Raw genomic sequence first — 56,438 nt, 5'->3', positions numbered from 1 at the left:
ACGCCTGCGCCTGGACGTTCGCCAAGCTCCGCCGGCGCAGCACCAAGTTCGGCCTGGCCTTCGCCGCCGGGTTCGAGACCATCGCCTTCGTGGCGGCCCGCTGGGTCGACAAGCGCCAGAGCCTCCTGCGCGGCGCCGAGCCGGTGCCGGCCACGCTCTTCCTGTGGCACCTGGCCGAAGAGGTCGAGCACAAGCGGGTGGCGTTCGACGTGTACGCGGCGGCGGGCGGTGGCCGCCTCCGCTACGCCTGGGCGATGACCGTCGCCGCCCTGATCCTGGCCGCCGGTGCGTTCGCCGGCTCGATCACGATGCTCGTCGGCGAGCGGCGGATCTTCCACCCCACCGCCTGGTTCCGCCTGATCAGCTGGTGCCTGAGCTTCATCTTCGTGGCCCTGCCGGTGATGGTCATCTCGGCGCTCCCCGGCCACCACCCCGAGCAGCTGGTCGACCCGGCCGGGCTCGAGCACTGGCTCGACAACCTCGACCCCGAGACCTCGACCGTCCCGGAGTGGGCCCTGCCCTGATCCCGCCCCAGCCCGACCCGGCGCCGCCCCTCGGGGCCGGTCCGGGGGTTCAGGCCTTGCGGGTCTTGGCGAAGGCGGCTCCGCCCAGGCCGATGCCGACGGCACCCACGGCGAGGGCGACGATGGCGAGCGCGTTCGAGCTGTCGCCGTCGTCGGAGCTGGATGCGCTGGACGAGTCGGAGGCGACCACCGTGGTGGTCGAGCCCTCCTCGCCGACAGCCGCCTCGGCGCCGTGCTCATCGCCCGAAGCGGCCACGACGGTCACGTGGGGGGCAGGCTTCTCGGGCTCCTCGCCCTTGCCGTCCCACTCGGTGATCCACTCGGAGGTGCCCTGCTCGCAGGTCTGGATCGTCTTGAAGTACAGGACCTCGCCCACCTTGTCGGGCGCCTGGTAGGAGATCCCGAAGTCGAGCACCTGGTGGTCGGGGAGGGCGCTGCCGTCCTTGGCCGTCCAGGTGATCACGCTGGTCTTCTCGGTGATCTGGCCGCCGTCGCCGTCGTCGACCGGCGTGTCGAGCTTGGTCTCCTCCGCCGAGGCGGTCCATCCCGAGATCCAGAACGGCGAGGCGGCCAGAACCGACGCCGGGATCTGCACCTCGACCTTCACGGTGGGGGAACCGTCGCAGCCGTGCGGGACCCGCAGCTCGGTGGCGGTGTAGGCGCCGGCCGGCACCTCCTCGACCACCGGCTCGACGTGCGCGCTCGCCGCACTCATGCCCATCCAGCTCACGGCGGCCACCGTGGCTCCGGCCGCCACGATGCGGGCCGTACGGGTCTGGAAGCGGGGCATGGGATCTCCTCGGAGCGGTGAGCTGACGAAGGTGAGTCGAACGATCGACCGGTCTGGTTCCCGGATCCCGCCCACACCGTCCACCCGACGGGAACCATTCGCCCCGTCGCGACGACTGATGGGCGAATGGTGCACGAAGAGTGGTTCGAACCGATCTCGGCCGCGGCCGATGACCAGCTGGACGGCCCCGAGGCCGAACGGCTCCACGCCCACCTGCGCACGTGCGCGCCGTGCCGCGAGCTGCTGCGGTCCTTCGAGCACGACCGGCGGCGCGCCCGGCTCCAGCCCTCGGGCACCACCGGCGCCCTCGCCGACGCCGTGCTGGCCCGCCGCGCCCAGGACCGCACCGCCGACCACGCCTCCCACCGCCGCCTGATCCGGCGCGGTGCGGTTGCCGTCGCCGGCATCGCAGCGGCCATGATCGCAGTCGTGAGCATCTCGCACACCCCGAGGGATCCCGCGCCTCCCGCACCCGAGCTGGCGTCGGGCGAGGTGCTGATCGACGCGTGGAACAACTCGTTCGACCGGGCCGACGTCGAGGTGCACGCCGGCACCACCGTGGAGTGGCGCAACGCGGGGGCGGCCACCCACCAGCTGGTCCGCAAGCTCGGCGGGGCCACCGTCTCCGAGCAGCTCCTCCCCGGGCACACCGAGACGGCCACCTTCTCGTCCCCGGGCACCTACCACTACTTCTGCACGATCCACCCCCACATGACCGGCACCGTCACGGTCGACGCGTGAGGGTCGTTCGGGTCGGGGACCGGCGCCGCGCCGCGCTCCCCCGCATCCGGGGCGACGAGGACCTCGCGGTGCTCGCCGTGCGGGCCGGCCAGGGCGACGCCCAGGCCGAGGCCGCGTTCGTCCAGCGCACGATCGACGATGTGCGGCGCTACTGCGCGCACCTCCTCGACGCTGGCCTCGCCGACGACGCCACCCAGGCCACCTACCTGCGCGCCCTTCCCGCCCTGGCGTCGTTCCGCGGGGAGTCGTCGCCGCGGACCTGGCTCATCGGCGTGGCCCGCAACACCTGCCTCGATGAGCGCCGGGCCCTGGTCCGCCGCCGCCGGCTGGTGGAGCGGATCGCCGTGCAGCCCGTCGACACCATCGACCGGTGGGAGCGCCACGGCTCCACCGTGGAGCTCACCGACCTCATCGACGAGCTCGACCCCGATCGTCGCGAGGCGTTCGTGCTGACCCAGGTGCTCGGCTTCGCCTACGACGAGGCCGCCCAGATGGTGTCGTGCCCGATCGGCACCATCCGGTCGCGCGTCGCCCGGGCGAGGGCCGACCTCCTGGCGATGGCCCGGGCCGACGACGGCCCCAGCAGCGCGTCGGCGGTCGGATCGGCCTGACCGGCCGGATCGGTGCAACCATCGGGAGCCTCGGCCGGTCGAACCCCGGCTCGTGCCCACCCCCGACGACGATGAGACCGTGACCACTCCTCCCCTGCCTCCCTTCCGCTTCGGCGTGCAGTGCTCGTCGCCGCCCGACATCACCGCGTCGCGCTGGCGCGACCTCGCCCGCAAGGTCGAGGACCTCGGCTACCACCGCCTCACCGTGTCGGACCACCTCGACGACCAGCTCTCCCCGGTCGCCGCCCTGATGGCGGCGGCCGACGCCACCTCGACGCTGCGCGTGGGCGCCCTGGTGTTCTGCAACGACTACCGCCACCCGGCCGTGCTGGCCAAGGAGGCGGCCACGCTCGACATCCTCTCCGAGGGCCGCTTCGAGCTGGGCCTCGGCGCCGGCTGGATGACGTCGGACTACGAGGCCGCGGGGATCCCCATGGACAGCCCCGGGGTGCGGATCGCCCGGCTCGAGGAGGCCATCGCCGTGGTCACCGGCCTGCTCTCCGACGGTCCGTGCACCTTCGAGGGCGAGTTCTACCGGATCGACGGGCTGAGCGGATCGCCCAAGCCGGTGCAGCGGCCCGTGCCCCTGCTGATCGGCGGCGGCGGGCGCAAGGTGCTGGAGCTGGCCGGCCGCCACGCCCAGATCGTGGGCCTCAACCCCAAGCTGCCCAACGGCGTCATCGATGCGTCGGCCGGGCCCGACGCCACGGCGGCGGCGACCGAGCGCAAGATCGGCTGGGTCCGCGCCGCCGCCGGCGACCGCTTCGACCAGATCGAGCTGCACACGCGCATCCACCTAGCGATGATCACCGACGATCGCATGACGGTCGCCGAGGCCGTGGCCCCGGCGATGGGCCTGACCGTCGAGGAGTCGCTCCAGACGCCCCACGCCCTGTGCGGCACGGTCGATCAGATCGTCGAGGACCTGCTGGTGCGCCGCGAGCGCTTCGGCATCGCCTCGATCGGCCTCAGCCTCGATGCCCTCGACGCCTTCGCCCCCGTCGTCGCCGAGCTCGCCGGCACCTGACCTCACCGCCTCCGCCCTCCACCGCTTCCCCCCGAACGTTCTGTGATCACCCGGGCAGGCCACCGGGCCGTCCCAGAACGTTCCATGGGGAGCGGGTGCTCGGCTCGGGGCGCGGGGCTCGGGGCGCGGTCGGGTCAGGCGTCGGGGTCGTGGACGAGCTGGAGCTGCTCGCCGAAGAGCTCGACGACGTCGCCGGGGTGGAGCTGGCGGCCGCGGCGCGTCTCGATCTCGCCGTTGACGCGAGCCTCGCCGTCGGTGATGAAGTGCTTGGCCTCGGCGCCGCCCTCGGCCCACCCCGCCAGCTGGAGGAGCTGGCCGAGGCGGATCATGTCGTCGGCGATGGCCAGCTGCCTCATGCGCCGTCCTCCGCCAGGATGGCCCGCACGCCGCCGGCGAAGGTGCGGACGTCGTCTTCGGTGGTGGTGAAGCTGGTCATCCAGCGCACGAGGTGCTCCTGCGGGTCCCACTCCCAGAAGAACGACCAGGCCTGGAGGTCGGCCAGGCGGTCCCACGGGATGCGGGCGAAGACGGCGTTGGCGGCCGGGGCCACGGGCACCTCGACACCGGGGATCTCGGCCACCAGCTCGGCGAGGAGCGCGGCCATGTCGTTGGCGTGGCGGGCGTTGCGGAGCCAGAGGTCGTCGGCGAGCAGCGCCGAGGCCTGGGCCGCCACGAAGCGGGTCTTCGACGGCAGCTGGCCGGCCTGCTTGCGGATGAACCGGGCATCGGCCGCCAGCTCGGGCCGCAGGTACACGACCGCCTCCCCGTAGATGGCGCCGTTCTTGGTGAGGCCGAACGTGAGCACATCGACGCCGGGCTCCACGATGAGCTCGCGGATGCCCGTGCCCGAGGCGGCGACGGCGTTGGCGATGCGGGCGCCATCGACGTGGAGGTACATGTCGTGCTCGTGGGCGAACGAGGCCAGGGCGGCCAGCTCGGCAGCCGAGTACAGCGTCCCCATCTCGGTGACCTGGCTGACCGACAGCACCTTGGGCTGCGGGTGGTGCTCGGTGCCCAGCCAGTCGACGAACGGGTGGACCGCCTCGATGGTGAGCTTGCCGTCGACCTGGGGCACGGGCGTGATGGACGACCCCGTGAACCGGGCCGGGGCGCCGCACTCGTCGACGACGATGTGGGCGGTGTCGACGGTGATCACCGACTGCCACGGCGTCAGCAGCGTGGCCAGCCCGACGACGTTGGCCCCGGTGCCGCCCCAGCAGAACACCACCTCCACGGGGGCGCCGAAGAGCTCGCGGAGCTCCTCGGTGGCCGCCGCGGTCCAGGCGTCGGCGCCGTAGGCCAGGGCCGGGCCCGAGTTGGCGGCGACGAGGGCATCCATCACCTCGGGAGATGCGCCGGCGGCGTTGTCGCTGGCGAACGAGGCGGCGGGCGTGGGGGGCAGGGCCATGGTCCCATCGTCGCGCGCGGGCGGTGCCGGCCGTTCGGCCCATCAAGATCGGCGCCCGACGGGTCGATACCCAGGTGTGCCCCCACGCTCCTGGTCCCGCCGCCTGATCCCGCTCGCCCTGGTCGCCACCGTGGCCCTCACCGGGCTGACCAGCTGCGACACCGTGGTCCCCGGCACCGAGTGCCCGATGTTCCCGGCCGACAGCCACTGGCACGCGCCCGTGACGAAGGCGCCCCTGCTGGCCAACTCCAGCGCCATCGTGGCCACGGTTGGCGCGGCCGCCGGCCTCAAGGCCGACTTCGGCTCCGGGCTCTGGGACGGCGGCCCGATCGGCATCCCCTACGTGGTGGTGCCCGCCACCCAGCCCAAGGTGAAGGTCACGTTCGACTACGCCGACGAGAGCGATCCGGGGCCGTACCCGGTGCCCGCCAGCCCGCCGATCGAGGGCGGCCCGAACGCGGATGGCGACCGCCACGTCCTCATCGTCGACAAGGGGGCCTGCCGCCTCTACGAGCTCTACGACGCCCACCCCACCTCGACCAGCGCCTGGACCGCCGGGTCCGGAGCCGTGTGGGACCTCAAGTCGAACGCCCTCCGCCCGGCGACGTGGACCTCGGCCGACGCCGCCGGCCTGCCCGTCCTGCCCGGCCTGGTCCGCTACGACGAGGTGGCCGCCGGCCGCATCGACCACGCCATCCGCATGACCGTGCCGGTGAGCCGCAAGGCGTACGTGTGGCCGGCGCGGCACCAGGCCGGGTCCACGACCAGCGTCGACGCGCCGGCGATGGGCCAGCGCTTCCGCCTGAAGTCGACGGTGAAGGAGGCCGACTTCCCGGCGTCGGTCCGCCCGATCATCACGGCCCTCAAGACCTACGGAGCGATCAACGCCGACAACGGCTCGGCCTGGTATCTCTCGGGCGTCCCCGACTCGCGGTGGAACAACGACGACCTGGCCGCGCTGCGCCGCATCACCGGGACCAGCTTCGAGGCGATCGACGCCTCCGGGATGACGGTGTCGGCCAACTCGGGCCAGGCCCGCAGCTGAGCGGTGCCGCCGGGCACGGGTGCCCGACGCCACAGCGACGGATGCCGGGCCAGCACCTAGGTTCCTACCCCGTGCCAGCCCTCGAGAAGCGAACCATCCGGATCCATGGACACGATGTCGCGTACCGCTTCGGAGGGCCCGAGCCGTCGGAGGGAGCACCCGTGCTCCTCCTCGTGCACGGCATGGCGGGCAGCTCCGCCACCTGGCGCGAGGTCGGGCCCCATCTGGCCAGGGACTTCACGGTCATCGCCCCCGACCTGCTGGGTCACGGCGCCTCCGACAAGCCCCGCCACGACTACTCGCTCGGCGCCTTCGCCAGCGGCCTCCGGGACCTGCTGGTGGCGCTGCGCATCGAACGGGCCACCATCATCGGCCAGTCGCTCGGCGGCGGCATCGCCATGCAGTTCGCCTACCAGCACCCGGAGCGCTGCGAGCGGCTGGTCCTGGTCAACAGCGGCGGGCTCGGCCCCGACGTGTCGTGGATCCTGCGGGCGCTCACCCTCCCCGGGGTGGAGTACGTGATGCCGGTCCTGTTCCCGAGCTTCGTGCGCGATGCGGGCGATGCGGTCCGCCGCCGCCTCGGCGCGTTCGGCGTCCGCGCCCCGCACGTCGAGGAGGAGTGGCGCGGGTACGCCTCGCTCACCGATCCCGAGACCCGCCAGGCGTTCGTGAAGACGCTGCGCGCCGTGATCGACCTGGGCGGTCAGTCGGTCAGCGCCCACGACCGGCTCTACCTGGCCGAGCTGCTCCCCACGCTCATCGTGTGGGGCGAGAAGGACCACATCATCCCGGTGGAGCACGCCCACACGGCCCACGAGGCCATGCCCGGCAGCGAACTGGTGGTCTTCGAGCACTCCGGCCACTTCCCGCACGTCGAGGAGCCGCAGCGCTTCGTCGACGTCCTGACGAGCTTCCTCGAGCGCAACCCGGCCGTCCAGCTCGACGCCACCGAGTGGCAGGAGCGCCTGGTCGGGGGTCGGCCCGCCGCCTGATCCCGTCAGACCCGCCCGACCTCGCGGATCGCCGCCGCGAGCCGTGACCAGGGGGGATCCACCACCAGCCCCTCGCAACGTGCTTATCTGAACACGAAGCGTGGTTGAACGCGTAGACTGCCCTCCGTGGAGGAGATCGGCGACTCCCCGCCCCGCTGGGTGGGTTCCTTGGTGCACGACGGCAACGAGGCCGTCGCCGCGCTCGACGCCCACGGGGTGATCATCTACGCCAACCCGGCAGCCGCGGCCCTGCTGTGCACGTCGCTCGATGCCCTGGTCGGATCGAGCGTGGTCGACCTGGTGCACCCCGACGACCTCGAGCGGGCCGGGGCCAACATCGCCGGCGTCGGCGAGGGCATCCGCCCCCGCCCCGGCCTGATGCGCCTGCGCCGCGGCGACGGCACGTACCAGTACCTCGAGCTCGGGCCGTCGGCCATCGACCTGCCCGGGCCGCCCCACGGCATCGGCCCCATCACCAAGGTCACGGTCCGCGACAACCAGCTCCAGGAGGCGCACTGGCTGTTCCTCACCGCCATCTCCTCGGGGCTGCCGCTCCAGCAGTGCTTCGAGACGCTCGCCCTCGGGTTGAGCAGCGACGGCGACGGCGACCTGCTGATCGCGTTCGACGAGCACGGCCGACGCCACGTCGCCGGGCTGCTGCGCCCCGAGCTCGCCGGCGCCACGGCCGACGGCGGGACCGACGAGAGCACCGACACCCCGTGGGCGCGGGCGATGGCCACGGGTGAGACCGCCTGGATGGCCACGGCCGACCTCGACCCGGCGCTCCAGGAGCTCCTCGGTGATCACGGCCACCAGGCGTGCATCGCCGTGCCCATCGCCGATCCGGGCACCTCTCGACCGGCGGTGCTGGTCATGTGGGTGCCCACCCAGGGGATGGTGCCGATCCTGACCGAGGCGCTCGTCCGGCGCCCTCGCCAGGCGGTCCTCCTCGCGCTCCAGCGCCGCCACGAGCTCACCCAGCTCGAGCACCTCGCCCACCACGACGGCCTCACCGGTCTGGCCAACCGCGGCCGGTGCTTCGAGGTGCTCGGCACCTGGTCGAAGCGCGGGACGCCGTTCGGGGTGGTCTACCTCGACCTCGATCGGTTCAAGCCGGTCAACGACTCGCTCGGTCACGCCATCGGCGACCAGGTGCTGATCACGGTGGCGCAGCGGCTGGTCGCCGAGGCCGGCCCGCGGGCCCTGGTCGCCCGCCTCGGTGGCGACGAGTTCATCGTGGCGGTCCCTCGCGTCGACGATCGCGACCTCGACTCGCTCGCCGACCGCGTGGTGGCGTCGCTCGGCGAGTCGATGGTGGTGGCCGGCCACCGGATCTGCATCGGGGCCAGCGCCGGGTGCGCCCGCTCCCAGCCCGGGCTCTCGATCGATGCCGTGGTGGCCCGCGCCGACGACGCCCTCTACGGCGCCAAGCGCGGCGGCCGCAGCAGGTGGCGCCGCTCCCCCGCCAGCTGATGGCTCGTCGCGGCGAGCCGCGACGCTACGTTCACGTCCATGGGAACTCGGGGGACTGATCAGGAACGTCGTTCGCGGAGGCCGGGCCGGGCCCGGAGCCTGGTCGCGGTCGGGGCGGCCGTCGCCGCGCTGACGGCCGGCACCTCGGTCGCCCACGCCGAGCGGAGCGGTCCGGCGCGGCCCGCCGCACCCGCCGCCCCGTCCTCGTTCTCCAGCACGGGCCCGGGCCTGCTCGGCCACGACGGCCGGTGGCTCACCGACTCGCAGGGCCGCGTGGTGCTGATGCACGGCGTGAACCTCGTGGCCAAGGACCTTCGCACCCCGGCCGAGCGCGGCTTCGACGACGACGATGCCCAGTGGCTCCAGGACAACGGGTTCGATGCCGTGCGCCTGGGCCTCTCCGGCGAATCGCTCATGCCGACGCCCGGCGTCATCGACACCGCCTACCTCGCCTCGTTCGCCCAGACCGCCCAGCTGCTGACCGACCACGGCCTGCTGGTCCTCATCGACCTCCACCAGGACGGCTGGGGCCCCACCACCTCGGGCAACGGCTTCGCCGACTGGATGACGTTCACCCACGGCGCCCAGAACACCCACACCGGCTTCCCGCTGTACTACATCACCAACCCGGCCATCCAGGCTGCGTTCGACAGCTTCTGGAACAACGAGCAGTCGTCCGACGGGGTGGGCATCGAGGATCAGGTCGCCACCATGTTCAAGGCCCTGGCCGGCGCGGTGGGATCCAACCCCGACGTCCTCGGCTACGACATCCTCAACGAGCCGTGGCCGGGCACCGACTGGGGCCCGTGCATCAACGATCCCGACGGCTGCCCGGCCCGCGACGCCTCGGGCCTCGACCAGCTCCACGACAAGGTGACCACGGCGATCCGCTCCGAGGACAGCGACCACCTGGTCTTCGGCGAGCCGTACGTGCTGTTCAACTTCGGCCAGTCGAAGACCCACATCGCCCTGCCGGGCGGCGACGCCAACAGCGGCATGAGCTGGCACATGTACACGACCGACGTGAAGCTCGAGCCCAACGTCATCGCCAACGCCCTCGGCTGGTCCCACAAGACCGGCGGCGCGCTGCTCAACACCGAGTTCGGCGCGGTCACCAAGCCCGCCGACATCGACCGGATGGTGGGCGAGATGGACAACGCCCTCATGCCGTGGCTGTGGTGGTCCTACGACGAGTTCGTCTCCGACATGACCGCGGACCCCACCGCCTCGATCAACACCGACGTGTCCGGCGCGCTGATCCGCCCGCACCCCGTGCAGGTGGCCGGCACCCCCTCCGCCCTCGACTACGACCGGGCGGGCCAGGTCCTGCGGTTCACGTGGGATGCGGCGTCGCCCGACGGCACGCGGCTCCCCGCCGGCACCGAGACCGTGATCAAGGTGCCGCCGTCGGTGTACGGCAGCGGGGGCTACTCGGTGAAGGTCACCGGCGGCACGGTCACGTCGGCGGCGGACGCCGACGAGCTGATCGTCACCACCGACCCGGGTGCGGCGTCCACCTTCGTCAAGGTGTGGGCTGCGGGCACCCCCGAGCCGCCCGACGTGAAGCCCACCGACACCACCACCACCACGACGGCCGGTTCGGGCACCAGCACCACCGTGGCCACCGAGCCGGCCGACACCGCCGATGCGGCCACCCCCGTCGCCGGCTCCCCCACCTTCACCGGCTGACCGAGCCGGCGTCGGCCCGCCCGCTGCAGCTCAGCAGCTGGCGCCAGCCGCCCATCCGCCGCGTCGTTCGGCGGGGCAAGGTCCACGAATGGGCTGTACGACCCATCACGAACGGCAACAAACATACCGAATGGTCAATCGGAAAGTTGGTGGCGCCCCCGGTGCCACGTCGAGAGGGAGAACCGACCACATGCAGCCATCGCCGGACCACATCACCGCACCGACCGTCGAGGGGCCGCCCCGGCGACGTCGTCGCGCAGGCGAACGGGGGGCATCGCTCGTCGAGTACGCCTTGCTCGTGGCCCTGATCGCGGTCGTCGCCATCGCCGCCGTGACGTTCCTCGGATCGAACACGAGCGGCGGCTTCCTCAAGGGCGCGGACGCCATCAACGGCGCCACCTCCTCCACCACCTCCACCACCGCCGCCAACAACGCGCAGGCGCACTGCGGCCAGGGCAGCGGCAACGGTGAGACCTCTCACCAGTTCACCGACTCGAACGGCGTCACCGATCCGGTCCACTACCCCGGCCCCTGCCCCGGCGGCTCCAACTACTGACCCCGATCCGCGGTCTCGCCCTGGACGCGACAGCGGCCCCCGCAAGGGGGCCGCTGGTCGGTTTTTCCGTGGTGGGCGTAACAAGACTCGAACTTGTGACCCCTGCCGTGTGAAGGCAGTGCTCTAGCCAACTGAGCTATACGCCCCTGCGGGGGATGGACCTTAGCGGACCCGCCTGAACCCGCTCACAATCGTTGCGGCCGGCCCCCCGAGGGCCCGGGCCGCGGGCGCCGTCGCCATGGACGGCGCGTCCGGATGCGGCCGTGGGACTCCTCACCACGGCCGCACCCAGGCCGCGCCTCCGGGGGCGGGACCCGGAAGCGGTGACCTCAGTCGATGGGACGGAGGTCGTAGGCGGGGTTGAGGATCACCAGCTTCTCGTTGCGCTGGCCGACCATGCCCTCGACGGTGAGCCAGCCGCCGGGCCTGATCCCGGCGATGGAGCGCCGGCCCAGGAACGCCACCGTGAGCGCACCGGTGGCGTCGGCCACCACCGCCTCGAGCGTGGGGATCTCGCCCCACGGCCGGATGCGCACCGAGCGGACCCGGCCGCCCACCTGGGCCCGGTGGCGGTAGACCACCTCGATCACAGGGTGGGAGCGGCCGAGGTCGAGCATGCCGCCGGGCTGGGCGTCGTACACCCCCTCGCGGTCCGGGTCGAACGGGTCGGCCACCGGGCCGGAGCCCGCGGCTCCGGCGCCCGCGGCCGCCTCGGCTGCGCCGCCGTCGCCATCGGGCGAGGGATCAGTGGTGTGGTTGCTTGCTCGCATGGAACGCCTCCCACTCCTCGTCGGAGATGTGGATCGACCCGAGGTGGTACGGCACCAGGGTCACGTTGGCGTGCGGCACCTGGGCCAGGGCCTTCGCCAGCTTCCGGGACGTCTGGTCGTGCAGGAGCCGGTGCCAGAAGTGCTTGTACTCCCGCTTCGGGATGAGGACGCTGACCTCGGTGCGGTCGCCCGAGAGTTCCTCGCAGACCACGTCGAGCAGGGCGCGCTCGATGCGGCGGTCAGGGCAGTCGACGATGTCGAGCGGCACCCGGGTCAGGCCCAGCTGCTCCCACTTCCGGGCCAGATCGAGGGCGTGCTCCGGATCGGCGGCGAGGTGCACGGCTCGCGTCTCGTCGGCGTGCATCGTGCGGGCGTACTGGATGGCCCGGGCGGTGGGCCGGTCGACGTCGCCGACCATCACGAGGACCGAGTGGCGGGGCAGCACGGGCGTCCCGATGGCGTCGTCGACATCGTGGATCAGCTCGACGGCCTCGTGCTCGTACTGCTTGTTGAGGCGCATCAGCAGCGCCACCATCACGGGGACCAGGATGATGATGAACCAGGCACCGTGGCTGAACTTCATCCAGCCGATGACGAGCGTGACCACCAGCGTGGTGACGGCGCCGAGGCCGTTGACGAACAGGCCGAGGCGCCAGCCGGGCTCCTTCAGCTTGACGTGGCGGACCGACATCCCGGCCTGCGAGAGCGTGAAGCTGGTGAACACGCCGATCGCGTAGAGCGGGATCAGGTGGCTCACGTCGGCCTGGAACAGCAGCACCGGGATCGCGGCCGCCACCGCCAGGGCGATGATGCCGTTCGAGAACACCAGCCGGTGGCCCCGCTTGGTGAGCTGCTTGGGCATGAACGCGTCGTCGGCGTGGAAGCTGGCGAGGCGGGGGAAGTCGGCGAACGAGGTGTTGGCCGCCAGCACCAGGATCAGCATCGTGGCGGCCTGGACGAAGAAGAAGATGGCGTGGCCGACGGGCCCGCCGCCGAACGCCTGGCGGGCCACCTCGGAGATCACCGTCGTCTTCTCGCTGGGGACCGCCTGGTACTTGGCGGCCAGGAACGAGATCCCCAGGAACAGCGTGCCGAGGCAGACGCCCATGATCATGAGGGTCTGGCGGGCGTGCTTGGCCTCGGGCTTCTTGAACGCCGGCACGCCGTTGGAGATGGCCTCGACGCCCGTCATGGCTGCACCGCCGGAGGCGAAGCCCTTCAGGAGCAGGACGATCGTGACGACGCCGGTGCCGATGGCGATGTGGCCGTCGGGCGGCGGGATGGTCGCGAACCCGTTCATCACGCCGCGGGTGACGCCCACGATGATCATCAGGAACATCGACACGATGAAGGCGTAGGTGGGGACGGCGAAGATGCGGCCCGACTCCTTCACGCCCCGCAGGTTCCCCCAGGCGATGACGGCGATGAACCCCAGGGCCATGGGCACCCGGTAGGGGTAGAAGAACGGGACCGCCGAGTAGAGGGCGGCCATGCCCGCCGACACCGACACGGCCACCGTCAAGATGTAGTCGGTGAGCAGGGCCACGCCGGCCACCTGCGCCGGGAGCAGGCCGAGGTTGTCCTTGGTGACGATGTACGCGCCGCCCGCCGACGGGTACGCCTTGATGGTCTGGCGGTAGCTGAACACCAGGATCACCAGCACGGCCACGAGGACCCCGGTGATCGGGACGAGGAACGCGGTGAAGGCGAGGAACCCGATGGCCGGCACCAGGGCTCGCAGGATCTCCTCGGACGCGTACGCCGTGGACGACAGCGCGTCGCTGGCGAACACCGCGAGCGCCGTCGGCTTGCCGAGGCGCTGGTGCTCGAGCTGGTCGGTGTGCAGCGCGGGCCCCAGCACCTTCTGCTTGAGCCGGTACGACCTGGCCTCGGGGATGCCCCCGACGGAAGGGGGCAGCGGGCCCGGCACCACGGGGGTGGTCGGAGCCGCCTGCGGATCGTCGATCACGGTCATGGTTCGATTGTCGGGAGGGCCCTGATCAAGACGGCGTCGCGAAACGGCCCGAGGCGCAAGGATCCCGTAAAGATGGCGCTCGGCGGCGGTCCAAGGGCCCGGGAGCGGGGTGACGACCTGCTCTCCGCGGCAGGATGGAGCGGTGCCGATCCGCCTCCGCTACCCCTCCGGCCCGCTGGGCGTGGTCTGCGGCGCGGCGACGGCGGTCGTGGCCGTCCTCGTCCTCCTGCCGATGCGCGATGCGCTCAACCCGGCCACGCCCGCGCTCATCTTGGTGATCCCCGGCGTGCTCGCGGCCGTCCTCGGCGGCCGCGTCGCGGCGGCCGTCGTGGCCGGCGCCACCTCGGTCGCGTTCGGCGTGCTGTTCATCCCGCCGTTCGGGCACTGGAAGATCCTCGATCCCGAAGACGTCACGGCCGTGGTGGTCTTCCTCCTCGTGGCGCTCATCGTCGGTGAGCTCACGGCCCGCCAGGCCGTGCGTCGCAGCGTCGCCGAGACCCGCATGGCCGAGCTCGAGGCGCTCACCTCCCGGCTCGAGCGCGCCCACGACGAGCAGCAGCGCCTCAGCCGCGAGCTCGACAAGCTCGCGCTGATGGAGGAGGTCGACCAGCAGCGGTCGGCGCTGCTGCGCTCGGTGTCGCACGACCTCCGCACGCCGCTCGCCACCATCCGCGCCGTCTCCTCCGACCTCATGGACGACGAGCTCTACGACGACGAGACGCGCGCCGACCTGCTCTCCCTGGTCAGCGACGAGGCCGAACGGCTCGACCGGCTGGTCGCCAACCTGCTCAGCCTGAGCCGGATCGAGTCCGGCTCGTTCGCTCCCGACCTGCAAGCGGTCGTGCTCGCCGAGCTCCTCACCGCCACGGTCGCCCGGCTGCGGCGGGTGATCGCCGACCACCGCCTCGAGCTCGACGTGCCCGCCGACCTCCCGCTGGTGCACGCCGACTACACGCAGCTCGACCTCGTCGTCACCAACCTCCTCGAGAACGCGGCGCGCCACAGCCCGCCGCGCTCCACCATCCGGGTCGGCGCCCGCACCTCGGGCACGATGGTCGAGGCCTGGGTCGAGAACCGGGGCGACGGGGTCATCGCCCCCGACCGGCAGCGCATCTTCGAGGCGTTCCACCGCGGCCACGGCAGCCGGTCCAGCGGCATCGGCCTCGCCATCTGCAAGGCGGTGGTCGAGGCGCACGGCGGCACGATCGGCGTGACCGATGCCCACGGCGGTGGCGCCCGGTTCACCTTCACCATGCCGATCCTGCCCACGCCGGTCGACCAGGCGGCCGTCGCATCCGCCCGCCGGGCCACCCCGTGAACCCGTCGCCCAAGGTCCTGGTGGTCGACGACGAGCACGCCATCGTCCGCGCCCTGAGCGCCGCGCTCGCCGCCCGCGACTACCGGGTCGACGTGGCCCGCACCGGCCACGATGCGCTGGAGCGGGCGGCCACCGGCTCCCCCGACCTCATCGTCCTCGACCTCGGCCTGCCCGACATCGACGGCATCGAGGTGTGCCGCCGCATCCGCGCCTGGAGCGATGTCCCCATCGTCGTGCTCACCGCCGAGGGCGCCGACGACGTCAAGGTGACGGCGCTCGACGAAGGCGCCGACGACTACGTCACCAAACCGTTCTCCACGCCCGAGCTGCTGGCCCGGCTCCGCGTGGCCCTGCGCCACCACCAGCGGGGCCGCGTCGACGGGTCCGAGGACGCGCTCCTGCAGGTCGGCAACCTGGTGGTCGACCTCCCCCACCACGCCGTGACGGTGGGCGGCGTGAAGCTCGACCTCACGCCCAAGGAGTTCGGCTTCCTCGCCACCCTCGCCCGCCACCCCGGCCGGGTGTTCACCCACCGGATGATCCTCCAGGCGGTCTGGGGCGAGGGGTACGGCACCGAGACCCAGTACCTGCGGGTCTACGCCAGCCAGCTCCGCAAGAAGCTGGCCGGGCTGAACGCACCCGAGCTCATCACCGAGCCCGGCGTGGGCTACCGGCTGGTGGCCCCCGAGGCCCCCTGACCCGCCCGGGCTACTCGTCGGACGACAACGAGGGCTCGTAGGGGCAGGCGTGGTCGACGCCGACGGTCTCCTCGATGAGGGCGAGCATGCGCAGCACCGCCACATCGGCGTGCTGGGGACCGACGACCTGGAGGCCGACCGGCATGCCGTCGCCCGTGAACCCCGCGCACACCGTGCCGGCCGGCGACCGCGTGAGGTTGAAGGGGTACGTGTAGCGGACCCAGCTGATGTCCTCGATGCCGTTCACCAGGCCGGCGGCCGACCCGACCGGTGTGTGGCCGGCCACGGTGGGCGTCAGCAGCAGCGGGGCCTCGTGGAACAGGTCGACGAGCCGGAGGTTGAGGTGGTGGGCCACATCGGACGACTCGAGCGCGGTGGTGGGCCCGGCGGTGTTGCGGGCCCAGGTGAGCATCGAAGCCAGGCCCGGGTCGAGGTCGTCCCAGCCGGGCCCGTCGCCATCGCCGTCGACCGCGGCCTGCACGACGCGGAGGTTGGCCGTTAGCGAGAGCATCAGCCACGGCAGCGCCGGATCCTCGTCGAACACGTCGTCCATCACGAGGACCTCGGTGCCGCGCGCCTCGAGGGCCGAGACGGCGCGCTCGCACACGGCGCGGATCTCCGGGTCGAGCACGGCGTAGCCCAGCGTCGGCGACCAGATCACCCGCCGGGGCGCGTGGAGGTTCTCCACGGCGTCGCGCCACGACTCGTCGGGCATCGGCAGCGAGCGCAGGTCGGTCGGCTCGGGGCCGATGACCGCGTCGAGGGCGTAGGCGCTGTCGCGGGCCGTGCCCACGAGCAGGCCCTTGCTCGACAGGTCGGCCCAGCCCGGCGGGCGCGGCCCGCCCGCCGGCACGCGGCCGAGCGACGGCTTCATGGTGGTGAGGCCGCACAGCGCCCCGGGGATCCGCAGCGATCCGCCGCCGTCGGAGCCCGTCGCCATCGGCACCATCCCGGCGGCCACCGCCGCCGAGCTGCCGCCCGACGAACCGCCCGCCGACCGGTCCAGCGCCCACGGGTTGCCGGTGCGGCCGAAGACCCGGTTGTCGGTGTCGGCCTTCCACGCCAGCTCCGGCGTGTTCGTCTTGCCGATGATCACGCAGCCGGCCTGCCGCAGCCGGGCCACGAGCACCGAGTCGGAGGTGGCGACGGCCCGGTCGGCGAAGAGCAGCGAGCCCTGCGTGGTGCGGAAGCCCTCGGCATCCTCCGTGTCCTTCACCCCGATCGGGATGCCGGCGAGGGGGCCGACATCTTCGCCCGCAGCGATGCAGGCATCGATGTCGGCTGCCTGGAGCAGGGCGGACTCGCCGTCGATGGCGACGAACGCCCCGACCTCGTCGTTGGTGGCGTCGATCCGGTTGAGCGCGTGGGCCGTGAGCTCGCGGGCGGACACCTCGCGCTCGCGCACCTGCCGGGCCAGATCCTCGATGTCGGAGCGACGGAAGTCCATGCAGGCCGACGCTAGAGCCGTGACGGACGGCGCGCTGGCGGACGCCCGCTCAGTAGCCGAGGTCGACGTCGACCAAGCCCACCAGCGGTTCCCCCGCCGCGTACCGGCGGACGTTGTCGGCGATGCGGGCACCGAGCAGGGGCCGCGCCATGGCCTGGGTGTTGCCGGTGTGCGGCGTGACGATCGCGTTCGGCAGCGCCCAGAGCGGGTGGCCGTCGGGCAGGGGCTCGGGATCGGTGACGTCGAGGCCCGCCCCTCCGATGGTCCCCGCCTCGAGGGCAGCCACCAGCGCACCGGTCTGGACGTGGGCACCGCGAGCAACGTTGATGAGCCACGCGTGCGGCTCCATCGCTTCGAGCTCGGCCGGACCGATCAGGCCCTCGGTCTCGGGCAGGAGCGGCAGCGCCAGCACGACCGCGTCGGCGCCCTCGAGTGCAGCGGCGCGATCGTCGATCCCGAGGACGCGGTCGACGCCCTCCATGGGCTGGGGGTGGCGGCGGACGACGGTGACGTGGCAGCGGAACGGCTGGAGCATGTCGATCAGCGACCGGGCGATGCCTCCGCCCCCGAAGATCGTGACGCGGGCGCCGATGAGGTTCCGGCCCGCTTGGGTCGTCCAGGTCTGCGCGGCGCCGTAGCGGTGGAGGTTGCGGAACCCGGCGAGCAGCATCGCGAGCGCGTGCTCCGCCACCGGGTCGGCGTACACGCCCTTGGCACACGTCCACACGCGGCTCGCGTCGAGGAGCGGCACGTAAGGCTCGATCCCGGCCCACGGCAGCTGCACCCAGGTCAGGTTCGGGTGCTCCTCCAGCAGCGCGGCCAGGCCCCCCGGATCGTCCGCCTGGGTCCACACGACGCCGGTTGCCTCCGCGGGTGAGACGACGTCACCCCCTCCGTCGCGGACCGCACCGTCGATCCACCACGAGCTGACCGGGGCGGTGGCGATCTGGGGGCGGTGCGCATCGGCCATGGCCGGAAGGTACCTCGCGACCAGATCCGGAGCTGCGGTGGACGCGTTCCCGGCCCGCTGACCTGGAACCGGACATCTTTCCCGAGTTCCGAGTGGGTATTCGACTCTTTTCTGACGGTGTGTCAGACTTCACGCCGACATGGGGCCCGTCGGTGGACGGGCCTACGCAACCTGGGGGACATCACAGAGCATGAAACGACGTTCAGTTCGACACATCCTGTTGGCCACAGCCGCAGCCGCAGCCGGACTGGCGATCGTGAGCGTGACCGGCGGGACCGCCGGCGCCGCCACGGTCAGCCAGACGCTCGACTGCGGCAACCTGGGCGGGACCCAGACGACCAACCTCTCGACCACCGCCCCGGCGACCGTCGCCCAGAACGGCACGTTCTCGGTGGTGCTCGCCCCCTCGGGAGCGCCCGGCAAGGCCGCCGGCGCCGAGATCAAGAACATGGTCACCACGTTCCAGGCCCCCACCGGCTCGTCCATCGTCGGCGGCTCGGCATCCGCCAGCGGCGGCAGCGGCACGCTCGGCGCCTACACCGCCACCATCTCCGGCACCACGGTGAAGCTCACCGTGCCCGGGCCCATCGCCAACGGCGCCTCGTTCGTCAACCCGACGCTCACGTTCCAGCTGAAGGCCACCGGCGCCGTCGCCGCGGTCCTGAAGACCACGTTCAAGCAGGCGGGCGCCTACACCCTCACCGCGGCGGGCTCGGTCAACGTGACCTGCAACGCCACGACGCCGCTCACCACCCTGACGAGCACCACCATCGCGGCGGCCACCACCACCACGACGGCAGCGGCCACCACCACCACGGGCGGCGCCACCACGTCGACGACCGGCGGCGCCACCACCACGGCGGCGCCCACCACCAGCACCACCGCCGGCCCGACCACCACCACCACGACGGCCCCGCCCACGATCACGACGCAGTCGTGGTCGCCCGGCACGGCCTGTGGCGTGGCCCAGTCCACGACGGCCCCCGCCAACACCACCTCGGTGAGCATCACCGCCACCGGCGGCAAGGGCGGCAAGAGCGGTTCGCAGGCCTCGAGCTCCAAGCGTGACGGCGGCACCGGCGGCCAGGCGTTCGGCACCTTCGCCGCCTCGGCGGGCCAGACCTTCACCGGCGTCGTCGGCTGCAACGGCAAGGACGGCATCAACGATGGCGCCAACAGCACCAACGCGGCCGGCTACTCCTACGGCGGCAACACCGGCAACGGCTCGGTCGTCATCCTCACCACCGGCGCCAGCGGCGGCGGTGGCGGCGCCGCCTCGGGCGCCTGCCTCGGCGCCGAGTGCGCCTCGGGTAGCGGCACCCCGCTCGTCGTCGCCGGTGGCGGCGGCGGTGGCGGAGTGAGCAACTGCGCCGGCACCCCGTCGGGCTCCGGCGGCAGCGCCGGCTCCGGCGCCAGCGCCAACGGCGACAACGGGCACGGCCCCGACGGCGCCAACGGCGGCCAGGGCGGCGACTCCGGGAGCAGCAGCTCCTCCGCCCTCGGCGGCAAGGGCGGGCACAACACCGACTCGGCGGTCGGCGACGGCGGCAACGCCCCGTCCACCGGCGCCTTCGACGGCGTCGGCGTGAGCGTGGTCGGTGGCGGTGGCGGCGGCGGCTACGCCGGCGGCGCCCAGGGGGCCAACAACGCGACGGGCTGCAAGGGCGCCGGCGGCGGCGGCGGCGGCTCCTCGTGGGTCTCCAACACCGGGACCAACTCCACCTTTGCGACCGGCAGCACGGCTGGCGTCACCCTGACCTTCACGATCAGCACCCCGGCCGTCACCACGACGACCACCAGCACCACCACCAGCACGACGGCGCCGACCACCACGTCGACCACGCTCAACCCGTGCACGGCCGACAAGGTGCCGTTCCCCACGGTCACGGCCCTGGTGAACCAGCAGTACCAGGACTTCACCGGCGCCGCGCCCACCACGGCGCAGACCAACCAGTGGGTCCCGGCCATCACGAACTGCACGGCGTCGCCCGATGCGCTGATCGTGAGCCTGCTGCCCACCAACGTGAGCAACAGCGACGATGCCCGGCTGGTGCGCCTGTACCTGGCGTACTTCCACCGGCCGCCGGACCCCGATGGCTTCAACTACTGGCAGGCGCAGCTCGATGCCGGCAAGGGCCTGATCAACGCGGCCAAGAAGTTCTCGGAGTCCTCGGAGTTCAAGCGGGACTACGGCACGCTCGACAACGGCCAGTTCATCGACCTCGTCTACCTGAACGTGCTCGACCGGCCCGCCGACCCCACGGGCCGGACCTACTGGCTCGATCGGCTGAGCAAGAAGACGGCCAACCGCGGTGACGTGATGATCAACTTCTCGGAGTCCACCGAGAACATCCGCGACAAGACCACGCACGTGCAGGTCTTCCGGATGTACCGGTCGATGATGGCGAAGTTCCCGTCGAAGGCGGGCTTCTTCGACCTGGTCAACCCGATCCTCAACGACGGCAAGAAGCTCGACGACGCCGCCCACACCATCCGGCTCAGCGCCGCCTACGACGCCCGCGTCTGACCCGCACCACCATCTGCAGTTCACCGAGGCCGGTCCCTCACGGGGCCGGCCTCGGCGCGTACCGTGCCAGCGATGAGCGCCACCACCGAGCCCACCCCGGCCCCCGCCCCGTCCGCACCGGCATCGTGCGACCTGTCCACCCAGTGCGGGCACTGCGGTGGCCCGATGCGCCAGGAGCACGCCCACTACCGGTGCACGATGTGCGGCCAGCGCGACTCCTGCTGCGACGGGCCCTACTGACCGCCCCGCCTGGCGCCCGAGGGCAGCGCCACCGCATCCACCTGTGACTTGACCCGCGGGTCAAGTTACGCTCGCTGGCGATGACGACCACCTCCGACCCCCAGCGCGATCCTCGCGGCGAGGTCGATTGGGAGGAGTGCGAGGACGCCTACGTCGACGGTGACCGGATCTTCGAGCCCGGCACCGCCCGCGCCGCCTTCTCCCACCGCACGTTCCGGACCGTCTACCTCGGCGCGTTCGCCTCCAACATCGGCACCTGGATGCAGAACGTGGTGCTCGGCGCGCTGGCCTACAACCTCACCCACTCCGGGGTGTTCGTCGGCATCATCATCGCCGCCCAGCTCGGCCCCCTGCTCCTGTTCTCCGTCGTGGGCGGCATGATCGCCGACGCCTTCGACCGCAAGCGCTCGCTGCTCATCATCTGCGTCCAGCAGGCGGTGTTCTCGGTGCTCCTGGCGCTCGTCACCATCCCGGCCGATCCCAACAAGGTCGCCATGGTCGTCGTGGTGCTGATCATCGGCATCGGCAACGCGCTCTACGCCCCCATCTTCAGTGCCGTGGTGCCGATCCTCGTCCCCCGCGAAGACCTGTCCGGCGCCATCTCGCTCAACTCCGTCCAGATGAACGCCTCGCGGGTGATCGGCCCGTTCATCGGCGCCGCGATCTACACCACCTGGGGCCCGTCGTGGGTGTTCGTGCTCAACGCCCTCAGCTTCGGCTTCGTCATCCTCAGCCTGCAGCGCGTCACGCTCCCCCCGCCGGTGGCCACGGGCAGCCAGGGCCTCCACCGCCTCCTCGAGGGCATCGACGTCGCTCGGGCGGACCGGGTGGTCCGCCAGTGCCTCATCGTGATCTTCAGCTTCTCGTTCCTGTGCCTGCCGTTCATCACGCAGATGCCCACCATCGCCGACACCAACCTCAGCATCGCCTCGAAGAGCACCCAGTACGGGATCCTCTACGGCTGCTTCGGGCTCGGCGCGGTGATCGGTGCCCTGTCGATCGGCACGGTCTTCGCGTCGTCGTCGAAGGCGCGCCTCACGCGGTTCGGCCTCGTCGGGTTCGCCGTGATGATCCTGACCTTCGGCACGCTGCACAGCGCGACGTCGGCCTACGTCGCCATCTTGCTGCTCGGCTGCGTGTACTTCGCGGTGATCACGTCCCTGTCGACGGTGCTCCAGCAGGACATCGACGACGGCGTCCGGGGCAAGGTCATGGCGCTGTGGATCATGGGCTTCGGCGGCACCGTGCCGTTCGGCGGGCTGGCCGGCGGCTGGGTCATCGAGCAGCTGGGCATCACGCCGCTCGTGGGCATCAGCGCCGTGTTCGCCCTGTTCCTGGCGTGGTGGGCCGACCTGCTGCCGAGCCGGCCCTCGGGAGTCCTCGGGCTGGAGCCGGCGAGCGCCGCGTAGCTCGTCTCGTCGCCCGAGCGGTCAGGGCGCGGTGAGCGCCGCGGCCACCCGTTCGAGGCCGGCCGAACGGCTGGCCTTCACCAGCACCACGTCGCCGTCGCCGAGGCCCAGCTCCCGGAGGCGCTCCAGCGCCGCGCCCGTGTCGGCCACCGCATCGTCGCCCTCGGCGCCGTACCAGGGCTGCGCCACGGAGATGATCCGGATGCCCAGCTCGTCGGCGAGGGCGCCCACCGACCGGTGCAGCTGCTCCTGCTCGTCGCCCAGCTCGTTCATGGTGCCCAGGACGGCGAAGCGGCGGTTGGCGGGGAGCTCGTCGATGGCGCGCAGGGCGGCGGCCATCGAGGTGGGGTTGGCGTTGTAGCTGTCGTCGAGCACGCGGTAGCCCGCGGCCACGTTCACGAGGTCCATGCGCAGCGCCGACAGCCGGGCGCCCCCGAGCCCCTCGGCCACCTGCTCGATGCCGACCCCCAGGGCCAGGCCGGCCGCCGCCGCGCCCAGGGCGTTGATGACCTGGTGGCGGCCGGCGATGGCCAGGTGCACGTCGGCCACGCCCCACGGCGACCGCAGCTCGAACGTGGGGTGGAGGTGCTCGTCGAGGGTGATGTGGGCCGCGTGGACCTCCCCGCCCTCCTGGCCGAAGGTGAGGACGGTGGCCTCGGTGCGGTGGGCCATCGCCGCCACCCGGGGGTCGTCGGCGTTGAGCACCGCCGTGCCCGACGCGGGGAGCCCCTCGATCAGCTCGCCCTTGCCCTGGGCCACGTCGTCGAGCGTGCCGAACGCCTCGAGGTGCACGCCGGCCACCAGCGTGACGACGCCGATGGTGGGCCGTCCGACGGTGCACAGCTCGGCGATGTGGCCGATCCCCCGGGCGCCCATCTCGAGCACGGCGCACTCGGTGCCGTCGGGGGCGTTGACGAGGGTGAGCGGCAGGCCGAGCTCGTTGTTGAACGAGCCCACGCTCGCGGCGGTGCGGTACGTGGTGGCGGCCACCGAGGCCAGCAGGTCCTTCAGCGAGGTCTTGCCGACGCTGCCGGTGATGCCCACCACCCGGTCGCCCAGCCGGTCCCTCGCCGCCGAACCGAGCGCGCTCAGCGCCACGGCCGTGTCGGCCACGCGGATGGCCGTGCCGGCACCGATCATCTCCGACGTGAGGTACGCCGAGGCCCCGGCCCGGACCGCCGTGGTGATGAAGTCGTGGCCGTCGCGCTCGGCGACGATGGGGACGAAGAGCTGGCCGGGCTGCACCAGCCGGGAGTCGATCGAGGCGCCGTCGACCGAGGCCTCCCGGCCGAACACCTCTCCCCCGGTGGCGTCCGCCACCTCCGTCGTCGTGAACCGCATGGCCGTCGACCGTACCCGGCCCACCCCCGCCGCCCGGCCACGGCGCCGACCGATCGCCCCGGGCGGCGCCCGTATGCTCGGCCCCCATGACCGATGGCCCGCCGCCCGTCCGCATCGTCCTGCTCTACGGGGGTCAGTCCGCCGAGCACGAGGTGTCCCGGGTCTCGGCCGCCCACGTCCTGCGGGCGATCGACACCAGCCGCTACGACGTGGTCCCCATCGCCATCACGCCCGAAGGGCGGTGGCTGCGCTCCGACGCCACCCTCGCTGCGCTCCAGGCCGGACCCGACGCGATCCCCGGCGTGCTCGACGCGTCCGGCACCGACATCACGCCGCTGGGCAGCGTCGCCCCGGCCCTCCCCGGCCAGCAGGTCGTGGTGCTGCCCATCCTCCACGGCCCCCGTGGTGAGGACGGCACCGTGCAGGGCCTGCTCGAGCTGGCCGACGTGGCCTACGTGGGCACGGGCGTCCTCGGCTCGGCGCTCAACATGGACAAGGCCACGGCCAAGGTGGTGGCCCAGGCCGCGGGCATCCCGGTGTGCCGCTGGATCTCGGCTCGCGACAGCGAGCTCGACGATGCGTTCATCGCCCGCGTCGGCGCCGAGCTGGGCTGGCCGGTGTTCGTGAAGCCCTCGAACATGGGCTCATCGGTCGGGGTCAGCCGCGCCGACGACCCCGGCGGCCTCCGCGCCGCCCTCGCCGAGGCCACCCAGTACGACGAGTGGGTCGTGGTGGAGGAGGCGGTCGACGCCCGCGAGCTGGAGGTGGGCGTCATCGGCAACGAGGCGCCGCGGGCATCGGTGGTGGGCGAGATCCTGCCCACCCACGACTTCTACGACTACGACGACAAGTACGTCGACGGCGCCGCCGAGATGGTGATCCCCGCCGACGTGCCCCCGGCCGTGGCCGAGGAGATGCGCACGCTCGCCGTGCGCGCGTACCGGGCGCTGCGCTGCGACGGCCTGTCCCGGGTCGACTTCTTCTACGAGTCCGAGGGCCGCGGCCTGCTCTTCAACGAGATCAACACGCTGCCAGGCTTCACCCCGTTCTCGATGTTCCCGTCGCTGTGGGCCGAGTCGGGCCTCGCCTACCCGGAGCTCATCGACGAGCTCATCCGCCTCGCCCTCGCCCGCCACGCCCACCGGTCCCCCCACCGCCGCCTCCGCTGACCCCCTCCCCCGTCTTCTGGTCGATCTTCCCCCTGACGAGGGGACGATCGACCACAGAACCCGGCCCCCACGTTTTGCTGGTCGATCTTCCCCCTCACGCGGGGACGATCGACCACAAGACCCGGGTGGTCAGGTGAGGGCGGCGAGGAGCGAGTCGAGGACGGCTCGGCGGCGGGCGCGGAGCCAGGCGATGTCGGCGGGCAGGCCGAGGTCGGCGCGCACCTCGGCCTCGGTGGCGATGCCCACCACCCGGGCCCCGGCCGCCAGCAGCACGCGGCGGATCTGGTCCTCGTCGACCGCCGCCCCGCCGGCCAGCACGCCCGACGCCGCCGCCACCAGCGGCTCGGCCGCCCGGGCCAGGTGGGTCGACGCCGGCGGGCCCAGGCGCGACACCTCGCGGACCACGGCCAGCAGCTCGGGCCGGACCGAGCCGAGCCGGAAGGTGGCGTCGACGACGGCGATGATCTGCGAGGCCAGGTCGGGCCCGGCCCCGATGGCCGCCTCCGTCAGCTCGTGGCCGAGCTCCCCCACGGCGTGGTCGACCACGCCGAACAGGAGCACCTCCTTCGACGGGAACCAGTAGAGGAGCGTCTGCTTGCGGACCCCCACCTCGGCGGCCACCGAATCGAGCGACGTGGCCTCGACGCCGCGCTCGGCGAACGCCCCCAGGGCCGCGCCGAGGATGCGGTCCCTGGTGCTCACCCCTTCGCGCATCGCTTCGGCCACGGGACTCCTCGACAGGTCGTCGCCGCCATGCTCGCACACTTCTCTACCATCTGGTAGACAGAACCGGTGATCGCCGACGACCTGGCCGGGAAGCGCATCGCCGTCACCGGCTCCACCGGATTCCTCGGGACCGCGCTGGTCGAGCGCCTGCTGCGATCGGTGCCCGACTGCGAGCTGGTCCTGCTGATCCGCGCCGGCCGGATGCGCAACGTCGAGCAGCGCGCCCAGCGGGAGATCTTCAAGAACAACTGCTTCGACCGGCTCCGCGACGAGCTGGGCGGCAAGGCGGCGTTCGACGAGCTCGTGGCCCGCCGGGTGCAGATCATCCAGGGCGATGTCGGCACCGACCTGCTGGGCCTCACGCCGGAGGGCCGCGAGCTGCTCGCCGGCTGCGACATCGTGATCCACTCGGCCGCCACGGTGAGCTTCGACTCCCCGCTCGACCTCGCCGTCGAGGTCAACCTCCTCGGCCCCACCCGCATCGCCCAGACCCTCCAGGACCTCGGCGTGGCTCCCCACCTGGTGGCCGTCTCCACCTGCTACGTGGCGGGCAACCGCCGGGGCGCGGCGCCGGAGATCCGGGTCGACGAGAGCCCCTTCTGGATCTCCGACATCAACTGGCGACGAGAGGTCGAAGGCGCCCGCCGGGTCCGCTCCGACGCCGAAGCGGCCAGCCGCGTCCCCGAGCAGCTCGCCACCTTCATGGTGAAGGCCCGCGACGAGCTGGGCGGAGCCGGCACGCCGCTGCTGGCCAGCAAGTCCGAGCAGCTCCGCCAGGAGTGGGTGAAGGCCCAGCTGGTCGACGCCGGCCGCGCCCGCGCCACCAGCCTCGGCTGGCCCGATGCCTACGCCTACACCAAGGCCCTCGGCGAGAAGGCCCTGGCCGAGAACCGCGGCAACGTGCCGGTGAGCGTGGTCCGCCCCGCCATCATCGAGTCGGCGTGGTCCGAGCCGGTGCCGGGCTGGATCCGCGGCTTCCGCATGGCCGAGCCGGTCATCATCAGCTACGCCCGCGGCCTGCTGAAGGAGTTCCCGGGCGTCCCCGAGGGCACGGTCGACGTCATCCCGGTCGACCTCGTGGTGGGCGCCATCATCGGCGTCGCCGCCCGCGGCCCGGTCAACGCCGACGGCTCGCCCGACATCACCCAGGTGGCATCGGGATCGGCCAACCCGCTCAAGTACGAGCGCCTCGTCGAGCTGGTCCAGGGCTGGTTCAGCGAGCACCCGCTCTACGACGCCTCCGGCCAGCCCATCGCCGTGCCCGACTGGGGCTACACCACCCGGAACCGGGTGCAGAGCCAGCTCGGCCGGGCCAAGGCCCTGCTCGACATGACCGAGTCGGCCATCGGCTCGCTCCCCCTGCGCGGCAAGCAGGCGGCGTGGTCGGCCAAGGTCGAGGAGCGGCGAGAGGTCGTCAGCCGGGCCCTCACCTACGTCGAGCTGTACGGCGCCTACACCGCGTGCGAGGCCATCTACGGCGTCGACAACCTGCTCGGCCTCCAGGCCTCGCTCTCGCCCAGCGACCAGATCGCCTTCTCGATGGACCCCCGGATCGTCGACTGGCCGCACTACGTGCACCAGATCCACCTCCCGTCGGTCGTCGAGCACGCCCGGGTCCGCACCGACGGCAAGAAGGGCCGCGGCGAGTCGCGCGAGGTCCGGCTGCGCCGCCAGGTCCTCGCCCCCGAGCGCCAGATGGCGGCGTTCGACCTCGAGAACACGCTCATCGCCTCGAACGTCGTCACCAGCTACGCCTGGCTCGCCAGCCGCCGGCTCGACCGCGACGACAAGCTGCGCCTCACCGCCAAGCTCATCGGCGAGGCCCCTGGCCTGCTGCGCATGGACCGCTCCGACCGCAGCGACTTCCTCCGCTCGTTCTACCGCCGCTACGAGGGCGCCTCGGTCGCGCAGCTGCAGGAGGACTCGGCGGAGATGCTCTCGCAGCTCATCCTCACCAAGAGCTTCCCCGCCGCCATCCGCCGGGTGCGCGAGCACCGGGCACTCGGCCACCGCACGGTGCTCATCACCGGTGCCCTCGACTTCGTGGTCGAGCCGCTCAAGCCGCTCTTCGACGACATCGTCTCGGCCTCGCTCGCCGTCGGCGACGACGGCCGCTACCTCGGCCAGATGGTCGACGTGCCGCCCACCGGCGAGAGCCGGGCCTCGGCGCTGTACGACTACGCCGCCGCCCACGACATCGACCTGGCCGAGTGCGTGGCCTACGCCGATTCGTCCAACGACCTGCCGATGCTCGAGGTGGTGGGCTTCCCCGTCGCCGTCAACCCCGAGACCCGCCTGGCATCGCTCGCCCGCAAGCGGGGCTGGCTCATCGAGCAGTGGGCCAAGGCCCCCGGCTTCAAGCCCTCTCCCATCCCGCTGGCGCCCAAGCGCTCCGTCGCCAAGGCGGCCCCCCGATGAAGGCCCTGCGGTTCTCCCGCAAGCCGGGGAAGTACGTCGCCGCGGGCGTGGCCGGACGGATCGCGGCGGGCAAGGGTGCTTCGGTCGGGCCGCTCAAGCTCGTCGACGTCGACGACCTCAAGCTGCCCGCCGACGACTGGGTGCGCCTGCGCCCCCGCCTGGCCGGCATCTGCGGTTCCGACCTGGCCACCATCGACGGGCACAGCAGCCGCTACTTCGAGCCGATCGTGTCGTTCCCGTTCACCCCGGGCCACGAGGTGGTCGGCGACCTCGAGGACGGCTCGCGGGCCGTCCTCATCCCGATCCTGTCGTGCGTGACCCGCGGCATCGAGCCGGTCTGCGGCGCCTGCGCCGCGGGGCGCACCAACCACTGCGGCCGCATCGCGTTCGGCCACCTCGAGCCCGGCCTCCAGAGCGGCTACTGCGAGGACACGGGTGGCGGCTGGTCGGGCGAGATGGTCGCCCACCCGAGCCAGCTCCTCACCATCCCCGACGACCTGAGCGACGAGGCCGCCGTCATGGTGGAGCCCCTCGCGTGCGCCGTGCACGCCGCCCGCAAGGTGGCCGCCACCGGGCCGCACCAGCGCATCGCGGTGATCGGGTCCGGCACGCTCGGGCTGCTCACCATCGCCGCCCTGCGCGCCGAGGGCCCGTCCGGCACCGTCATCGCCACCGCCAAGTACCCGCACCAGCACGTGCTCGCCCTGGGCCTGGGCGCCGACCAGGTGGTCAGCCCGCGCACGCTGGGCCGGGTGGTCCGGAGCCTCACCGGTGCCTTCGTGTTCGACGGCGGCCAGCTCACCGACGGCGTCGAGCTGGTGGTCGACTGCGTCGGCACCGAGGCCAGCCTCACGCAGGCCCTCCAGGTGGTGGCGCCCGGCGGCCAGATCGTGGTGGTCGGCATGCCCGGTCACACCACGCTCGACCTCACCAGCCTGTGGCACCGCGAGAGCAGCATCTCGGGCAGCTACGCCTACACCCGCCCCGACTTCGAGCGGGCGCTGGAGCTGGCCCAAGAGCACGACCTCGGCCGGCTCGTCAGCGCCACCTACCCGCTCGACCGCTACACCGTGGCCATCGAGCACGCCGCCAACGCCGGCATGCGAGGGGCCGTCAAGGTCGCCTTCGACCTCCGCAAGAAGCCGAAGGCCAAGCGGTGAGCCGGCTCGGTCCGGCACCGACCAAGCGCAAGAAGCTCCGCGCCCCGTCGGCCATCGTCCGGGCGTTCTGGGAGCGCATGGAAGCCCGCGACTGGGAGGGAGCCCGGCTCCTCCTGGCCGACGACCTCGTCGTCATCTGGCCCGCCACCGCCGAGAAGTTCGACGGCGCCGACACCTTCATCGCCATGAACCAGGCCTACCCCGGCGACTGGCACGTCGAGGTCCAGCGGGTCAACGCCGACGGCCGCCACGTCCTCGCCTGGATCGAGGTCCACGTCGGCGACGAGCGCGCGTTCTGCGCCCAGCAGGTCGTCGTCACCGACAAGAAGATCCGCTCGTCCATCGACCTCTGGGTCGACGAGGGCGAGTCCGAGCCGCCGGCGTGGCGCGTCGACCTGATGTCGCGCATCGCCACCAAGACCACCTCCCCCGCACCCTCCCTCCACGAGGAAGCATCCTGATGCCCCGTCCCGGTTTCGTCCTCGACGTCGACAAGTCGACGCCACCCGTCCTCTTCCACCACGGCGAGGGGTTCCGGCTGGAGAAGCTCCCCGCCGACCGCACCCGCGTGATCTACCCGGGCGAGCCCCTCGACGCGCTCGACGACGTCGAGGCCGAGATCCAGCACGCGCTGCTCAACCCCCTCGAGATGGACCCGCTGCCCACGCTGCTCAAGCCGGGCATGAAGCTGACCATCGCGTTCGACGACGTCTCGCTGCCGCTCCCGCCCATGAAGCGCCCCGACATCCGCCAGCGGGTGATCGAAGCCGTGCTCGACATGGCCGCCGCGGCCGGCGTCGACGACGTCCACCTCATCGCCGCCCTGGCGCTGCACCGGCGGATGACCGAGGACGAGCTGCGCCAGGCCGTCGGCGACCGGGTGTACGACGCCTTCGCCCCGCAGGGCGCGCTCTACAACCACGACGCCGAAGACCCCGACAACCTGGCGTTCCTCGGTGAGACCAAGCACGGCGAAGAGGTCGAGATCAACAAGCGGGCGGCCGAGTCCGACCTGCTGATCTACGTCAACATCAACATCGTCAGCATGGACGGCGGCCACAAGAGCACCGCCACCGGCCTGGCCAGCTACCGGAGCATCAAGCACCACCACAACGTGCACACCATGGAGCACTCCAAGAGCTTCATGGACCGCCACAACTCCGAGCTGCACCACAGCAATTGGCGCATGGGCAAGGTCATCGCCGACGCCGGGGTGAAGGTCTTCCAGATCGAGACCACCATCAACAACGACACGTTCGGCCAAGACGGCCCGATGAGCGTGCTCGCCAAGCGCGAGTGGGAGTGGACGGCCAAGGACCGCGTGTCGTTCATCGGCATGCAGCAGGGGCTCAAGCGCGTGTCGTCGAGCACCCGCCGCAAGATCTTCCAGGCCCACCGCGCGCCCTACGGCGTCACCTCGGTCACCGCCGGCGCCATCGAGCCCGTCCACGAGCGCACCCTCGAGAAGTGCTTCGACCAGCACATCGTCGAGGTCGAGGGCCAGACCGACATCCTCACGATGGGGCTGCCCTACATCTGCCCCTACAACGTGAACTCGATCATGAACCCCATCCTGGTGATGTGCCTCGGGCTCGGGTACTTCTTCAACATGTACCGCGGGAAGCCGCTGGTCCGCGAGGGAGGCGTGCTGATCATGACGCACCCCACGCCGTGGGAGTTCCACCCGGTCCACCACCCGAGCTACATCGACTTCTTCGAGCAGGTCCTGGCCGACACCACGGACCCCAAGGAGATCGAGCAGAAGTGGGAGAAGCAGTTCGCCGAGGACGAGTGGTACCGCCACCTGTACCGCACGAGCTACGCCTACCACGGCGTCCACCCGTTCTACATGTGGTACTGGGGCAGCCACGCGCTGAAGCACCTGGGTCGCGTGATCATCGTCGGCGGCGACAAGCGCGCCGTCCACCGCCTCGGCTTCAAGGCCGCCTCCACCCTCAACGACGCCTTCGAGATGGCCGAGGACGTCGTCGGCCGGCACCCCACCATCACCCACCTCAAGAACCCCCCCATCCTCATGGCCGACGTGAAGTGAGGGCGGGCTGATGGTGGATCGCAAGGGGGTGGAGAAGCTGCTGGCCAGTGCGCAGAAGGCGCGCGCCAAGGTGCCGCCCGTCCGCGCGCTCGTCTCGCAGACCACCTTCCCGTACCGGGCGCCCACCACGCCGCTCACGGTCGAGCCGGCGCCGCAGGAGCAGAAGCTCCTCGGCCACTACGACTCCGAGTGGGCCCGCAAGATGCCGGCCCGCTACGCCCGGTTCTTCCTCACCGAAGGCGTCGTGCGGCCGATCATCGCCGGGCTCGCCCAGCCCGAGCGCAACGGCCTCGACCGCCTCGCCGACCTCGAGGGCCCGGTGATCTTCGCCGCCAACCACCACAGCCACGTCGACGCCGGCCTGCTCATCACCTCGCTGCCCGAGCCGTACCGCCACCAGGTGTTCGCGGCCGCGGCCGCCGACTACTTCTTCGACAGCCGGGTGAAGGCCACCGCCTCCGCCCTGGTCCTCAACGCCATCCCGATCGAGCGCACCAAGGTGGGCCGCCGCTCCGCCGACCAGGCCGCCGGCCTGATCGACGACGGCTGGAGCATGATCATCTTCCCCGAGGGCGGCCGCTCCCCCGACGGCTGGGGCCAGCCCTTCCGCGGCGGCGCCGCCTACCTGGCGATCCGCTGCGACGTGCCGGTCGTCCCGGTCCACATCGCCGGCACCGGCCGCATCCTGCCGAAGGGCAAGAGCCGCCCGAAGCCGCAGCGCACGGTGGTCACGTTCGGCACGCCGCTGCGCGCCGCCGACGGCGAGCGCTCGCAGCCCTTCGCCGACCGCATCGAGTCCGCCGTCGCCGCCCTGGCCGACGAGGCCACGACGGACTGGTACTCGGCTCGCCGCCGCGCCGCCGCGGGCGAGACGCCCACCCTGGCCGGACCGCAGTCGGGCGCGTGGCGGCGCACCTGGGAGCTCACGGGCCAGCGCAAGCGCCCGTCGACCTCCAAGCGCTGGCCCGAGCTCTAGCCGGCCACCCCCGCACCACCGCCGTCGTCGAGCTCGGCGGCGGCGGGCATCGCCGGCACGGTGCCGGCGCGGGTGACGGAGATGGCGGCCGCGTGGTTGGCGCGCTCGAGCGCCGGGAGCAGGTCATCGCCTCGGGCCAGACCGGCGGCGAGCACGCCCAAGAAGCAGTCGCCCGCGCCCGTGGTGTCGACAGGCTGGACGCGGATGCCCGCCAGCACGTGATCGCCCGAGGGCCCGCTCGCCACCACCCCATCGGCGCCGAGCGTCACCACCACGATCTGATCGCCGGTGCGGATCCGCTGGGCGTGGGCCAGGGCCCCCGCCGAGTCGGCCGCGGGCTCGGTGCCGGGACCGACCAGCGCGGCCGCCTCGTGCTGGTTGACCACCACCACGTCGGCCGACGGGACGAGGGCCACGCCGTGGCCGATGGGCGACGGGTTCAGGATCGACCGGGCGCCCGTCACGTGGGCCACCATCAGTGCGCTCGTGACCGCGTCGACCGGAACCTCCAGCTGGGCCACCACCACGTCGCGGGCGGCGATCGGCACCTCCGGGAAGGTGGTCCGGGCGTTCGCGCCGGCGGACACGGTCACGGTGTTGGCCCCCGCCTCGTCGACCACGATCAGCGCGCTCCCGGTCGCGGCATCGGCCACCGCCACCACGTGGGCCACGTCGATGCCCTCGTCGCGCGCCACCCCCTGGAGCCAGCGCCCGTCCGCATCGTCGCCCACGGTGCCGAGCAGCGACGCGTCGGCGCCCGCCCGCACCGCGGCCACCGCCTGGTTGAGGCCCTTGCCGCCCGGAAGGGGGGCGAGCATCTCGCCCACCACCGTCTCCCCCACCGCCGGGTGGCGCACGACCCGCCACGGGCGGTCCACGTTGAGGCTGCCGACCACCCACACCCGACCCATCCCGGCATCCTGCCCCACTACCGTCGCCGATGTGACCGATCCCGTGCGCCCGCGCATCCTCGTCGACTGCGACCCGGGGCACGACGACGCCATCATGCTCATCTGCGCGGCGGCGTACGCCGATGTGGTGGGCATCACCACGGTCAGCGGCAACGTCGGCCTGCACCACACCACCCGCAACGCGCTGGCCGTCGCCCGGCTCCTCGACTGGGACGTGCCCGTCCACGAAGGCGCCGCCCGGCCCCTGCTCGCCGACCCGATCGACGCCGCCGAGGTGCACGGCGAATCGGGGATGGACGGCACCAACCTCCCGGCCCCCGACCGCCAGGCCGGCCCCGATGGCGTGGGGTTCCTGCTCGACGCCACCCGAGCCGAGGAGGGGCTCTGGCTGGTGGCCACCGGCCCGCTCACCAACGTGGCCCTGGCCCTGCGCCGCGATCCCGGGTTCGCCAGCCGGTTGGCCGGCATCTGCCTCATGGGCGGCGGCGCCCTGGGCGGCAACGTCACCGCGGCCGCCGAGTTCAACGTGTACGCCGACCCCGAGGCTGCCGCCATCGTGTTCGGCGCCGACTGCACCGTCCGGATGTGCGGGCTCGATCTCACGCACCAGGTCACGGGCAACCAGGCCCTGCTCGACCGGCTGGCCACCGTCGGCGGCCCGGCGGCGGTGCTGGTCACCGAGATCATCGCCACCGAGCTGGCCGCCTTCGGCCGCTACGCCTCGTCGTCCACCGAGCCGCCGCTGCACGACCCCGTCGCGCTGCTGGCCGTCACCCACCCGCACCTGTTCACCGAGCAGGCCACCCCGATCCACGTGGAGACCGCCGGCAACCTCAGCCGCGGCGCCACCCTGGTCGACCGCCGCATCTTCACCGCCCAGGGCACCCGGCCGTCCGAGTCGGGGGCCCGCACCCGGTGGGTCCACACGGTCGACGCCCCGGCCGCCCTCGACCTGATCGTCGAGGCGTGCGCGCTCTGGGCCTGACCACCCGTCAGGTCACGGTACGGTCGCCACCGTGAGCAGCACAGGGGACCACACCAGCACCACCTCGCCGGCCGGGGGGCCGCCGGCCGGGCCCTACCAGGGGTTCGGCGGGAAGGTGGGCAACACGTTCGCCGGCTCGGAGAGCTGGTGGCCGCCGCGGCCCGAGCCGGGTGCCGATGCCCCCAACATCGTGATCGTCCTGGCCGACGACCTGGGCTTCGCCGACCTCGGCTGCTACGGCTCCGAGATCCCCACCCCCAACCTCGACCGCCTGGCGGCCGCGGGCCAGCAGTTCACCAACTTCCACGTCACGCCCATGTGCTCGCCCACCCGCGCCGCGCTGCTCACCGGTGTGAACCCGCACCGGGCCGGCGCCGGCCACGTCGCCAACTCCGACCCTGGCTTCCCGGGCTACGCCGCGGAGCTGGCCGACGACGTGGCCACGGCCGCCGAGGTGTTCCGCGACGCCGGCTACTCCACCTTCGCCATCGGCAAGTGGCACCTCACGAAGGACAGCGACCTGTCCGATGCCGGCCCTCGCCACAGCTGGCCGTGCCAGCGCGGGTTCGACCGCTACTACGGCGTGCTCGACGCGTTCACCAACCTCCACCACCCCCACCGCATCGTCGAGGACAACCACAGCCAGGAGCTCGACCAGTACCCCGACGGCTACTACGTCACCGACGACCTCACCGACCGGGCCATCTCGATGATCCGCCACTCGAAGGCGTCGAACCCGTCGAAGCCGTTCCTGATGTACTTCGCCCACATCGCCATCCACGCGCCGCTGCAGTGCAAGGCGAGCGACCTGGCCCGGCACCACGGCCGGTACGACGCCGGCTGGGACGCCATCCGCCTGGCCCGCCACCAGCGCCAGATGGAGCTGGGCCTGCTGCCGGAGGGCACGGCGCTGGCCCCGCGCAACAGCGAGGACGGCGACGAGGTCGCCCCCTGGGACACCCTCGAGCCCGTCGACCAGGCCCTCTTCGCCCGGTACATGGAGGTGTACGCCGCGATGGTCGACGCCGTCGACCAGTCGGTCGGCCGCCTCTACGCCGCGCTCGAGGAGCTGGGCGAGGCCGACAACACGATCTTCGTGTTCCTGTCCGACAACGGCGCGTCCCGCGAGGGCGAGGACGTCGGCACCACGTCGTACTTCCGCACGCTCGTGTCGAAGAACGTCACCGACATGGAGGACCTCGACTTCGACCGGAGCCGGATCGATCTCGCCGGCGGCCCGCAGACGCTGGTCCACTACCCCCGGGGCTGGGCGATGGCGTCCACCACCCCGTTCCGGCTCTACAAGATCAACACCCACGCCGGCGGCCACTCGGTGCCGTTCATCTTCCACTGGCCGGCCGGGCCCGCCGCCGCCGGCCTCCGGGACCAGTGGGCCCACGCCACCGACCTCCTGCCCACCCTGTGCGAGCTGAGCGGCGTCACCCGTCCCGACGCGCGCAACGGCATCGCCCTGCAGCCGCTCACCGGCCTGTCGATGGGAGCCGTGCTGGGCGACCCGGCCGCGCCGCACCCCCGCGGCGGGCAGCACCTCGAGATGGCGGGCCACCGGGGGTACTACGACGGCGAGTGGGAGATCGTCACCCGCCACCAGCCGCTCACCCCCTTCGGCGACCACGAGTGGGAGCTGTACCACCTGGCCACCGACCGCACCGAGACCCGCAACGTGGCCGCCGACCACCCCGAGCGGGTGGCGGAGATGGCGGCGGCGTGGGAGGCGGCGGCCCGGCGGAACCAGGTGTACCCGCTCGAAGAGGGGTCGCGGCTGCGCTACGTGGTGCGCCCCGACTTCGACCTGCCCCTCCAGCAGCCGGTCCGCATCGTGGCGGGAACCCACACCCTCGAGCGGTACCGGTCGCAGATGCTCATCCAGTGGCGCTCGTTCGACGTCGACGTGGAGCTGCACCACCGGGCCGGCGACCGCGGCGTCCTCGTCTCGCACGGCGACCAGGGCGGCGGCTACTCGCTCTACGTCGACGACACCGGCGAGCTCGTCTTCGCCCACAACGGCTACGGCACCATGACCGAGCTGCGCTGCGGCCCGGTGCCCGACGGGGCCGAGCACATCCGCCTCGCCATCGAGGCGCCCGGCAGCTGGCGCTGGAACGCGAAGGTGGCGGTCGACGGCACGGACGTGGGCTCGGTCGACGGCCTGGTCATGCTCGGAGCCATGGCGCCCTTCGAGGGCATCAACGTGGGCATCGACCGCCGATCGCCCGTGAGCTGGGCCGTCCACGAGGCCCACGGGACGTTCCCGTACTCGGGCGACCTGGTCGCCGTCAGCTACACGCCGGGCACCCCGGCCCCCGATGCCGGCGGCAACTTCATCGACCTCCTGCGGGAGATCGGCCTCCGCTACGAGTGACCGGCCGGCCCGGCGGTCGGCCCGGCGGTCGGACCGGCCGCCAGCTCGGCGGCCTTGGTGGTGAGGTAGTCGCGCTCGCGGAGGTTGGCGGTCCCGGCCGCCGCGGCGCGCAGCTCCACGACCGCGGCGTCGCGGTCGCCGGCGCGCTCCAGCAGGTGGCCGCGCACGGCGTGCAGGCGGTGGTGGTCGCCGAGCTGCTCGTCGAGCCCGGCCAGCAGGGCGAGACCGGCCTCGGGCCCCTCGGCCATGGCCACCGCCACGGCCCGGTTCAAGGTGACCGTGGGGTTGGCGGTCAGGCGCTCGAGGAGGGCGTACAGCGCGGCGATCTCGGCCCAGTCGGTGTCGTCGTGGGAGGTGGCCCGGTCGTGCCCCGCCGCGATGGCCGCCTGCAGCTGGTACTCCCCCACCCGGCCGTTCGGCAGTGCCTCGTTGAGCAGCACGATGCCCTCGGCGATCTGCTCGCGGTCCCAGCGGGAGCGGTCCTGCTCGGCCAGCGGGATGAGCTCGCCGCCGGGACCCGTCCGGGCCGGACGGCGGGCATCGGTCAGGACCATCAGGGCGAGCAGGCCGGCCACCTCCGGATCGTCGGGGGCCGAGCGCCGGACCAGGCGGGTGAGGCGGATGGCCTCGCCGGAGAGGTCGGTGCGAGCCAGCTCCGGGCCGCCGCTGGTGGCGTAGCCCTCGTTGAACAGCAGGTAGAGCACGTGGAGCACCGACCGCAGCCGCTCCGCCCGCTCCTCCGGTGAGGGCGGGGCCAAGCCGTCGGGATCGCTCTTCACCTTGGCCTTGGCCCGGCTGATGCGCTGGGCCATGGTGGCCTCGGGCACCAGGAACGCGGCGGCGATCTCTCGAGTCGTGAGGCCACCGACGGCGCGCAGCGTGAGCGGGATCGCCGACGCCGGGGTGAGCGACGGGGCGCAGCACAGGTACAGGAGCAGCAGCGAGTCGTCGCGGCCCGTCACCGCCTCGGGCTCGGTGAGCGACCACGACGCGGCCAGGTCCTCGCGCCGGCGCCGGGCATCGTCGCTGCGGTACTGGTCGGCCATGCGGCGCGAGGCCACGCGGATGAGCCACCCCAGCGGCCTGTCCGGCACGCCGCGCTCGGGCCAGGCGGTCGACGCGGCGACGAGCGCCTCCTGCACCGCGTCCTCGGCGTCGGCGAAGTGGCCGTAGCGGCGCACGACCGCCCCGAGGACCTGCGGCGCCAGGTCGCGCAGCAGGTCCTCGGTGGTGGGCGCGGAGCTCACACCTCGGGGTCGGGGGCGCTCATCACCTGGCGGAGCTCGATCGGCTGCTGGATCGGCACCCCATCGGGGCCGGGAGCAGCCGACACGCGTCCTGCCAGCTCGACGGCCCGCTCGTAGGTGTCGACGTCGACGAGGCGATAGCCGGCGAGCAGCTCCTTCGCCTCGGGGAACGGTCCGTCGGTGACCACCGGGGCGTGGACGCCGTCGGACGTGACCAGCTTGGCCTGATCGGGCCCGGCGAGGCCCTGGGCATCGACCAGCTCGCCGGAATCGACGAGCTCCTGGTTGAGGCGGATCTGGAAGTCGATGTGCGCCTGGAAGTCGGCCGCCTTCCACTCGTTGATCGGCGGCGCCCCGGAGGCGGGCTCGTTGTAGTTCTGCAGCAGCATGAATCGCATCGTTCGGTCCTTCTCGTCGGTGGCGGCGCCCCAGCGGCGCCGCTCATCGGGATGTCGGAGCTGGGATCCGATCCTCTACATCCGGGCAGCAGGAATCCTCAGGCGCCGATCACCGGCGGGTTGGGGTGGCCGGCGGCCTCGCACAGCGCCGCGTAGAACTCGTAGACCATCTGGGCGTCGATCACCAGGTCGACGGAGCCGTCCTCGGCCAGGTTGAGGTTGGCGCCGTAGATGGCGAACCACACGTCGGTGACCTCGGTGTTGGTCTCGGGCACGATCAGGGTGTGGACCGAGCCGGCGGGCTCGAACAGGTACGACCCGGCCCGGTTGACCTCGGGGTACTCCTCGTACTTCCACGACCCCGACTGGGTGAACGCGAAGACCTGGCCGGTGTGCTTGTGCTTCTGCACCCGGCTCCCGGGCTGGAAGCGGTTGCGGATGACCCAGAGGCCGTTGGGGATGTCGATCTGCAGCACCTGCAGCTCGACGCCCTCGTCGATGGTCACGAAGGGCAGTTCGTCTTCGCCGCGGTGGAGGGCGGCCGGGATGTCCATGAGCGTCATGGCCAAAGCCAACCACGTCCGCCGGTATCGTGCCCGTCGTGCCCGAGACCCCGTTGCGCATCGGCCTGCTCCAGTGCGGCCACGTCCACCCCGAAGTTGCCGCCGACCTGGGCGACTATCCGGAGCTGTTCGCCGAGCTGCTGGCGCCGCACGGCATCGAGCTCACGACGTTCGATGTGGACCACGACCAGTTCCCCACCGACCTCGAGGCGTTCGACGGCTGGGTCATCTCGGGCTCGGCCAACTCGGCCTACGACGATCTGCCGTGGATCCACCGCACCGAAGACCTGCTGCGCCAGATGATCACCGACGAGATCCCGATGGTGGCGGTGTGCTTCGGCCACCAGCTGCTCGCCCAGGCCATGGGCTCCACCGTGGCCAAGGCAGCCGACGGCTGGGGGGCAGGCGTGCACGCCTACGAGTTCCTCGGCGAGCCCGAGCCGTGGATGGTGCCACCGCCGTCGGCGCCGGTGCGGGTGATCGCCAGCCACCAGGATCAGGTCACCGCGCTGCCCGATGGCGCCGTCCTGCTGGCCCGCACCGACCACTGCCCGATCGCGGCGTTCACGCTCGGCCCCACGGCCTTCGCCATCCAGCCCCACCCCGAGTTCACCGCCGCGGTGTCCCGCGGTCTGGTGGAGCGCCGCCGGGACCGCATCGGAGCCGAGGCGTCCGATGCCGCGCTGGCCTCGCTCGATCAGCCGCTCGACCGTGATCTCGTCGGCGGCTGGATGGCCGCGTTCCTGCGCCAGGCGGCTGCGGTCGCCCGAGCCCGTCCGTAGGCTGGCGCAGCAGATCCGTCACCGAGGAGAGCCCATGAGCGACCTGTCCGACGTCAACGAGTTCAACCGCGGGGTCATCGAGCAGTTCCGCGAGAGCGGCGGCAACCCCGGTCCTCCGTTCGAGGGAGCACCGCTGCTGATCCTGCACTCCACGGGCGCCAAGTCCGGCAAGGTCCGCCTGGCCCCGATCGTCTACCGGAAGGTGGGTGACAGCTGGGCGGTGTTCGCATCGAAGGCCGGCGCGCCCAACAACCCCGACTGGTTCCACAACCTCGTCGCCAACCCGAAGGCCAGCATCGAGGTCGGCGCCGACACCATCGACGTGGTCGCCCGCGTCCTCGGCGACGAGGAGCGCGAGCCGATCTGGACCGAGCAGAAGCAGGTCATGCCCGGGTTCGCCGAGTACGAGCAGAAGACCGACCGCCAGATCCCGGTCGTCCTCCTCGAGCGCGCCTGAGCCACGGTGACCGTCCTGATCACGGGGGCCACGGGGACCGTCGGCTCGGCCCTCGCCACCCGGCTGGTCGCCGATGGGCGCCCCGTCCGGGCGCTCGTGCGAGACGTCGAGCGGGCCCGCAGGCTGCTCCCCGATCAGATCGAGCTCGTGGCCGGCGACGTGGTCGACCCTCCGTCGGTCGCCGCCGCCACCAAGGGCTGCGAGACCGTCTTCCACGTGGCCGGGCTCCCCGAGCAGTGGCGCCGAGACCTGGGCGAGTTCGACCGCGTCAACGCCGGCGGCACCCGCACCGTGGCCGAGGCGGCGCTCGCCGAGGGCGTCGGCTCGTTCGTGTTCACGTCCACCATCGACGTGTTCGAGTGGCCCACCGCGCCGGGCGCCACGTTCGACGAGTCGGCCCTCGCCACCGCCGACAAGCACACCCACTACGAGCGGTCGAAGCAGCAGGCGGACCGGATCGTCACCGCGCTGATCGACCAGGGGCTGCCGGCCCGGTTCGTGGCCCCCGCCGGCGTGTTCGGCCCAGCCCCGGTCATCACGCCCGGCGCCAACCACCTGATCCGGCGCCTGCTGCTCAACCAGATCCCCGTGTCGCTCCCCGGTGGGCTGCCGGTCGTCTACGGGCCCGACGTGGCCGACCTCCACGTGCTGGCCGAGCAGGCGCCCGTCGGTTCCCGCTACATCGGCTCGGACCACTACGTCACGCTCGAGGAGCTCGCCCGGGCGGTGGCGGCCATCGAGCCATCGGCCAAGGTCCCGCGCACCCTGCCGGTGGCCGCCGCCCAGGCGATCGCCGTCACCGGCGAGGCCATCGCCAAGGTCACCCACAAGGCCCCGCTGCTCACCACCGGCGAGCTGAGCTTCCTCACGGGCGACGTCCGGCCCGACGCCACCAAGGCGCAGACCGAGCTCGGCTGGAAGGTCACCCCGTTCCCCGACGCCCTCGCCACCACCATCGCGCAGCTCCGGCCCCTGCTCCAGGCCTAACCCTCCCCAGGGATGGCGGGGGTCGAGGCGCCTCGACCCCACCATGCGCGCCCGGCCGGTCCCCGTGCGCTGTGCTGGTCGGCGAGGGCGCCGGGCCGGAACCGGACGGCGCCTGCCCCATGGAGGTCACCGTGAACCGTCGCACCCATCTCGCCGCCGCCGTGCTGGGCATCGGCGCCGCCCTGCTCGTCGCCGCCTGCTCGGGCAGCGGCAGCGGTGCCTCGCCCACCACCACCCGGGCCACCACCAGCACGGCGGCCGCCACCACGTCGACCACCAGCACGTCGACCACCGCCGCCCCCACCACCACGGCAGCCCCGAAGCCGTGCAGCAGCGGCGATGGCACCCCACCGGCCGGGGCCGTCACCAAGCCGATCATCGACGTGGACGGCGACGGGAAGCCCGACACCGGGTGGGTGGCGTCGAGCACCGACGGCACGGTCACCGTGGGGATCGAGACGGCGGCGGGCGGCGGCGACAGCATGCCGTTCGAATCGGCCAGCCCGGTCGAGCGGTCGATGCTGGTCGTCGACGCCGACGAGCAGCCGCCGGCCGAGATCATCCTCAGCGACGGCCGCGGCGCCACCCTCTACGCGTGGGTCGACTGCACGATCGCCCCCGTCCGCAACCCCCAGGGCCAGACCTACGCCTTCGACCTGGGCGACCGCATCGGTACGGGCTCGGGCATCGGCTGCGCGGCCACCGCCGACGGGCGCCGCCTGGTCGGCCTGAACCGACAGGCCACCACCGGCTCCACCGTGCCGTGGTCGCAGACGGTCATCGAGCTCGATGGGACGTCCGCCCGCAACGGCGCCAAGACCACGGGCACCTACACCTCCCCCGGCGACGACGCCCAGATCGAGCTGCTCGACCAGATCACCTGCGGCGCCATCACGATGCAGGCCGACGGCATCACCCTCCAGCAGTGATCACGCGAGCCGACCGTGGATGGATCGGGTAGAACCGGACCATGGCTGACGAGACCTCACCCGCCGTCACGGTCACCGGCATCGATCACCTCGTGCTCGACGTGGCCGACACCGAGCGATCCCTCGCCTTCTACCTGGGCGAGCTGGGCCTGGCCCCGGTGCGCGTCGACGAGTGGCGCCGCGGCGAGGTGTTCTTCGCCTCGGTGCGGGTCGACGAGCACACGATCATCGACCTGCTGGAGACGCCGCCCCAGGGCACCAACGTCGACCACTTCTGCCTGGTCATCGAGCCCACCGACCTGACGGCGCTGGCGGCCAGCGGGCGCTTCGAGGTGGTCGACGGCCCCGACCAGCGCTACGGCGCCCAGGGCGACGGCACCTCGCTCTACATCAAGGACCCCGACGGCAACACCGTCGAGCTCCGCCACTACTGATCCGCCCGCCCGGTCAGCCCCGCTCGCCCGACCATCTCTGCGTCTTCGTCGAGGCCGCGGGGACCGGTCGCCGCGGTCACGGCTGGAGCCGGGGATCGTGGGCGGCGTCGGCATAGCGGGTCGGGCAGCCGTGGTCGACCGCCGCTGGCCGCAGCTCGTAGTGCCAGCGCTCGTTGTCGTAGATCCGGCACAGGCCGTAGCGGGCGCCGTGATCGGACAGCCACGCCGCCGCCTTCGATCCGAGGTCGATGGCATCGCCCGACACGTGCGCCGACCGGTCCGGCGGGGCGACCCACCGGGATGCCTCCTCCTCCGAGCCGTACTTCGCCACGGCGTCGCGCCGCAGCTGCTCCTGGTACGCCGTCGAGCGCCAACCGCTGTTGACCTCGAACTCGATGCCGGCACCCGCGGCGTCCTCCGCCGCTCGGCGCAGAGCCGTCAGCAGCTTCGGATCGAGCCGGGCCACGGCCGGGACGTCGTCGCGGAACACCGTGACGCCATCGGGGACGACGCCGTCGGCCACTCCGACCGCCGCCCGGCCCGCCGTGATGGGGCCGGACGCAGCCGGCGCGAGCGGCGACGGCGTCGCCACCTGCAGCGCGACCGGCCGGGGCGCGCTGCTCCTGGACGGCGATGACGAGGCCGGCGGCCGGCACCCGACCGCGCCGATCACCACCACGGCGACCGCGACGATCACGGTGGCGACGGCCGCTCGCAGCCGGCGCGCTCGGGTCTGGGCTGGTTTCCTGGGTGCCATGCACCCACCAGACCCGACCGCGCGTTGCCCGGCCGTACGCGGTTCCCGATACGCCAGCGATACGCGCCGGCTGCGACGATCGACCGAATGCGTGTCCTGATCGTCGAGGACGAACCCCTCCTGGCCGACGCCGTGCGCGACGGCCTGCGCCTGGAAGCCATCGCGGCGGACATCGCCGGTGACGGCGACGCCGCCCTCGAGCTCCTCCGCGTCAACACCTACGACATCGCCATCCTCGACCGCGACATCCCTGGCCCGTCGGGCGACGAGGTCGCGAGGCACATCGTCGCCTCGGGCCGCGGGACGCCGATCCTGATGCTCACCGCGGCGGACCGGCTCGACGACAAGACCACCGGGTTCGAGCTGGGCGCCGACGACTACCTGACGAAGCCGTTCGCGCTGCAGGAGCTGGTGCTGCGCGTGCGCGCCCTCGACCGCCGCCGCGCCCACAGCCGCCCGCCGGTGCGGGAGCTCGCCGGGCTGCGGCTCGATCCGTTCCGCCGCGAGGTCTTCCGCGACGGTGCCTACGTGGCGCTGACCCGGAAGCAGTTCGCCGTGCTCGAGGTCCTGGTGGCCGCCGAGGGCGGCGTCGTCAGCGCCGAGGAGCTGCTGGAGCGGGCGTGGGACGAGCACGCCGACCCGTTCACGAACGCCGTGCGCATCACCATCTCGTCGCTGCGCAAGCGGCTCGGCGCGCCCCCGATCATCGCCACCGTGGCCGGCGTCGGGTACCGCATCGATGTGGGCGCAGACCCCGATGACACCGCCGGGGACGGGCAGGGAGGCCACCGTGGCTAGGCCGCCCGGCATGAGCGTCCGCCTCAAGCTCACGCTCAGCTACACGGGCTTCCTCCTGCTCGCCGGCGCCGCGCTGCTCGCCGCGGTGTGGCTCTACCTGCTGCGCTACGTGCCCGACCGGGCGATGCTCGTCTCCGACGACCTCAACACCGGCGGCGTCTTCCCCATCCGGTCCAGCCTCCTGCGGGTGTTCGCGCCCCGGGCCGCCGTCGTCATGGCCGTGCTGCTGGTCGTCGGGCTCGTCGGCGGCTGGATCCTCGCGGGCCAGATGCTGGCACCCCTCGGCCGCATCACCGAGGCCACCCGGCGGGCGGCAGCCGGCTCGCTGTCCCACCGGATCGACCTCGAGGGTCGAGACGACGAGTTCCGCGAGCTGGCCGATGCGTTCGATGCCATGCTCGCCCGCCTCGAGGCCCACGTCGCCGAGCAGCAGCGGTTCGCCGCCAACGCCTCGCACGAGCTCCGCACCCCGCTGGCCATCACCCAGACGCTCCTCGAGGTCGCCCGCAAGGACCCAGGGGCCGACACCCACCAGCTCATCGACCGGCTCCAGACCGTCAACACGCGGGCGATCGACCTGACCGAGGCCCTGCTCGTGCTCAGCCGGGCCGACCGGCGGACGTTCGTCCACGAGCCCGTCGACCTGTCCCTCATCGTGGAGGAGACGATCGAGACCCTGCTCCCGCTCGCCGAGCAGCACGGGGTCACGATCGAGACCTCGGGCGACGCTGCCCCCACGGTCGGCTCGCCTGCCCTCCTGCTGCAGCTGACCACCAACCTCGTGCACAACGCCATCGTCCACAACCTGCCCGCCGGAGGCACCGTCTGGGTCACCACCTCCGTCGAGGGCGGTGCCGCTCGGATGACGGTCGCCAACACCGGAGCGCCGCTCCGCCCCGAGGTCGCGGCCACGCTGCTGGAGCCGTTCCAGCGCGGCAGCGAGCGCACCCGGACCGACCACGAGGGCGTCGGCCTCGGCCTCGCCATCGTCGACAGCATCACCGAGGCCCACGGCGGCACCGTCATCCTGGAGCCCCGCCCCGAAGGCGGCCTGACGGTGACCGTCCACCTGCCCTGACCAGCGAGCTTCCGATGCCGCCGACCGCCTGAAGATCGATACGCCGGCGATACGCCCGTTCGGGGACCATCGATCAGATGCCCTCCGACGCGAACCCCTGCGGGCCGGGACGGCGCTGATCGCCCTCACGACGGGTCGCGCCCGTCCGCCGGCGCAACCCGAGGGCGCGCCCTGACCAGGGGGCGCAGCCGGGGTCAGAGGTCTCGGCGGAGGACGACGAAGTGGAGGTCGTCGCGCTGCGGGATGCCGAAGCGCTCGTCGCCGTAGGGGAACGGCTTGGTGGCGCCGGTGCGGAGGTACCCGCGTCGCTCGTACCAGGCGATCAGCTCGGTCCGCTGGGCCACCACCTCGAGGTCCATCGTGGTGCACCCCCAGCCCCGGGCCCGCTCCTCGGCCTGGGCCAGCAGGGCCGATCCGGTGCCGCCGGCCTGGCGCGTCGGATCGACGGCGAACAGGCCGAAGTGGGCGGCACCGGCGTGGTGCTGCACGTGGATGCAGCCGACCAGGGCGCCCTCGATCTCGGCCAGCACGACCTCGCCGGCCGGATCGCTGATCGCACCCGCCGCCATGGTGGCGTCGGTACGCTGCCCCTCCAGGAGGTGGGCCTCGGTGGTCCAGCCTGCGGTGCTGGCCTGGCCCCGGTACGCGGCGGTCACGAGCCCGACGAGGGCATCGACATCGCCGGGGACGGCGGGGCGGAACATCGGCGCAGGCACGATCCGCCACCGTAGATCCCAAAACGCAACCGACCTGCAGCGAGCTGCAGGTCAGGGCCGGGGCTGTGGTGGGCCATGAGGGAATCGAACCCCCGACCTCCTGCGCGTCATGCAGGCGCTCTAGCCAACTGAGCTAATGGCCCCGGGACGGACGAAGGTAGCAGGCCCGGCCGCTGATCGCGAACCCAGAACCGCTCCCCTCAGCAGCGGGCCAGGCCCAGGACCACCCCCGCGATGGCCGGGACGAGCAGCACGATGCTGAGGACGATCTGGCGATCCTCGGTGCCCATGACGTGGCCGTCGGGCCGTTCAGGGCGTTGCGGCTTCGGGCAGCAGGAGCGACATCCATCGGGGCGCATCAGAAGACCACAGATGTCCGGTTCAAAGATACGGACATGAGCGGAAACGCTGCTCCGCTGTCAGACCCCCTGCGTACGGTTGGGTCATGTCCTCCGTCGTCACCGACCCCGAGCTCGCCGCCGCGCTCACCGGTGCCGACGTCGCCGTGGGGCAGCTCGGCCGGCACGGGTTCGAGCCCGCCGACGCCCACGAGGCGTACGCCTACGTGCGGGCGCTGGAGGCGGTGCAGCGTCGGGTCCGGTCGCTCCAGGTCGAGGCACTCAACACCTTCCGCCGCACGGGCACCCACCGCATCGATGGCCATGCGTCGCCCCAGGTCATGGTCCGCCACGCCGCCAACCTCTCCCCGGCCGAGGCCGGCCGGCGTGGTGCCATGGCCGCGGTGCTGCGGTCGATGCCCCTGGTGGCCGCCGCGTTCGCCGATGGGGCCATCGGTCCCTGCCAGGTGGAGCGAGCCGGCCGGACGCTGAGCAACCCCCGGGTGCGAGCCGCGTTCATCGACCAGGACGCCAACGTGGCCGTGCTCGCCCACCGGCTCCCCTACGTCGAGTTCGACGCCAAGCTCACCGACTGGGAGCGCCTCGAAGACCAAGACGGTGCCCGCCAGAAGGCCGAGCGCGCCCAGGCCGACCGCAAGCACCGCATCTACGCCGACACCGAGGGCCACACCATCGATGCCTTCATCCCCGGGCTGGCGGGCGTGCAGATCAAGGCGATCCACGACCGGTTCCGTCAGCGCGAGTTCGACGCCGACTGGGCCGAGGCCCGAGAGCGCCTGGGCGACGCGGCCACCGTGGCCGACCTTCGCCGCACCGACGCCCAGCGCAGCGCCGACGCCGCCACCGCCGCCTGGCGGGCGGCCAACGAGGCCCAGGCCGCCGAGCCCGGCGGGTCGCTCGTGATCGCCAACATCGTGATCGACGAGGAGTCCCTCGACCGAGAGGTCCACCACGCCTGCGGCGACGACCCCGGCCCCGACCCGCGGGCCGAGACCCTCCTCGAAGACGCCGTCGACGACCTCGACGACGACCTCGCCCTCGGTGAAGGGTCCGTCCCTGCCGACGAGACCCACGGCAGCTCGGCACCCAACGGGCGGCACCGCTCGTTCCGGTGCCACACCGAGGACGGGGTGCCGATCCACCCGAGCGAGGCGCTCGCCGCGGTGCTCACCGGGCACGTCCGGCGGGTGATCCTGGGCGCCGACGGCGTCGTGCTCGACCAAGGGCGGCTCCAGCGCCTGTTCAAGGGGCCGCAGCGGGCCGCCGTGATGCTCTCGGGCCACCGGTGCAGCTGGGTCGGCTGCCTGGTGCCCACCAGCCAGTGCCAAGCCGACCACCTGACCGGCTTCAACGGGCCCGGCGAGGGCTGTACGTGCCCCCAGAACGGGGGACCCACGTGCGGACGCCACAACCGGTACAAGGAACAGGGGTTCACCGTCTACCGGGACGAGCGCGGCCGCATCCACGTCCTCAGACCCGACGGCACCGAGATCCTCTGAGCCCGCCGCAGGCTGGGTGCTCCGGCGCGCCTCGGGTCAGGCGATGGCGCCCTGGCCGAGCAGGACCAGGATCTCGGCGACGATGCCGCCGCTGGCGTCGACGCAGAACTGGTCGGGCAGGCGCAGCACCTTGTCGTCGCCCAGGTGCAGGAACACCTGCGACTCCCCCGGGAACCGCTCCAGCAGCACCTTGAGGTCCCCGACGGTCTGCTCGTCGAGCCGGGCCGCCGACACCTTCAGCCGCAGCGGCGGGGCACCGTCGGTGATGCCCTCGAAGATCTCGACGTCCATGGCGATGAACTTGGCCTCGTCGTCGCGCTTGTCGACGCGGCCCTTCAGGACGATCACGGCATCGTCGGCGAGCTTGTGGCCGATGTCGGACATGGTCTTGGGGAAGACCATCACCTCGATGGAGCTCTGCAGGTCCTCCAAGATGAAGACCGCCATCAGGTCGCCCTTCTTGGTCCACTTGCGCTGGAGGTTGGTGATGACGCCACCGATGGCGCGCATGGCCCCGTCGTCGAGCTCGCCCAGCTCGTCGATCGTGAGGTCGGTCTTGCGGCGCAGCGCCGCCTCGGCCCCCATCAGGGGGTGATCCGAGACGTAGAGGCCGAGCATCTCCTTCTCGAACTTCAGCTGCTCCTTCTTCTCGAAGTGCAGGTTCGGGATGGCGACCTTCTCGTTGAACGCTCCCCCGCCCGAGGGCCCGGGCTCCTCGATCTCGAAGAGGGACATCACGCCCTGGTCGCGCTCCTTGCGCCGGGCGATGGTCTGGTCGACGATCTGCTCGAACACCGCCAGCAGGCCCCGCCGGGGGTGGCCCACCGAGTCGAACCCGCCGGCCTTGATCAGCGACTCCAGCAGCTTCTTGTTGAGCACGGTCATGTCGACCCGCTCGCAGAACTCGTAGAAGTCGACGAACGGCCCGTTCTGGTCGCGCTCCTCGACGATCTTGGCCACCAGGCCCTCGCCCACGTTGCGCACGGCCGACATGCCGAATGGGATGACCTCGGAGCCGTCTTCGAGGCGGGCCGGCACGAAGTCGGACTTCGACCGGTTCACGTCGGGCACCAGCACCGGGATCTTCATGGTGCGGCACTCGTTGAGGTAGACCGCCGCCTTCTCCAGGCTGCTCTTCACGCTGGTGAGCAGGGCGGCCAGGTACTCCACCGGGAAGTGGGCCTTGAGGTAGGCGGTCTGGAAGGTGACCAGGCCGTACCCGAAGCTGTGGCTCTTGTTGAAGGCGTAGTTGGCGAAGCCCTCGATGATGTCGAACAGGTGGGTGCCGAGCGCGGCGCCGTAGCCGGTGTTCTCGCAGCCGTTGACGAACTTGTCCCGCTCCTTGGCCATGAGCTCGGGCTTCTTCTTGCCCGTGGCCTTGCGGAGGTTGTCGGCCTCGGCGAGCGAGAAGCCGGCGAACTTCTGGCTCACCCGCATGACCGACTCCTGGTAGATCATCAGGCCGTAGGTGTCGGCCAGGAGCTCCTCGGCGTCGGGGTGGAAGTAGTCGACCGGCTTCCGCCCGTTCTTGCGGTCGGCGTAGTCGTTGTGCATGTTCACCGACATCGGGCCCGGTCGGTACAGGGCGATGAGGGCGGCCACGTCGTCGAAGCTGTCGGGCGCGAGCGAGCGCATGAGGGCGCGCATGGCGCCACCCTCCAGCTGGAACACGCCGATGGAGTCTCCCCGGCACAGCATCTCGAGCGTCTCGGCATCGTCGAGCGGCACGTTGTCGATGTCGAGCTTCAGCCCGCCGCGGAAGTCCTCGATCAGGGCCACGGCGTCGGAGATGACGTCGAGGTTGCGCAGCCCGAGGAAGTCCATCTTGAGCAGGCCGAGCTCCTCGACGCCGCCCATCTCGTACTGGGTGACGACCGGTGCCTCGGAGATGTCCTGGCCGGCGGTGGGCTTGCGCTGGATGGGGAGGTAGTCGGTGAGCGGGTCCTTGGTGATCACCACCGCAGCGGCATGGATGCCGTCCTGGCGGCGCAGGCCCTCGAGGCCCTTGGCCACGTCGATGACCTTCTTGAGGTCGTCGTCGGTCTCGTACATGGTCCGCAGGTCGCCGGCCATCTTGTAGCCGTCGGTGTACTTGTCGTGCGGTTCGAGGCAGGCGTACAGGGGCGTGTCGCGGCCCATGATCAGCGGCGGCATGGCCTTGGCCACCTTGTCGCCGACGATGTACGGGTACCCCAGCACCCGAGCGGCGTCTCGCACGGCGGCCCGGGCCTTGATGGTGGAGAACGTCACGATCTGGGCGACGCGGTCGCGCCCGTACCGCTCGGCCGCGTAGCGGATCATCTCGTCCCGGTAGCGGGAGTCGAAGTCCATGTCGATGTCGGGCATGGAGATGCGGGACGGGTTGAGGAACCGCTCGAACAGCAGGTCGTACTTGATGGGGTCGAGGTCGGTGATCCAGAGGCAGTAGGCCACGGCGCACCCGGCGGCCGATCCACGGCCGGGACCGACGCGGATGTTGGTGTCGCGGGCGTGCTTGATGAGGTCCCAGGTGATCAAGAAGTACGAGCTGAAGCCCATGTTCTCAATGGTGGTGAGCTCGTAGGCGAGGCGCTCGACCACGCTGTCGGGGAGGACGTCGCCCCACCGCTTCTTGGCCCCCTCCATGGTGAGGTGGCGCAGGTACTCGGCGTCGTTCTCGAAGCCCTCGGGCAGCGGGAAGTTGGGCAGCAGGGGCTTGCCGAACTCGATCTCCACGTTGCACCGCTCGGCGATCCACAGCGAGTTGTCACACGCCACCTCGACCTCGGAGAACAGCTGGCGCATCTCCTGGGAGGTCTTCAGGTAGTGGTCGTCGCCGTGGAACTTGAAGCGGTCGGGGTCGCTCATCTGCGACCCGGTCTGCACGCACAGGAGGGCGTCGTGGGCGACGGCGTCGTGGCGGTGGGTGTAGTGGCTGTCGTTGGTGGCCAGAAGAGGCGCACCGATGCGCTTGGCGATCTCGAACAGCTGCGGGTTGGTGCGGTGCTGCTCGGGGATCCCGTGGTCCTGGATCTCCACGAACAGGTTGTTGCGCCCGAAGATGTCCTGGAGCCGGCCGGCGGCCTTGAGCGCCGCCTCCTCGTCGCCCCGCATGAGGTGCTGGAGCACGTGGCCGCCGAGGCAGCCGGTGGTGGCGATGACGCCCTCGGAGTGCTCGTCGAGCAGCTCCCAGTCGAGCCGGGGCTTGTAGTAGTAGCCCTCCATGAACGCCCGGCTCGAGAGCTGGATCAGGTTCTTGTAGCCCGCCTCGTTCTCGGCCAGCAGGGTGAGGTGGTAGTAGAGCTTCTTGCCGCCCCCGGCATCGCCGCCGGAGTCGTCGAGGCGGCCGCGCCGGCTCGGGCGCTCACGGCGCGAGTCGTCGGCCTGGTACGCCTCGAACCCCAAGATGGGCTTGATGCCGTTGTTCTTGCACGCCTTGTAGAACGGCAAGATCCCGTACATGTTGCCGTGGTCGGTGATCCCGATGGCCGGCTGGCCATCGGCCGCGGCTGCCGCCACGACCTCGTCCACGCGGGCCGCGCCATCGAGCATCGAGTACTCGGTGTGCACGTGGAGGTGGGTGAAAGAATCGCCCACGAGACTTCCTTCTTCCGGCTACCAGCGGTCGTCCACAGCTTGCTCCACAAGGGTTGTCCCCAGACTGTGGAGAATGACACGGCTGTGATTTCTGACCGTACCACTGGCCCGCGGCGGTCGCACCGGGCTCAGCGCGCGCCCAGGTCAGACGGTCGCGCCGTTCAGGCCGCGGGCGTCGGGTCGGCCACCTTCACCACGGTCTTGCCGATGTTGGCGCCGGTGAACAGGCCGTTGAGGGCGTCGACCGCGTGCTCGAGCCCGTCGTGGACCTGCTCGCGGTGCACCAGCTGGCCGGCGGCCTCCCACGCCTTGAGGTGCTCGAACGCCTCGTCGAAGCGACCCCAGTTGTTGAGCGTGTTGAAGCCCTGCATGGTGCCGCACCGCGCCAGGAGGTTGGTGTAGTTCGCCGGTCCGGGGTGCTCCCCGGTCAGGTAGCTGGAGATCACGCCGCACAGGGCCACGCGCCCGCCCTGGGCCAGCCGGCCGAGCACCGCATCGAGGATCGGCCCGCCCACGTTGTCGAAGAACACGTCGACGCGCTTGGGGCACGCCTCCTTGAGCTGACCGGGGAGGTCGTCGGCGCGGTAGTCGACGCAGGCATCGAACCCGAACTCCTCGACGACCACGCGGCACTTCTCCGGCCCTCCGGCGATGCCCACCACGCGGGCGCCGGCGATCTTGGCGATCTGCCCGGCCAGCGAGCCGGTGGCGCCGGCGGCGGCCGAGACCACCACGGTCTCCCCCGGCTGGGGCTTGCCGATGTCGGTCATGCCGAAGTACGCCGTGGCGCCGGTGGAGCCGTAGACCGAGAGCATGGCCAGCTGGTCGACCACCCCGGGGATCACGGTGGTGAACAGGTCGTCGCGGACCACCGTGTACTCCTGGAAGTCCGAGAGCGTGGTGACCACGTCGCCCACCGCGTACGCGTCGCAGCGGGTGGCGATCACCTCGGCCACGCCCGCGGCCCGGATCGGGTCGCCCAGCTGCACGGGTGGCAGGTAGCCGGGCTGGTCGTCGAGCCACGTGCGCACGGCGGCGTCGATGCCCAAATACGTGTTGCGCACGAGCGCCTCACCGTCGGCCAGCTCGGGCGCCGGCACCTCGATCAGTTCGGTGTCGGTGGGCTCCACCAGGCCGGTGGGCCGCTTGCGCAGCACCACCTGACGGTTCGTCAGATCGGTCACGGCGGGAGAACCTAGCCAGCCCTCGGCCACCCCGCCGGGATGGCGGGATGGAGGGAGCGGACGGCTGGGCGGGACCGCTACAGGTAGGTCCCGGGGCGGACGTCGCTGCCGTCGGGCTCCGGGCCGCCGGGGCCACCGGCGCCGGGCGCCCCCGGCATGGCACCGGGGGGCAGCTGGCCGCGGATCTGCTCGAGCTGGTTGCGCGCCGCCATCTGCTGGGCGAACAACGTGGCCTGGATGCCGTGGAACAGCCCCTCGAGCCAGCCCACGAGCTGGGCCTGGGCGATGCGCAGCTCGGCATCGCTCGGCTCGCGCTCGTCGCCGAAGGGGATGGCCACCCGCTCGAGCTCGGCGCGGAGGTCCGGGGACAGGGCGGCGCCGACCTCCTGGATCGAGCTGTCGTAGATGGCCTTCAGGCGGTCTCGGGCGGGACCGTCGAGCTCGGCCTGGTGCACCTCGTCGAGCAGCTGCTTGATCATCGACCCGATCCGCATGACCTTGGCCGGCTCCTCGACGGCCTCGCGGCGCTCCTCGATCTCGGTGGGCTCCACCGGATCCGAGGTGTGGGCCACCAGTTCGCCGTGGGCCACCTCGGCCGGCTCGCCGGAGGCCTCGGCCTCCTCGGCGGCGGTGAACGGGGAATCGGTCATCGGGCTTCTCCTACGAGCAGGGGAACGAACATCTCGGCGGCCGTGAGCGAGCCGTGGCGGCCGATGAGCTCGAACGGGCCCGAGTCGGCGACATCGCCGAACGACACCGGGGCGTGGGCGACCAGCGCCACGTCCCCCAACCGCTGGCGGGCGACGTCGGTGACGCGCTCACCCCACCAGCCCTCGTCGACCGTCTGGTCCCGCGAGACCACCCACGCGGTGTCGGTGTGGTGGGCCTGCGCCGCCTCGAGGAGCGCATCGGTCCGGCCCGGCCGGGCGTGCAGCCAGCGGAACCGGCCCTCCCCCGACTGGAACGACACGTGGGCCATGACGTCGCTGTGCGGGTCGACGATGTTGTTCCCCACGTGCACCTGGCCGTGGTCGGCGGTGATCACGAGCGCCGCGTCTCGGGGCAGCATCGACAGCACCTCGGCCACGAGGCGATCGACCGCCTGCAGCTCGGCGTCGTAGAACTCGCCCAGGCCGTACTCGTGGGACACCTTGTCGATGCCGTCGTAGTAGGCGTAGATGAACGGCTCGCCGGCCTTCAGGGATCGGCGCAGCTCGACGAGCATCGCCGAGGGGACCCGGTAGCCGTGGAAGCGGACCTCGGCCAGGTGGGCGCCGCTGAACCCCGAGCTGACGAACTCGGCCTTGGTGACGATGCACGGCCGCTGGCTGCAGAACGCAGGGTGGGGCTGGAAGGCGTGCGGGTCGATGCGCTTGCGGGCATCGCCCACCGGCGTGGTCCAGCGCAAGACGTTGAGGACCTCGTGGTCGACGGCCACCCGGTAGCCCATGACGCCGTGCTCGCCCGGAGCGAGACCGGTGGCGATGCTGGTGAGCGCGGTGGCGGTGGTGGACGGCGAGACGCTGGTGATGGGCCCGCCGACCATCGAGGCGAGCGTGGGCGCCAGGTGCTTGCGCTCCTGCAGCTGGTCCCAGCCCAGCCCGTCGAGCACGAGGAGGACCACCTGGCCCGTGTCGATCGCCGCGGAGGGGATCCACGACGGCGGCTCGACCGACCCATCCAGCAGCGCGGGAACGATGTTGGAGATGCACGCTCCCCCGTAGTCGGGGAGCACGGGCTTGTCCACGACGGTCCTTTCCGGCTGGTCCGGGGACAAGCTATCGCCACCAGCCCGGGTGCCGCGTCGGGGCTGGTCACCGCCCCGTTTCCCGGGGAACGTCGCCGCGTGCCCGTAGGATGCGCACGGTGAAGGTGTCGACTCGCGGTGACTATGCGTGCCGGGCGCTGCTGTCCCTGGCGATGCACGCCGACGGCACGCCCACGTCGGTGCGCGACATCGCGGACCGCACCGCGCTCCCCCAGCCCTACCTCGAGCAGATCCTGCTCGCCGTGAAGGGGGCCGGGTTGGTGCGCTCGAAGCGCGGCGTCGGCGGTGGCTACGTGCTCGCCCGAGACCCGTCGCTCATCACCCTCGCCCAGATCGTGAGCGCCGTCGACGGGCCCATCGAGGTCGGCGACTTCGGGATGCCCCACCAGAACGGCGCCTGCGACCACGAGGGCCAGTGCGTGCTGCTCGCCGTGTGGGCCGACGTGGGCGAGCACATGCGCCAGCTGCTCGAGGGCCAGACCCTCGCCGATGTGGCGGCCATCGCCCGCGGCCAGGCCGCCTGGCCCGACCCCGTCACCTGACCCGAGCCGACCCGAGTGGACCCCGGCCTCAGGAGAGGCGGGCGCGGATGGCGAGGAGGTCGTCGGGCACGGCGGACTCGAACTCGAGCCGTTCGCCGCTGACGGGGTGGTCGAAGCCGAGGCGCTCGGCGTGGAGGTACGGACGCGGGCACGGCAGCGACTCGCGGGCCCCGCGGTAGCGGTCGTCACCGACCACCGAGTGGCCGATGGCCGACAGGTGCACGCGGATCTGGTGGGTGCGGCCGGTCTCGAGGCGGCACACCAGCTCGGCGACCACGACGGGCTCGGTGAACAGCGTCTCCACCTCGTAGCGCGTGCGCGCCGGCTTGCCCCGCTCGGTGACCGCCATCTTCGTGGGGTGCTTGGGCGAACGGCCGATGGGCGCATCGACCAGGCCTCGCGGCGACTCGGGGTGGCCCCACACGAGCGTGCGGTACTGGCGGTCGACCGAGCGGGCCGCCAGCTGCTCCACCAGCGACTGGTACGCCACCTGGGTGCGCGCCACCATCAGCAGGCCCGACGTGCCGCGGTCGAGCCGGTGCACCACGCCGGGGCGGAGCGGGTCGCCCACCGACGCCATCTCCGGGTAGCGGGCCAGGAGGCCGTTGACCAGGGTGCCGCTCAGGTGGCCGGCACCGGGGTGGATGACGAGGTCGGCGGGCTTGTCGATCACGATCACGTGCTCGTCGACGTGGACCGTGGGCACCTCGATCGAGGCATCGGCCTGCGGCAGCTCGACCGCCGCGGTCTCGTCGAGGTCGACGGCGATCTCCACCGCGCCCGTGAGCCGGTCGGCGCCGCGGGTGGCCACCACCCCGTCGATGGTCACCGCACCCTCGCTCACCAGGCGGGCCGCCTCGGTGCGGCTCACGTCGGTGACCATGGCCACCACGCGGTCGATCCGCTCCCCCGCCAACGACTCCGGAACCTCGACGACGACGCGCCGGTCGCCGCTCACGACGCCATCCGGAAGCTGGCGATGACCAGCAGGATGGCGCCGACCACGATGGACGCGTCGGCCACGTTGAACACGGGCCACCACTGCAGGTCGATGAAGTCGATGACCGCACCGTGGAGGAACCCGGCGTCGCCCCGGAAGGCGCGGTCGAGCAGGTTGCCGAGCGCCCCGCCGGAGATCAGGCCCGATGCCACCGCTCCGAGCGGGACCCGGCTGGTGGCGCCGAACGAAACCGCCACCACCACGCCGATGGCGAGGACCGAGATCCACGGGCCCAGCCCGTTGCCGCTGCCGAGGCTGAAGGCCACGCCCGTGTTGAAGAACAGGTTGAAGCGCAGCGAGCCGATCACGTCGACGATGTGGCCGTTGTCGAGCGCGTTGACGGCCCACCACTTGCTGAGCTGATCGAGGACGAGGACGGTGGCCGCAACGGCAGCGACGATCCCCAGGCGCCGGTGCGGCGCCTCTGGTGTGGTCGGTTCGGACATGGATGGTGTCGACCTAGCGGCGGCCGAACCCTCCGACCTTGTACTCCACGCGCTCGCGCGCCCACGGGATGGCTTCGAGCCGCTCCTTGGGGATCGGCAGGCCCGACGACTCGCAGATCCCGTACGTGCCGAGCGCGAACTTGGCCAGCGCGTGATCGATCTCCTCGACCGCCGCCAGGGCCTGCGCCGACATCGTGAGGTCGCGCTCGCGCTCCATGCTGAGGGTGTCGCCCTCGCCGGACTCCTCGTCGAACTGGGCATCACCGGACACGAAGTCGGCGACCAGCTCCGCGGCCTCGGCCCGCAGGTTGTCGGACTGGCGCTGGTAGATGGCGCGCTCCTGGTCGAGCGCCTCCTTCTGCGAGGCGAGCCACGACGCGGAGAACGGTGCCTTGGGGGCCTTGTGGTTCGAGGACGGCTTGGCTTCCGCCTTCTTGGCGATCGCCTTGTTGGCCGGTGCCTTCTTCTTGGCCGGCGCCGCCTTCTTGGCCACGGCCTTCTTGGCGGGCGCGGCCTTCTTCGCCGGCGCTGCCTTCTTGGCCACGGCCTTCTTGACCGGTGCCTTCTTCGCGGGCGCCTTCGTGGT

At 72.0% G+C, this 56,438-nt stretch carries 53 protein-coding genes and 2 tRNA genes (2 of these 55 running past the window's edge); 31 read left to right on the top strand and 24 right to left on the bottom strand.

Annotated elements, in window-relative coordinates:
* Positions 1 to 524, top strand: partial view of a metal-dependent hydrolase gene (locus ACPPVX_RS21625; protein ID WP_426572653.1) — the 3' portion only. Its footprint begins 304 nt before the window's first position; only the last 524 of its 828 coding nucleotides appear in the window; its start codon lies beyond the left edge, outside the window; its stop codon occupies positions 522 to 524.
* A 49-nt stretch (positions 525 to 573) separates the two neighbouring features.
* Here the strand turns inward: ACPPVX_RS21625 and ACPPVX_RS21620 are convergent, their stop codons facing one another.
* Entirely contained in the window at positions 574 to 1,314 is a 741-nt protein-coding gene (locus ACPPVX_RS21620) for a YcnI family protein (protein ID WP_426572652.1), read from the bottom strand.
* Positions 1,315 to 1,440: 126 nt separating this feature from the next.
* On the opposite strand from ACPPVX_RS21620, the gene ACPPVX_RS21615 reads away from it, so the two are divergent.
* From ACPPVX_RS21615 to ACPPVX_RS21605, 3 genes are all read left to right on the top strand, one after another.
* Positions 1,441 to 2,055: a cupredoxin domain-containing protein gene (locus tag ACPPVX_RS21615; protein ID WP_426572651.1), complete on the top strand. Its 615-nt coding sequence runs from the start codon at positions 1,441 to 1,443 to the stop codon at positions 2,053 to 2,055.
* A complete protein-coding gene (locus ACPPVX_RS21610) occupies positions 2,052 to 2,666 on the top strand; it encodes a sigma-70 family RNA polymerase sigma factor (protein ID WP_426572649.1) in 615 nt (204 codons plus the stop codon). The genes ACPPVX_RS21615 and ACPPVX_RS21610 overlap by 4 nt, the downstream gene beginning before the upstream one ends.
* A 79-nt stretch (positions 2,667 to 2,745) precedes the next feature.
* On the top strand, positions 2,746 to 3,693 hold the full coding sequence (locus tag ACPPVX_RS21605; RefSeq protein ID WP_426572648.1) for an LLM class F420-dependent oxidoreductase: 948 nt from the start codon (positions 2,746 to 2,748) through the stop codon (positions 3,691 to 3,693).
* A gap of 134 nt (positions 3,694 to 3,827) precedes the next feature.
* On the opposite strand, the gene ACPPVX_RS21600 is transcribed toward ACPPVX_RS21605, so the two are convergent.
* Together ACPPVX_RS21600 and ACPPVX_RS21595 are read right to left on the bottom strand one after the other, a co-directional pair.
* Positions 3,828 to 4,049: an RNA-binding S4 domain-containing protein gene (locus ACPPVX_RS21600; RefSeq protein ID WP_426572647.1), complete on the bottom strand. Its 222-nt coding sequence runs from the start codon at positions 4,047 to 4,049 to the stop codon at positions 3,828 to 3,830.
* Positions 4,046 to 5,101 carry a threonine aldolase family protein gene (locus tag ACPPVX_RS21595; RefSeq protein ID WP_426572646.1) on the bottom strand — a complete coding sequence of 352 codons (1,056 nt, stop codon included), beginning with the start codon at positions 5,099 to 5,101 and terminating at the stop codon, positions 4,046 to 4,048. Before ACPPVX_RS21595 ends, ACPPVX_RS21600 begins: the two co-directional genes overlap by 4 nt.
* Positions 5,102 to 5,177: 76 nt before the next feature.
* On the opposite strand from ACPPVX_RS21595, the gene ACPPVX_RS21590 reads away from it, so the two are divergent.
* The 5 genes from ACPPVX_RS21590 (at position 5,178) to ACPPVX_RS21570 (ending at position 10,856) form a co-directional block, all read left to right on the top strand.
* Positions 5,178 to 6,146 (top strand): hypothetical protein, encoded by a 969-nt coding sequence (locus tag ACPPVX_RS21590; RefSeq protein ID WP_426572645.1) that lies wholly within the window; start codon positions 5,178 to 5,180, stop codon positions 6,144 to 6,146.
* 41 nt (positions 6,147 to 6,187) lie between these two features.
* Positions 6,188 to 7,138, top strand: a complete 951-nt coding sequence (locus ACPPVX_RS21585; RefSeq protein WP_426572644.1) for an alpha/beta fold hydrolase — start codon at positions 6,188 to 6,190, stop codon at positions 7,136 to 7,138.
* Positions 7,139 to 7,264: 126 nt separating this feature from the next.
* Positions 7,265 to 8,611 (top strand): diguanylate cyclase domain-containing protein, encoded by a 1,347-nt coding sequence (locus tag ACPPVX_RS21580; protein WP_426572643.1) that lies wholly within the window; start codon positions 7,265 to 7,267, stop codon positions 8,609 to 8,611.
* Positions 8,612 to 8,650: 39 nt separating this feature from the next.
* Positions 8,651 to 10,300, top strand: a complete 1,650-nt coding sequence (locus ACPPVX_RS21575; protein WP_426572642.1) for a cellulase family glycosylhydrolase — start codon at positions 8,651 to 8,653, stop codon at positions 10,298 to 10,300.
* 190 nt (positions 10,301 to 10,490) lie between these two features.
* Positions 10,491 to 10,856, top strand: a complete 366-nt coding sequence (locus tag ACPPVX_RS21570; RefSeq protein ID WP_426572641.1) for a hypothetical protein — start codon at positions 10,491 to 10,493, stop codon at positions 10,854 to 10,856.
* Positions 10,857 to 10,925: 69 nt separating this feature from the next.
* Here ACPPVX_RS21570 and ACPPVX_RS21565 read toward each other — a convergent pair.
* The 3 genes from ACPPVX_RS21565 to ACPPVX_RS21555 form a co-directional block, all read right to left on the bottom strand.
* Positions 10,926 to 11,002: transfer RNA gene (locus ACPPVX_RS21565), tRNA-Val, on the bottom strand.
* A 183-nt stretch (positions 11,003 to 11,185) separates the two neighbouring features.
* Entirely contained in the window at positions 11,186 to 11,626 is a 441-nt protein-coding gene (locus tag ACPPVX_RS21560) for a hypothetical protein (RefSeq protein ID WP_426572640.1), read from the bottom strand.
* Positions 11,601 to 13,601 (bottom strand): APC family permease, encoded by a 2,001-nt coding sequence (locus tag ACPPVX_RS21555; RefSeq protein WP_426572639.1) that lies wholly within the window; start codon positions 13,599 to 13,601, stop codon positions 11,601 to 11,603. The genes ACPPVX_RS21560 and ACPPVX_RS21555 overlap by 26 nt, the downstream gene beginning before the upstream one ends.
* 142 nt (positions 13,602 to 13,743) lie before the next feature.
* Between ACPPVX_RS21555 and ACPPVX_RS21550 the strand changes: the two genes are divergently transcribed.
* A complete protein-coding gene (locus ACPPVX_RS21550; protein WP_426572638.1) occupies positions 13,744 to 14,919 on the top strand; it encodes a sensor histidine kinase in 1,176 nt (391 codons plus the stop codon).
* Complete coding sequence (locus ACPPVX_RS21545) at positions 14,916 to 15,617, top strand: response regulator transcription factor (protein ID WP_426572637.1); 702 nt, start codon at positions 14,916 to 14,918, stop codon at positions 15,615 to 15,617. The genes ACPPVX_RS21550 and ACPPVX_RS21545 overlap by 4 nt, the downstream gene beginning before the upstream one ends.
* 10 nt (positions 15,618 to 15,627) lie before the next feature.
* On the opposite strand, the gene ACPPVX_RS21540 is transcribed toward ACPPVX_RS21545, so the two are convergent.
* Positions 15,628 to 17,064: an amidase gene (locus ACPPVX_RS21540; protein ID WP_426572636.1), complete on the bottom strand. Its 1,437-nt coding sequence runs from the start codon at positions 17,062 to 17,064 to the stop codon at positions 15,628 to 15,630.
* A 49-nt stretch (positions 17,065 to 17,113) separates the two neighbouring features.
* Positions 17,114 to 18,034: a D-isomer specific 2-hydroxyacid dehydrogenase family protein gene (locus ACPPVX_RS21535; protein ID WP_426572635.1), complete on the bottom strand. Its 921-nt coding sequence runs from the start codon at positions 18,032 to 18,034 to the stop codon at positions 17,114 to 17,116.
* Between the two features lie 262 nt (positions 18,035 to 18,296).
* Here ACPPVX_RS21535 and ACPPVX_RS21530 point away from each other — a divergent pair, with 262 nt between their 5' ends.
* From ACPPVX_RS21530 to ACPPVX_RS21520, 3 genes are all read left to right on the top strand, one after another.
* Positions 18,297 to 20,561, top strand: coding sequence for a DUF4214 domain-containing protein (locus ACPPVX_RS21530; protein WP_426572634.1), 2,265 nt, complete (start codon positions 18,297 to 18,299; stop codon positions 20,559 to 20,561).
* Between the two features lie 72 nt (positions 20,562 to 20,633).
* Positions 20,634 to 20,801 carry a hypothetical protein gene (locus ACPPVX_RS21525; RefSeq protein WP_426572633.1) on the top strand — a complete coding sequence of 56 codons (168 nt, stop codon included), beginning with the start codon at positions 20,634 to 20,636 and terminating at the stop codon, positions 20,799 to 20,801.
* An 80-nt stretch (positions 20,802 to 20,881) separates the two neighbouring features.
* Entirely contained in the window at positions 20,882 to 22,210 is a 1,329-nt protein-coding gene (locus ACPPVX_RS21520) for an MFS transporter (RefSeq protein WP_426572632.1), read from the top strand.
* A gap of 21 nt (positions 22,211 to 22,231) precedes the next feature.
* Here ACPPVX_RS21520 and ACPPVX_RS21515 read toward each other — a convergent pair whose 3' ends face one another.
* Positions 22,232 to 23,551: a UDP-N-acetylmuramoyl-tripeptide--D-alanyl-D-alanine ligase gene (locus ACPPVX_RS21515; protein WP_426572631.1), complete on the bottom strand. Its 1,320-nt coding sequence runs from the start codon at positions 23,549 to 23,551 to the stop codon at positions 22,232 to 22,234.
* A gap of 86 nt (positions 23,552 to 23,637) precedes the next feature.
* Between ACPPVX_RS21515 and ACPPVX_RS21510 the strand changes: the two genes are divergently transcribed.
* Positions 23,638 to 24,720 carry a D-alanine--D-alanine ligase family protein gene (locus ACPPVX_RS21510; protein ID WP_426572630.1) on the top strand — a complete coding sequence of 361 codons (1,083 nt, stop codon included), beginning with the start codon at positions 23,638 to 23,640 and terminating at the stop codon, positions 24,718 to 24,720.
* Between the two features lie 129 nt (positions 24,721 to 24,849).
* Here the strand turns inward: ACPPVX_RS21510 and ACPPVX_RS21505 are convergent, their stop codons facing one another.
* Complete coding sequence (locus ACPPVX_RS21505; RefSeq protein WP_426572629.1) at positions 24,850 to 25,446, bottom strand: TetR/AcrR family transcriptional regulator; 597 nt, start codon at positions 25,444 to 25,446, stop codon at positions 24,850 to 24,852.
* 66 nt (positions 25,447 to 25,512) lie between these two features.
* Between ACPPVX_RS21505 and ACPPVX_RS21500 the strand changes: the two genes are divergently transcribed.
* From ACPPVX_RS21500 to ACPPVX_RS21480, 5 genes are read left to right on the top strand one after another with little or no spacing between them, the layout of a single operon-like run.
* Entirely contained in the window at positions 25,513 to 27,864 is a 2,352-nt protein-coding gene (locus ACPPVX_RS21500; RefSeq protein ID WP_426572628.1) for an HAD-IB family hydrolase, read from the top strand.
* Positions 27,861 to 29,024 carry a zinc-dependent alcohol dehydrogenase gene (locus tag ACPPVX_RS21495; RefSeq protein WP_426572627.1) on the top strand — a complete coding sequence of 388 codons (1,164 nt, stop codon included), beginning with the start codon at positions 27,861 to 27,863 and terminating at the stop codon, positions 29,022 to 29,024. The genes ACPPVX_RS21500 and ACPPVX_RS21495 overlap by 4 nt, the downstream gene beginning before the upstream one ends.
* Positions 29,021 to 29,485 (top strand): nuclear transport factor 2 family protein, encoded by a 465-nt coding sequence (locus ACPPVX_RS21490; RefSeq protein WP_426572626.1) that lies wholly within the window; start codon positions 29,021 to 29,023, stop codon positions 29,483 to 29,485. The genes ACPPVX_RS21495 and ACPPVX_RS21490 overlap by 4 nt, the downstream gene beginning before the upstream one ends.
* Positions 29,485 to 31,077, top strand: coding sequence for a lactate racemase domain-containing protein (locus ACPPVX_RS21485; protein ID WP_426572625.1), 1,593 nt, complete (start codon positions 29,485 to 29,487; stop codon positions 31,075 to 31,077). Before ACPPVX_RS21490 ends, ACPPVX_RS21485 begins: the two co-directional genes overlap by 1 nt.
* Positions 31,078 to 31,087: 10 nt before the next feature.
* On the top strand, positions 31,088 to 32,053 hold the full coding sequence (locus ACPPVX_RS21480) for a lysophospholipid acyltransferase family protein (RefSeq protein ID WP_426572624.1): 966 nt from the start codon (positions 31,088 to 31,090) through the stop codon (positions 32,051 to 32,053).
* On the opposite strand, the gene ACPPVX_RS21475 is transcribed toward ACPPVX_RS21480, so the two are convergent.
* The gene (locus tag ACPPVX_RS21475) at positions 32,050 to 32,964 is read right to left on the bottom strand and encodes a ribokinase (RefSeq protein ID WP_426572623.1); all 915 of its coding nucleotides are present in this window, start codon (positions 32,962 to 32,964) and stop codon (positions 32,050 to 32,052) included. The two genes, ACPPVX_RS21480 and ACPPVX_RS21475, sit on opposite strands and share 4 nt — an antisense overlap.
* A gap of 31 nt (positions 32,965 to 32,995) precedes the next feature.
* Between ACPPVX_RS21475 and ACPPVX_RS21470 the strand changes: the two genes are divergently transcribed.
* On the top strand, positions 32,996 to 33,949 hold the full coding sequence (locus ACPPVX_RS21470) for a nucleoside hydrolase (protein WP_426572622.1): 954 nt from the start codon (positions 32,996 to 32,998) through the stop codon (positions 33,947 to 33,949).
* 31 nt (positions 33,950 to 33,980) lie between these two features.
* Positions 33,981 to 36,332, top strand: a complete 2,352-nt coding sequence (locus ACPPVX_RS21465) for an arylsulfatase (protein WP_426572621.1) — start codon at positions 33,981 to 33,983, stop codon at positions 36,330 to 36,332.
* Here the strand turns inward: ACPPVX_RS21465 and ACPPVX_RS21460 are convergent.
* The 3 genes from ACPPVX_RS21460 to ACPPVX_RS21450 form a co-directional block, all read right to left on the bottom strand.
* Positions 36,323 to 37,579 carry an RNA polymerase sigma factor gene (locus ACPPVX_RS21460; RefSeq protein ID WP_426572620.1) on the bottom strand — a complete coding sequence of 419 codons (1,257 nt, stop codon included), beginning with the start codon at positions 37,577 to 37,579 and terminating at the stop codon, positions 36,323 to 36,325. The genes ACPPVX_RS21465 and ACPPVX_RS21460 overlap by 10 nt on opposite strands.
* Entirely contained in the window at positions 37,576 to 37,977 is a 402-nt protein-coding gene (locus ACPPVX_RS21455) for a YciI family protein (protein WP_426572619.1), read from the bottom strand. Before ACPPVX_RS21455 ends, ACPPVX_RS21460 begins: the two co-directional genes overlap by 4 nt.
* Positions 37,978 to 38,075: 98 nt before the next feature.
* Positions 38,076 to 38,540 carry a 2,4'-dihydroxyacetophenone dioxygenase family protein gene (locus ACPPVX_RS21450; protein ID WP_426572618.1) on the bottom strand — a complete coding sequence of 155 codons (465 nt, stop codon included), beginning with the start codon at positions 38,538 to 38,540 and terminating at the stop codon, positions 38,076 to 38,078.
* A gap of 38 nt (positions 38,541 to 38,578) precedes the next feature.
* On the opposite strand from ACPPVX_RS21450, the gene ACPPVX_RS21445 reads away from it, so the two are divergent.
* The 5 genes from ACPPVX_RS21445 (at position 38,579) to ACPPVX_RS21425 (ending at position 42,129) form a co-directional block, all read left to right on the top strand.
* A complete protein-coding gene (locus ACPPVX_RS21445; protein ID WP_426572617.1) occupies positions 38,579 to 39,322 on the top strand; it encodes a type 1 glutamine amidotransferase in 744 nt (247 codons plus the stop codon).
* Between the two features lie 34 nt (positions 39,323 to 39,356).
* A complete protein-coding gene (locus tag ACPPVX_RS21440) occupies positions 39,357 to 39,779 on the top strand; it encodes a nitroreductase family deazaflavin-dependent oxidoreductase (protein ID WP_426572616.1) in 423 nt (140 codons plus the stop codon).
* A 6-nt stretch (positions 39,780 to 39,785) separates the two neighbouring features.
* Positions 39,786 to 40,766 (top strand): NAD-dependent epimerase/dehydratase family protein, encoded by a 981-nt coding sequence (locus ACPPVX_RS21435; RefSeq protein ID WP_426572615.1) that lies wholly within the window; start codon positions 39,786 to 39,788, stop codon positions 40,764 to 40,766.
* Positions 40,767 to 40,897: 131 nt separating this feature from the next.
* Positions 40,898 to 41,695, top strand: a complete 798-nt coding sequence (locus tag ACPPVX_RS21430; protein ID WP_426572614.1) for a hypothetical protein — start codon at positions 40,898 to 40,900, stop codon at positions 41,693 to 41,695.
* Between the two features lie 41 nt (positions 41,696 to 41,736).
* Entirely contained in the window at positions 41,737 to 42,129 is a 393-nt protein-coding gene (locus ACPPVX_RS21425) for a VOC family protein (protein ID WP_426572613.1), read from the top strand.
* A 76-nt stretch (positions 42,130 to 42,205) separates the two neighbouring features.
* Here ACPPVX_RS21425 and ACPPVX_RS21420 read toward each other — a convergent pair whose 3' ends face one another.
* The gene (locus ACPPVX_RS21420; RefSeq protein WP_426572612.1) at positions 42,206 to 42,886 is read right to left on the bottom strand and encodes a M15 family metallopeptidase; all 681 of its coding nucleotides are present in this window, start codon (positions 42,884 to 42,886) and stop codon (positions 42,206 to 42,208) included.
* Positions 42,887 to 42,973: 87 nt separating this feature from the next.
* Here ACPPVX_RS21420 and ACPPVX_RS21415 point away from each other — a divergent pair, with 87 nt between their 5' ends.
* Together ACPPVX_RS21415 and ACPPVX_RS21410 are read left to right on the top strand one after the other, a co-directional pair.
* The gene (locus ACPPVX_RS21415; RefSeq protein ID WP_426572611.1) at positions 42,974 to 43,684 is read left to right on the top strand and encodes a response regulator transcription factor; all 711 of its coding nucleotides are present in this window, start codon (positions 42,974 to 42,976) and stop codon (positions 43,682 to 43,684) included.
* Positions 43,685 to 43,694: 10 nt separating this feature from the next.
* Positions 43,695 to 44,762 carry a sensor histidine kinase gene (locus ACPPVX_RS21410; RefSeq protein WP_426572610.1) on the top strand — a complete coding sequence of 356 codons (1,068 nt, stop codon included), beginning with the start codon at positions 43,695 to 43,697 and terminating at the stop codon, positions 44,760 to 44,762.
* A gap of 194 nt (positions 44,763 to 44,956) precedes the next feature.
* Here ACPPVX_RS21410 and ACPPVX_RS21405 read toward each other — a convergent pair whose 3' ends face one another.
* Both ACPPVX_RS21405 and ACPPVX_RS21400 read right to left on the bottom strand, forming a co-directional pair.
* Complete coding sequence (locus ACPPVX_RS21405; RefSeq protein ID WP_426572609.1) at positions 44,957 to 45,478, bottom strand: GNAT family N-acetyltransferase; 522 nt, start codon at positions 45,476 to 45,478, stop codon at positions 44,957 to 44,959.
* Positions 45,479 to 45,544: 66 nt separating this feature from the next.
* Positions 45,545 to 45,621, bottom strand: a tRNA-Val gene (locus tag ACPPVX_RS21400).
* Positions 45,622 to 45,923: 302 nt separating this feature from the next.
* Here ACPPVX_RS21400 and ACPPVX_RS21395 point away from each other — a divergent pair.
* On the top strand, positions 45,924 to 47,336 hold the full coding sequence (locus tag ACPPVX_RS21395; RefSeq protein WP_426572608.1) for a DUF222 domain-containing protein: 1,413 nt from the start codon (positions 45,924 to 45,926) through the stop codon (positions 47,334 to 47,336).
* Between the two features lie 36 nt (positions 47,337 to 47,372).
* Here ACPPVX_RS21395 and dnaE read toward each other — a convergent pair whose 3' ends face one another.
* From dnaE to ACPPVX_RS21375, 4 genes are all read right to left on the bottom strand, one after another.
* Positions 47,373 to 50,912, bottom strand: a complete 3,540-nt coding sequence (gene dnaE, locus ACPPVX_RS21390; RefSeq protein ID WP_426572607.1) for a DNA polymerase III subunit alpha — start codon at positions 50,910 to 50,912, stop codon at positions 47,373 to 47,375.
* A 161-nt stretch (positions 50,913 to 51,073) separates the two neighbouring features.
* A complete protein-coding gene (locus tag ACPPVX_RS21385) occupies positions 51,074 to 52,096 on the bottom strand; it encodes an NADP-dependent oxidoreductase (RefSeq protein ID WP_426572606.1) in 1,023 nt (340 codons plus the stop codon).
* A gap of 77 nt (positions 52,097 to 52,173) precedes the next feature.
* Entirely contained in the window at positions 52,174 to 52,746 is a 573-nt protein-coding gene (locus ACPPVX_RS21380) for a proteasome activator (protein WP_426572605.1), read from the bottom strand.
* A complete protein-coding gene (locus ACPPVX_RS21375; protein ID WP_426572604.1) occupies positions 52,743 to 53,843 on the bottom strand; it encodes an alkaline phosphatase family protein in 1,101 nt (366 codons plus the stop codon). The genes ACPPVX_RS21380 and ACPPVX_RS21375 overlap by 4 nt, the downstream gene beginning before the upstream one ends.
* Before the next feature lie 119 nt (positions 53,844 to 53,962).
* Between ACPPVX_RS21375 and ACPPVX_RS21370 the strand changes: the two genes are divergently transcribed.
* Positions 53,963 to 54,406: an RrF2 family transcriptional regulator gene (locus ACPPVX_RS21370; RefSeq protein WP_426572603.1), complete on the top strand. Its 444-nt coding sequence runs from the start codon at positions 53,963 to 53,965 to the stop codon at positions 54,404 to 54,406.
* A 28-nt stretch (positions 54,407 to 54,434) separates the two neighbouring features.
* Here ACPPVX_RS21370 and ACPPVX_RS21365 read toward each other — a convergent pair whose 3' ends face one another.
* The 3 genes in view from ACPPVX_RS21365 to ACPPVX_RS21355 are tightly spaced (at most 13 nt apart) and all read right to left on the bottom strand, a layout consistent with a single transcriptional unit that may run on beyond the window.
* Positions 54,435 to 55,364: an RluA family pseudouridine synthase gene (locus tag ACPPVX_RS21365; RefSeq protein WP_426572602.1), complete on the bottom strand. Its 930-nt coding sequence runs from the start codon at positions 55,362 to 55,364 to the stop codon at positions 54,435 to 54,437.
* The gene (gene lspA / locus ACPPVX_RS21360; RefSeq protein WP_426572601.1) at positions 55,361 to 55,852 is read right to left on the bottom strand and encodes a signal peptidase II; all 492 of its coding nucleotides are present in this window, start codon (positions 55,850 to 55,852) and stop codon (positions 55,361 to 55,363) included. The genes ACPPVX_RS21365 and lspA overlap by 4 nt, the downstream gene beginning before the upstream one ends.
* A gap of 13 nt (positions 55,853 to 55,865) precedes the next feature.
* Positions 55,866 to 56,438: the 3' portion of a TraR/DksA C4-type zinc finger protein gene (locus ACPPVX_RS21355; RefSeq protein WP_426572600.1), read on the bottom strand. It continues 138 nt past the right edge of the window; 573 of the gene's 711 nt are visible here — the last part of the coding sequence; its start codon lies off the right edge, out of view; it ends in the stop codon at positions 55,866 to 55,868.

It is taken from the genome of Aquihabitans sp. McL0605, from assembly GCF_049993875.1.
Classification (GTDB): domain Bacteria; phylum Actinomycetota; class Acidimicrobiia; order Acidimicrobiales; family Iamiaceae; genus Aquihabitans.
The sequence above is the reverse complement of the archived record's forward strand: the minus strand, read 5'-3'. Positions and strand labels throughout refer to the sequence as shown.

Bases quoted from the DNA above. Each gene is read 5' to 3' on its own strand.
- ACPPVX_RS21620 (WP_426572652.1), bottom strand. From the start codon at position 1,314: ATGCCCCGCTTCCAGACCCGTACGGCCCGCATCGTGGCGGCCGGAGCC.
- ACPPVX_RS21615 (WP_426572651.1), top strand. From the start codon at position 1,441: ATGGTGCACGAAGAGTGGTTCGAACCGATCTCGGCCGCGGCCGATGAC.
- ACPPVX_RS21600 (WP_426572647.1), bottom strand. From the start codon at position 4,049: ATGAGGCAGCTGGCCATCGCCGACGACATGATCCGCCTCGGCCAGCTC.
- ACPPVX_RS21595 (WP_426572646.1), bottom strand. From the start codon at position 5,101: ATGGCCCTGCCCCCCACGCCCGCCGCCTCGTTCGCCAGCGACAACGCC.
- ACPPVX_RS21585 (WP_426572644.1), top strand. From the start codon at position 6,188: ATGCCGGGCCAGCACCTAGGTTCCTACCCCGTGCCAGCCCTCGAGAAG.
- ACPPVX_RS21575 (WP_426572642.1), top strand. From the start codon at position 8,651: ATGGGAACTCGGGGGACTGATCAGGAACGTCGTTCGCGGAGGCCGGGC.
- ACPPVX_RS21570 (WP_426572641.1), top strand. From the start codon at position 10,491: ATGCAGCCATCGCCGGACCACATCACCGCACCGACCGTCGAGGGGCCG.
- ACPPVX_RS21560 (WP_426572640.1), bottom strand. From the start codon at position 11,626: ATGCGAGCAAGCAACCACACCACTGATCCCTCGCCCGATGGCGACGGC.
- ACPPVX_RS21555 (WP_426572639.1), bottom strand. From the start codon at position 13,601: ATGACCGTGATCGACGATCCGCAGGCGGCTCCGACCACCCCCGTGGTG.
- ACPPVX_RS21540 (WP_426572636.1), bottom strand. From the start codon at position 17,064: ATGGACTTCCGTCGCTCCGACATCGAGGATCTGGCCCGGCAGGTGCGC.
- ACPPVX_RS21535 (WP_426572635.1), bottom strand. From the start codon at position 18,034: ATGGCCGATGCGCACCGCCCCCAGATCGCCACCGCCCCGGTCAGCTCG.
- ACPPVX_RS21525 (WP_426572633.1), top strand. From the start codon at position 20,634: ATGAGCGCCACCACCGAGCCCACCCCGGCCCCCGCCCCGTCCGCACCG.
- ACPPVX_RS21520 (WP_426572632.1), top strand. From the start codon at position 20,882: ATGACGACCACCTCCGACCCCCAGCGCGATCCTCGCGGCGAGGTCGAT.
- ACPPVX_RS21515 (WP_426572631.1), bottom strand. From the start codon at position 23,551: ATGCGGTTCACGACGACGGAGGTGGCGGACGCCACCGGGGGAGAGGTG.
- ACPPVX_RS21510 (WP_426572630.1), top strand. From the start codon at position 23,638: ATGACCGATGGCCCGCCGCCCGTCCGCATCGTCCTGCTCTACGGGGGT.
- ACPPVX_RS21495 (WP_426572627.1), top strand. From the start codon at position 27,861: ATGAAGGCCCTGCGGTTCTCCCGCAAGCCGGGGAAGTACGTCGCCGCG.
- ACPPVX_RS21485 (WP_426572625.1), top strand. From the start codon at position 29,485: ATGCCCCGTCCCGGTTTCGTCCTCGACGTCGACAAGTCGACGCCACCC.
- ACPPVX_RS21480 (WP_426572624.1), top strand. From the start codon at position 31,088: ATGGTGGATCGCAAGGGGGTGGAGAAGCTGCTGGCCAGTGCGCAGAAG.
- ACPPVX_RS21475 (WP_426572623.1), bottom strand. From the start codon at position 32,964: ATGGGTCGGGTGTGGGTGGTCGGCAGCCTCAACGTGGACCGCCCGTGG.
- ACPPVX_RS21455 (WP_426572619.1), bottom strand. From the start codon at position 37,977: ATGCGATTCATGCTGCTGCAGAACTACAACGAGCCCGCCTCCGGGGCG.
- ACPPVX_RS21450 (WP_426572618.1), bottom strand. From the start codon at position 38,540: ATGACGCTCATGGACATCCCGGCCGCCCTCCACCGCGGCGAAGACGAA.
- ACPPVX_RS21440 (WP_426572616.1), top strand. From the start codon at position 39,357: ATGAGCGACCTGTCCGACGTCAACGAGTTCAACCGCGGGGTCATCGAG.
- ACPPVX_RS21425 (WP_426572613.1), top strand. From the start codon at position 41,737: ATGGCTGACGAGACCTCACCCGCCGTCACGGTCACCGGCATCGATCAC.
- ACPPVX_RS21420 (WP_426572612.1), bottom strand. From the start codon at position 42,886: ATGGCACCCAGGAAACCAGCCCAGACCCGAGCGCGCCGGCTGCGAGCG.
- ACPPVX_RS21415 (WP_426572611.1), top strand. From the start codon at position 42,974: ATGCGTGTCCTGATCGTCGAGGACGAACCCCTCCTGGCCGACGCCGTG.
- ACPPVX_RS21410 (WP_426572610.1), top strand. From the start codon at position 43,695: ATGAGCGTCCGCCTCAAGCTCACGCTCAGCTACACGGGCTTCCTCCTG.
- ACPPVX_RS21395 (WP_426572608.1), top strand. From the start codon at position 45,924: ATGTCCTCCGTCGTCACCGACCCCGAGCTCGCCGCCGCGCTCACCGGT.
- ACPPVX_RS21380 (WP_426572605.1), bottom strand. From the start codon at position 52,746: ATGACCGATTCCCCGTTCACCGCCGCCGAGGAGGCCGAGGCCTCCGGC.
- lspA (WP_426572601.1), bottom strand. From the start codon at position 55,852: ATGTCCGAACCGACCACACCAGAGGCGCCGCACCGGCGCCTGGGGATC.